General features: G+C 67.2%; 60 protein-coding genes and 2 pseudogenes (1 of these 62 running past the window's edge). 38 read left to right on the forward strand and 24 right to left on the reverse strand.

Going from position 1 to position 55319, the window contains the following annotated elements; translation table 11 throughout:
• Positions 1 to 2: 2 nt before the first annotated feature.
• The 3 genes from AC1DWT_RS22230 (at position 3) to AC1DWT_RS22240 (ending at position 2077) form a co-directional block, all read left to right on the forward strand.
• Positions 3 to 332, forward strand: a complete 330-nt coding sequence (locus tag AC1DWT_RS22230) for an ATP-binding protein (RefSeq protein WP_477922225.1) — start codon at positions 3 to 5, stop codon at positions 330 to 332.
• Positions 332 to 1129 (forward strand): SigB/SigF/SigG family RNA polymerase sigma factor, encoded by a 798-nt coding sequence (locus AC1DWT_RS22235; protein ID WP_072946235.1) that lies wholly within the window; start codon positions 332 to 334, stop codon positions 1127 to 1129. The genes AC1DWT_RS22230 and AC1DWT_RS22235 overlap by 1 nt, the downstream gene beginning before the upstream one ends.
• Positions 1130 to 1306: 177 nt before the next feature.
• Positions 1307 to 2077 (forward strand): GAF and ANTAR domain-containing protein, encoded by a 771-nt coding sequence (locus tag AC1DWT_RS22240; RefSeq protein ID WP_206012296.1) that lies wholly within the window; start codon positions 1307 to 1309, stop codon positions 2075 to 2077.
• 17 nt (positions 2078 to 2094) lie between these two features.
• On the opposite strand, the gene AC1DWT_RS22245 is transcribed toward AC1DWT_RS22240, so the two are convergent.
• The 3 genes from AC1DWT_RS22245 to AC1DWT_RS22255 form a co-directional block, all read right to left on the reverse strand.
• Positions 2095 to 3537, reverse strand: a complete 1443-nt coding sequence (locus AC1DWT_RS22245; RefSeq protein WP_477922228.1) for an alpha,alpha-trehalose-phosphate synthase (UDP-forming) — start codon at positions 3535 to 3537, stop codon at positions 2095 to 2097.
• Positions 3534 to 3989: an STAS domain-containing protein gene (locus tag AC1DWT_RS22250; protein ID WP_072946238.1), complete on the reverse strand. Its 456-nt coding sequence runs from the start codon at positions 3987 to 3989 to the stop codon at positions 3534 to 3536. The genes AC1DWT_RS22245 and AC1DWT_RS22250 overlap by 4 nt, the downstream gene beginning before the upstream one ends.
• Before the next feature lie 214 nt (positions 3990 to 4203).
• A complete protein-coding gene (locus AC1DWT_RS22255; protein ID WP_072946239.1) occupies positions 4204 to 4422 on the reverse strand; it encodes a CDGSH iron-sulfur domain-containing protein in 219 nt (72 codons plus the stop codon).
• Between AC1DWT_RS22255 and AC1DWT_RS22260 the strand changes: the two genes are divergently transcribed.
• Positions 4423 to 5493 (forward strand): iron-containing redox enzyme family protein, encoded by a 1071-nt coding sequence (locus tag AC1DWT_RS22260; protein ID WP_095864163.1) that lies wholly within the window; start codon positions 4423 to 4425, stop codon positions 5491 to 5493.
• A gap of 3 nt (positions 5494 to 5496) precedes the next feature.
• On the opposite strand, the gene AC1DWT_RS22265 is transcribed toward AC1DWT_RS22260, so the two are convergent.
• The 3 genes from AC1DWT_RS22265 to AC1DWT_RS22275 form a co-directional block, all read right to left on the reverse strand.
• A complete protein-coding gene (locus AC1DWT_RS22265; RefSeq protein WP_095864164.1) occupies positions 5497 to 6882 on the reverse strand; it encodes a WS/DGAT/MGAT family O-acyltransferase in 1386 nt (461 codons plus the stop codon).
• 120 nt (positions 6883 to 7002) lie between these two features.
• On the reverse strand, positions 7003 to 8169 hold the full coding sequence (locus AC1DWT_RS22270) for an AI-2E family transporter (RefSeq protein ID WP_095864165.1): 1167 nt from the start codon (positions 8167 to 8169) through the stop codon (positions 7003 to 7005).
• Complete coding sequence (locus tag AC1DWT_RS22275) at positions 8166 to 8615, reverse strand: DUF6292 family protein (RefSeq protein WP_095864346.1); 450 nt, start codon at positions 8613 to 8615, stop codon at positions 8166 to 8168. Before AC1DWT_RS22275 ends, AC1DWT_RS22270 begins: the two co-directional genes overlap by 4 nt.
• A 117-nt stretch (positions 8616 to 8732) precedes the next feature.
• Between AC1DWT_RS22275 and AC1DWT_RS22280 the strand changes: the two genes are divergently transcribed.
• Both AC1DWT_RS22280 and AC1DWT_RS22285 read left to right on the forward strand, forming a co-directional pair.
• Positions 8733 to 9443 carry an enoyl-CoA hydratase/isomerase family protein gene (locus AC1DWT_RS22280; protein ID WP_477922231.1) on the forward strand — a complete coding sequence of 237 codons (711 nt, stop codon included), beginning with the start codon at positions 8733 to 8735 and terminating at the stop codon, positions 9441 to 9443.
• Between the two features lie 108 nt (positions 9444 to 9551).
• Positions 9552 to 9962 (forward strand): cupredoxin domain-containing protein, encoded by a 411-nt coding sequence (locus AC1DWT_RS22285; RefSeq protein ID WP_072946244.1) that lies wholly within the window; start codon positions 9552 to 9554, stop codon positions 9960 to 9962.
• A 6-nt stretch (positions 9963 to 9968) separates the two neighbouring features.
• Here AC1DWT_RS22285 and AC1DWT_RS22290 read toward each other — a convergent pair whose 3' ends face one another.
• Complete coding sequence (locus AC1DWT_RS22290) at positions 9969 to 10421, reverse strand: nitroreductase/quinone reductase family protein (RefSeq protein ID WP_072946245.1); 453 nt, start codon at positions 10419 to 10421, stop codon at positions 9969 to 9971.
• Between the two features lie 197 nt (positions 10422 to 10618).
• Between AC1DWT_RS22290 and AC1DWT_RS22295 the strand changes: the two genes are divergently transcribed.
• The gene (locus tag AC1DWT_RS22295) at positions 10619 to 11083 is read left to right on the forward strand and encodes a GyrI-like domain-containing protein (RefSeq protein WP_095864166.1); all 465 of its coding nucleotides are present in this window, start codon (positions 10619 to 10621) and stop codon (positions 11081 to 11083) included.
• A 35-nt stretch (positions 11084 to 11118) separates the two neighbouring features.
• On the forward strand, positions 11119 to 11748 hold the full coding sequence (locus tag AC1DWT_RS22300) for a YdhR family protein (RefSeq protein WP_241031210.1): 630 nt from the start codon (positions 11119 to 11121) through the stop codon (positions 11746 to 11748).
• Between the two features lie 120 nt (positions 11749 to 11868).
• On the opposite strand, the gene otsB is transcribed toward AC1DWT_RS22300, so the two are convergent.
• Positions 11869 to 15798 (reverse strand): trehalose-phosphatase, encoded by a 3930-nt coding sequence (gene otsB / locus AC1DWT_RS22305; protein ID WP_477922236.1) that lies wholly within the window; start codon positions 15796 to 15798, stop codon positions 11869 to 11871.
• A 533-nt stretch (positions 15799 to 16331) separates the two neighbouring features.
• Between otsB and AC1DWT_RS22310 the strand changes: the two are divergent.
• Positions 16332 to 16912, forward strand: a pseudogene (locus tag AC1DWT_RS22310) (phosphoribosyltransferase); the annotation flags it as partial.
• Between the two features lie 97 nt (positions 16913 to 17009).
• Here the strand turns inward: AC1DWT_RS22310 and AC1DWT_RS22315 are convergent.
• From AC1DWT_RS22315 to AC1DWT_RS22325, 3 genes and pseudogenes are all read right to left on the reverse strand, one after another.
• Positions 17010 to 18322: pseudogene (locus AC1DWT_RS22315) on the reverse strand (MBL fold metallo-hydrolase RNA specificity domain-containing protein).
• A 129-nt stretch (positions 18323 to 18451) separates the two neighbouring features.
• Complete coding sequence (locus AC1DWT_RS22320) at positions 18452 to 18970, reverse strand: flavodoxin family protein (RefSeq protein WP_072946250.1); 519 nt, start codon at positions 18968 to 18970, stop codon at positions 18452 to 18454.
• A gap of 170 nt (positions 18971 to 19140) precedes the next feature.
• Entirely contained in the window at positions 19141 to 19329 is a 189-nt protein-coding gene (locus AC1DWT_RS22325; RefSeq protein WP_143548933.1) for a hypothetical protein, read from the reverse strand.
• Between the two features lie 223 nt (positions 19330 to 19552).
• On the opposite strand from AC1DWT_RS22325, the gene AC1DWT_RS22330 reads away from it, so the two are divergent.
• The 4 genes from AC1DWT_RS22330 (at position 19553) to AC1DWT_RS22345 (ending at position 23277) form a co-directional block, all read left to right on the forward strand.
• A complete protein-coding gene (locus tag AC1DWT_RS22330; protein ID WP_206012294.1) occupies positions 19553 to 19822 on the forward strand; it encodes a DUF1918 domain-containing protein in 270 nt (89 codons plus the stop codon).
• A gap of 34 nt (positions 19823 to 19856) precedes the next feature.
• Positions 19857 to 20753 (forward strand): universal stress protein, encoded by an 897-nt coding sequence (locus AC1DWT_RS22335; protein WP_206012293.1) that lies wholly within the window; start codon positions 19857 to 19859, stop codon positions 20751 to 20753.
• A 337-nt stretch (positions 20754 to 21090) separates the two neighbouring features.
• Entirely contained in the window at positions 21091 to 21351 is a 261-nt protein-coding gene (locus AC1DWT_RS22340; RefSeq protein WP_206015887.1) for an SHOCT domain-containing protein, read from the forward strand.
• 534 nt (positions 21352 to 21885) lie between these two features.
• Positions 21886 to 23277, forward strand: a complete 1392-nt coding sequence (locus AC1DWT_RS22345; protein WP_206012292.1) for a wax ester/triacylglycerol synthase domain-containing protein — start codon at positions 21886 to 21888, stop codon at positions 23275 to 23277.
• On the opposite strand, the gene AC1DWT_RS22350 is transcribed toward AC1DWT_RS22345, so the two are convergent.
• Positions 23259 to 23822: a CBS domain-containing protein gene (locus AC1DWT_RS22350; protein ID WP_072946254.1), complete on the reverse strand. Its 564-nt coding sequence runs from the start codon at positions 23820 to 23822 to the stop codon at positions 23259 to 23261. The two genes, AC1DWT_RS22345 and AC1DWT_RS22350, sit on opposite strands and share 19 nt — an antisense overlap.
• A 199-nt stretch (positions 23823 to 24021) precedes the next feature.
• On the opposite strand from AC1DWT_RS22350, the gene AC1DWT_RS22355 reads away from it, so the two are divergent.
• Together AC1DWT_RS22355 and AC1DWT_RS22360 are read left to right on the forward strand one after the other, a co-directional pair.
• A complete protein-coding gene (locus tag AC1DWT_RS22355; protein ID WP_095864171.1) occupies positions 24022 to 25125 on the forward strand; it encodes a 3-oxoacyl-ACP synthase III family protein in 1104 nt (367 codons plus the stop codon).
• Entirely contained in the window at positions 25109 to 26011 is a 903-nt protein-coding gene (locus AC1DWT_RS22360) for a 3-oxoacyl-ACP synthase (RefSeq protein WP_477922242.1), read from the forward strand. Before AC1DWT_RS22355 ends, AC1DWT_RS22360 begins: the two co-directional genes overlap by 17 nt.
• 38 nt (positions 26012 to 26049) lie before the next feature.
• On the opposite strand, the gene AC1DWT_RS22365 is transcribed toward AC1DWT_RS22360, so the two are convergent.
• Positions 26050 to 26736, reverse strand: coding sequence for a hypothetical protein (locus tag AC1DWT_RS22365; RefSeq protein ID WP_241031209.1), 687 nt, complete (start codon positions 26734 to 26736; stop codon positions 26050 to 26052).
• Positions 26737 to 26874: 138 nt separating this feature from the next.
• On the opposite strand from AC1DWT_RS22365, the gene ppsA reads away from it, so the two are divergent.
• Positions 26875 to 29214 (forward strand): phosphoenolpyruvate synthase, encoded by a 2340-nt coding sequence (ppsA, locus tag AC1DWT_RS22370; RefSeq protein ID WP_477922244.1) that lies wholly within the window; start codon positions 26875 to 26877, stop codon positions 29212 to 29214.
• A 131-nt stretch (positions 29215 to 29345) separates the two neighbouring features.
• Here the strand turns inward: ppsA and AC1DWT_RS22375 are convergent, their stop codons facing one another.
• Positions 29346 to 30299 carry a 1-phosphofructokinase family hexose kinase gene (locus AC1DWT_RS22375; RefSeq protein ID WP_477922246.1) on the reverse strand — a complete coding sequence of 318 codons (954 nt, stop codon included), beginning with the start codon at positions 30297 to 30299 and terminating at the stop codon, positions 29346 to 29348.
• Positions 30300 to 30355: 56 nt separating this feature from the next.
• On the opposite strand from AC1DWT_RS22375, the gene AC1DWT_RS22380 reads away from it, so the two are divergent.
• Positions 30356 to 30562, forward strand: a complete 207-nt coding sequence (locus AC1DWT_RS22380; RefSeq protein ID WP_072946260.1) for a hypothetical protein — start codon at positions 30356 to 30358, stop codon at positions 30560 to 30562.
• A 35-nt stretch (positions 30563 to 30597) separates the two neighbouring features.
• Here AC1DWT_RS22380 and AC1DWT_RS22385 read toward each other — a convergent pair whose 3' ends face one another.
• Entirely contained in the window at positions 30598 to 31089 is a 492-nt protein-coding gene (locus AC1DWT_RS22385) for a GNAT family N-acetyltransferase (RefSeq protein WP_241031208.1), read from the reverse strand.
• Positions 31090 to 31292: 203 nt separating this feature from the next.
• On the opposite strand from AC1DWT_RS22385, the gene AC1DWT_RS22390 reads away from it, so the two are divergent.
• From AC1DWT_RS22390 to AC1DWT_RS22400, 3 genes are all read left to right on the forward strand, one after another.
• Entirely contained in the window at positions 31293 to 31556 is a 264-nt protein-coding gene (locus AC1DWT_RS22390; protein ID WP_072946262.1) for a three-helix bundle dimerization domain-containing protein, read from the forward strand.
• Positions 31557 to 31650: 94 nt separating this feature from the next.
• A complete protein-coding gene (locus AC1DWT_RS22395; RefSeq protein ID WP_072946263.1) occupies positions 31651 to 31938 on the forward strand; it encodes a DUF1876 domain-containing protein in 288 nt (95 codons plus the stop codon).
• Between the two features lie 210 nt (positions 31939 to 32148).
• Positions 32149 to 32436 carry an acyl carrier protein gene (locus AC1DWT_RS22400; RefSeq protein WP_072946264.1) on the forward strand — a complete coding sequence of 96 codons (288 nt, stop codon included), beginning with the start codon at positions 32149 to 32151 and terminating at the stop codon, positions 32434 to 32436.
• Here the strand turns inward: AC1DWT_RS22400 and AC1DWT_RS22405 are convergent.
• Positions 32410 to 32721 carry a dsRBD fold-containing protein gene (locus AC1DWT_RS22405; protein WP_095864176.1) on the reverse strand — a complete coding sequence of 104 codons (312 nt, stop codon included), beginning with the start codon at positions 32719 to 32721 and terminating at the stop codon, positions 32410 to 32412. The two genes, AC1DWT_RS22400 and AC1DWT_RS22405, sit on opposite strands and share 27 nt — an antisense overlap.
• Positions 32722 to 33015: 294 nt before the next feature.
• Here AC1DWT_RS22405 and AC1DWT_RS22410 point away from each other — a divergent pair, with 294 nt between their 5' ends.
• Genes AC1DWT_RS22410 through AC1DWT_RS22435 form a run of 6 tightly spaced genes read left to right on the forward strand, consistent with a single transcriptional unit; the run spans position 33016 to position 38047 of the window.
• Positions 33016 to 34161 carry a 4Fe-4S dicluster domain-containing protein gene (locus AC1DWT_RS22410; protein ID WP_206012290.1) on the forward strand — a complete coding sequence of 382 codons (1146 nt, stop codon included), beginning with the start codon at positions 33016 to 33018 and terminating at the stop codon, positions 34159 to 34161.
• Positions 34158 to 34619: a cyclic nucleotide-binding domain-containing protein gene (locus AC1DWT_RS22415; RefSeq protein ID WP_241031207.1), complete on the forward strand. Its 462-nt coding sequence runs from the start codon at positions 34158 to 34160 to the stop codon at positions 34617 to 34619. The genes AC1DWT_RS22410 and AC1DWT_RS22415 overlap by 4 nt, the downstream gene beginning before the upstream one ends.
• Complete coding sequence (locus AC1DWT_RS22420) at positions 34616 to 35458, forward strand: FAD/NAD(P)-binding protein (RefSeq protein WP_206012289.1); 843 nt, start codon at positions 34616 to 34618, stop codon at positions 35456 to 35458. Before AC1DWT_RS22415 ends, AC1DWT_RS22420 begins: the two co-directional genes overlap by 4 nt.
• Positions 35458 to 36237 carry an NADH-quinone oxidoreductase subunit B family protein gene (locus tag AC1DWT_RS22425; protein ID WP_072946268.1) on the forward strand — a complete coding sequence of 260 codons (780 nt, stop codon included), beginning with the start codon at positions 35458 to 35460 and terminating at the stop codon, positions 36235 to 36237. Before AC1DWT_RS22420 ends, AC1DWT_RS22425 begins: the two co-directional genes overlap by 1 nt.
• On the forward strand, positions 36234 to 37526 hold the full coding sequence (locus tag AC1DWT_RS22430) for a Ni/Fe hydrogenase subunit alpha (protein ID WP_072946269.1): 1293 nt from the start codon (positions 36234 to 36236) through the stop codon (positions 37524 to 37526). Before AC1DWT_RS22425 ends, AC1DWT_RS22430 begins: the two co-directional genes overlap by 4 nt.
• Positions 37523 to 38047 (forward strand): hydrogenase maturation protease, encoded by a 525-nt coding sequence (locus tag AC1DWT_RS22435; protein ID WP_095864181.1) that lies wholly within the window; start codon positions 37523 to 37525, stop codon positions 38045 to 38047. The genes AC1DWT_RS22430 and AC1DWT_RS22435 overlap by 4 nt, the downstream gene beginning before the upstream one ends.
• Here AC1DWT_RS22435 and AC1DWT_RS22440 read toward each other — a convergent pair.
• From AC1DWT_RS22440 to AC1DWT_RS22450, 3 genes are all read right to left on the reverse strand, one after another.
• Complete coding sequence (locus tag AC1DWT_RS22440; RefSeq protein WP_095864182.1) at positions 37971 to 38846, reverse strand: universal stress protein; 876 nt, start codon at positions 38844 to 38846, stop codon at positions 37971 to 37973. The genes AC1DWT_RS22435 and AC1DWT_RS22440 overlap by 77 nt on opposite strands.
• A gap of 345 nt (positions 38847 to 39191) precedes the next feature.
• Positions 39192 to 39833: a response regulator gene (locus tag AC1DWT_RS22445; RefSeq protein WP_095864183.1), complete on the reverse strand. Its 642-nt coding sequence runs from the start codon at positions 39831 to 39833 to the stop codon at positions 39192 to 39194.
• Between the two features lie 94 nt (positions 39834 to 39927).
• Positions 39928 to 40911 (reverse strand): Acg family FMN-binding oxidoreductase, encoded by a 984-nt coding sequence (locus AC1DWT_RS22450; protein ID WP_420855105.1) that lies wholly within the window; start codon positions 40909 to 40911, stop codon positions 39928 to 39930.
• A 212-nt stretch (positions 40912 to 41123) separates the two neighbouring features.
• Between AC1DWT_RS22450 and AC1DWT_RS22455 the strand changes: the two genes are divergently transcribed.
• Genes AC1DWT_RS22455 through AC1DWT_RS22470 form a run of 4 tightly spaced genes read left to right on the forward strand, consistent with a single transcriptional unit; the run spans position 41124 to position 43415 of the window.
• Complete coding sequence (locus AC1DWT_RS22455; RefSeq protein WP_095864184.1) at positions 41124 to 41309, forward strand: hypothetical protein; 186 nt, start codon at positions 41124 to 41126, stop codon at positions 41307 to 41309.
• Between the two features lie 2 nt (positions 41310 to 41311).
• Complete coding sequence (locus AC1DWT_RS22460; protein WP_072946276.1) at positions 41312 to 42250, forward strand: universal stress protein; 939 nt, start codon at positions 41312 to 41314, stop codon at positions 42248 to 42250.
• Positions 42247 to 43113 (forward strand): universal stress protein, encoded by an 867-nt coding sequence (locus AC1DWT_RS22465; protein WP_095864185.1) that lies wholly within the window; start codon positions 42247 to 42249, stop codon positions 43111 to 43113. Before AC1DWT_RS22460 ends, AC1DWT_RS22465 begins: the two co-directional genes overlap by 4 nt.
• A gap of 53 nt (positions 43114 to 43166) precedes the next feature.
• The gene (locus AC1DWT_RS22470) at positions 43167 to 43415 is read left to right on the forward strand and encodes a PLD nuclease N-terminal domain-containing protein (RefSeq protein WP_072946278.1); all 249 of its coding nucleotides are present in this window, start codon (positions 43167 to 43169) and stop codon (positions 43413 to 43415) included.
• Between the two features lie 86 nt (positions 43416 to 43501).
• Here AC1DWT_RS22470 and AC1DWT_RS22475 read toward each other — a convergent pair whose 3' ends face one another.
• Positions 43502 to 44380 carry a universal stress protein gene (locus AC1DWT_RS22475; protein WP_206012287.1) on the reverse strand — a complete coding sequence of 293 codons (879 nt, stop codon included), beginning with the start codon at positions 44378 to 44380 and terminating at the stop codon, positions 43502 to 43504.
• A gap of 263 nt (positions 44381 to 44643) precedes the next feature.
• On the opposite strand from AC1DWT_RS22475, the gene AC1DWT_RS22480 reads away from it, so the two are divergent.
• The 7 genes from AC1DWT_RS22480 to AC1DWT_RS22510 all read left to right on the forward strand — a co-directional run bounded on the left by AC1DWT_RS22480 (position 44644) and on the right by AC1DWT_RS22510 (position 50537).
• Entirely contained in the window at positions 44644 to 45210 is a 567-nt protein-coding gene (locus tag AC1DWT_RS22480; RefSeq protein WP_477922256.1) for an Rv1733c family protein, read from the forward strand.
• Between the two features lie 62 nt (positions 45211 to 45272).
• Complete coding sequence (locus AC1DWT_RS22485; RefSeq protein WP_095864187.1) at positions 45273 to 46685, forward strand: WS/DGAT/MGAT family O-acyltransferase; 1413 nt, start codon at positions 45273 to 45275, stop codon at positions 46683 to 46685.
• A gap of 169 nt (positions 46686 to 46854) precedes the next feature.
• Positions 46855 to 47847 carry an Acg family FMN-binding oxidoreductase gene (locus AC1DWT_RS22490; protein ID WP_095864188.1) on the forward strand — a complete coding sequence of 331 codons (993 nt, stop codon included), beginning with the start codon at positions 46855 to 46857 and terminating at the stop codon, positions 47845 to 47847.
• Positions 47848 to 47972: 125 nt separating this feature from the next.
• Entirely contained in the window at positions 47973 to 48977 is a 1005-nt protein-coding gene (locus tag AC1DWT_RS22495) for an inorganic phosphate transporter (protein ID WP_072946282.1), read from the forward strand.
• Complete coding sequence (locus AC1DWT_RS22500) at positions 48977 to 49618, forward strand: hypothetical protein (RefSeq protein ID WP_143548935.1); 642 nt, start codon at positions 48977 to 48979, stop codon at positions 49616 to 49618. The genes AC1DWT_RS22495 and AC1DWT_RS22500 overlap by 1 nt, the downstream gene beginning before the upstream one ends.
• A 132-nt stretch (positions 49619 to 49750) precedes the next feature.
• The gene (locus AC1DWT_RS22505) at positions 49751 to 50020 is read left to right on the forward strand and encodes a metal-sensitive transcriptional regulator (protein WP_206012285.1); all 270 of its coding nucleotides are present in this window, start codon (positions 49751 to 49753) and stop codon (positions 50018 to 50020) included.
• A gap of 109 nt (positions 50021 to 50129) precedes the next feature.
• The gene (locus tag AC1DWT_RS22510; RefSeq protein ID WP_072946302.1) at positions 50130 to 50537 is read left to right on the forward strand and encodes a DUF302 domain-containing protein; all 408 of its coding nucleotides are present in this window, start codon (positions 50130 to 50132) and stop codon (positions 50535 to 50537) included.
• A 37-nt stretch (positions 50538 to 50574) separates the two neighbouring features.
• On the opposite strand, the gene AC1DWT_RS22515 is transcribed toward AC1DWT_RS22510, so the two are convergent.
• Positions 50575 to 51447 carry a DUF4436 family protein gene (locus AC1DWT_RS22515; protein ID WP_072946285.1) on the reverse strand — a complete coding sequence of 291 codons (873 nt, stop codon included), beginning with the start codon at positions 51445 to 51447 and terminating at the stop codon, positions 50575 to 50577.
• Between the two features lie 13 nt (positions 51448 to 51460).
• Positions 51461 to 52621: a zinc-binding dehydrogenase gene (locus AC1DWT_RS22520; RefSeq protein WP_477922261.1), complete on the reverse strand. Its 1161-nt coding sequence runs from the start codon at positions 52619 to 52621 to the stop codon at positions 51461 to 51463.
• 128 nt (positions 52622 to 52749) lie between these two features.
• Between AC1DWT_RS22520 and AC1DWT_RS22525 the strand changes: the two genes are divergently transcribed.
• Entirely contained in the window at positions 52750 to 53286 is a 537-nt protein-coding gene (locus AC1DWT_RS22525) for a carboxymuconolactone decarboxylase family protein (protein WP_072946287.1), read from the forward strand.
• Between the two features lie 28 nt (positions 53287 to 53314).
• On the opposite strand, the gene AC1DWT_RS22530 is transcribed toward AC1DWT_RS22525, so the two are convergent.
• Both AC1DWT_RS22530 and AC1DWT_RS22535 read right to left on the reverse strand, forming a co-directional pair.
• A complete protein-coding gene (locus AC1DWT_RS22530; protein WP_072946288.1) occupies positions 53315 to 53740 on the reverse strand; it encodes a hypothetical protein in 426 nt (141 codons plus the stop codon).
• Positions 53741 to 53896: 156 nt separating this feature from the next.
• On the reverse strand, positions 53897 to 55319 hold the 3' portion of the coding sequence (locus AC1DWT_RS22535; RefSeq protein WP_095864350.1) for an MFS transporter. It continues 83 nt past the right edge of the window; 1423 of the gene's 1506 nt are visible here — the last part of the coding sequence; its start codon lies beyond the right edge, outside the window; its stop codon occupies positions 53897 to 53899.

The raw sequence follows: 55319 nt of genomic DNA on the forward strand, positions 1-55319 counted from the left end.
CCGTGGCGGAAACGCTCGCCGTTCTGGGTGACTTCACGCTCGACGACGTCGCCGATATCAAACTCGCCGTGGACGAGGTGTGTTCGGAACTGATCGCGGCGACGCCGGGAGGTGCCGAACTGACGTGCTCCTTCGCGGTGACGGAAACCGGGTTGCACGTGACGATCAGTGCACCCCTCGCTCGACGCGGGGTGCCCAACCGGGAGAGTTTCGGTTGGCACGTGCTCGAGACGTTGATGAATGCGGTGTCGGTGTCGGAGGGACCCGTCGGTAACGGGTCTGTCGAGCGGACCGTGGCGGTGGAACTGGTCAAATACCGGGGCACCATCTAGTGTCACCGGTTTCGGAACGCAGCGAACGGCACCGTCCCGGCAGAGACGACTACAAGGACGTGGCGCCCGCGGTGGCGCGTCTGCGAACCCTGGAGGAGTCGTCGGGGGAGGCGTCCGCGCTGCGCGACGAGATCATCACACGGTGCCTTCCGCTGGCCGATCACATCGCCCGCCGGTTCGGCGGTCGCGGCGAGGCGCACGAGGACCTGCTGCAGGTCGCCCGGCTCGGGCTGGTGAAGGCGGTCGACCGCTTCGATCCGGACCGCGGCTTCGACTTCGTGTCCTACGCGGTGCCCACGATCATGGGTGAGGTTCGCCGGTACTTCCGCGACACCGGGTGGTCGATGCGGGTGCCCCGGCGCATGCAGGAACTCCACGCGTTGATTGCCAAGGCCGTCGACGAGCTGTCGCAGGAACTGGGGCGGTCACCGTCGGCCAGTGAGATCGCCGCCGAACTCGAACTCGACGTCCGGGAAGTGTCCGAGGGCCTGCTCGCGAAGAACGCCTACCAAACCTTGTCGATGGATGCGGCCATGGGAGATGACCCCGACGACCTTCCCCTCGCCGAGACACTCGGCGAAGAGGACCCGGAGCTCGCGAACGTGGAGAGTCACGCCTCGGTGCGGCCGGCGCTGGAGAAACTTCCGCCGCTCGAACGGCGAGTACTGATGTTGCGCTTCTTCGGATCGATGACCCAGACGGAAATCGCCCAGCGCGTGGGCGTCTCACAGATGCAGGTCTCGCGGATCCTGGCACGCACCCTGTCCGCGCTGCGGGAGCAGTTGGGCGGCGGCTGAGCGGACCGTATCGGCTCGTTCGACCGCTTCCGGTGAACCGGCCGCGCCCGGCGACGGGATCGGTGGACGAAGTCGGTTCCCGGGTCGAGTAAAGTCTTCTCGACGGTAGAGACAACTGCTGCGTTCGTTCAGTGGGTGTCCTGTCGGTTACACCCGGAATCCGAGGTGTATCCGAGAATGGCCGAGACTGCGGGTGAGCGCCCTGAGTCGATGTCCCCTGATCTCGACGGGGCGACGATCGCCGCCCAATTGGGCTCGTTGGCAACCGTGTTGGACGAGTTCAATCGGAACTCCGGCTCACAGGTGGAGATGGGCCTGCTGCTGCAACGGGTCTGCGAGCAGGTGGTGGACGCGATCGCCGGCGCCGACATGGCCGGAATTTCGTTGCTGCGCGACGGACACGTGGAGACCGTCGCCTTCACGGACCAGGCGGTCCGGCAGATCGACATCGAGAACTTCCAGGCCATCGATGGCGACTACTTCGGTGTCGCGGGCACACGGACGGTCGTCAAGGCGAGACTCGGGGAGGCCGCGACGCGGTGGCCGTCCCTCGCCGACAACCTCGACCAGGCCGGCATGCGCAGTTTCCTGTCCGCGCCGCTCGCCGTCGACGAGGCCCTCGCCGGGACCCTCAACATCTACGGGCAGGGCGATCACGGGTTCAGTGAACTCGACGCCGTGGTGCTCCTCGTCTACACCACGGCGATCGAGGGGTTGCTCAGGAGCGCGCGCAGCGTGGAGTTGGCCAGGAACGAGGTGACGGGCCTCACGCGGGCCATGAAGAGCCGCGCCGTCATCGAGCAGGCCAAGGGGATCGTGATGGCGCTGCGGGGTGTGTCCGCGGACCAGGCGTTCGAGATTCTCGTCGCGCAGTCGCAGCAGGAGCACGTGAAGTTGGCGGAGGTGGCGCGCCGCATCGTCGAATCGGTGACGACGAATCCGGAGTGAGGCCTGTGTGACGGTGATCAGTCGGTGGTGACCGGGGCCACGGCACCGAGGAAGGACTGCGCCCACCGGTGCACRTCGTGATCGAGCACCTGCCGGTGCAGCCGCGACATGCGGCGCCGTCCTTGCTCCCGCTCCTGGCCGAGTGCGGCCACGATCGTGTTCTTCATGACGTCGAGGTCGTGCGGGTTCACCAGGTAGGCGCCCCGGAGTTCGGCGGCGKCACCCGCGAATTCGCTGAGCACCAGCGCACCGCCCAGGTCGGCCCGGCAGGCGACGTATTCCTTCGCCACGAGATTCATTCCGTCGCGCATCGGGGTGACGAGCATGATGTCCGCGGCGAGGAACAGCGCGATCAGCTCGCTGCGATCGACCGGCTGGTAGAGGTAGTGCACCACCGGACGGCCGATCTGCCCGTGATCGCCGTTGATGTGGCTGACCTGCTCCTCGATGGAACTGCGCATCTTCATGTAGTGGTCGACGCGTTCACGGCTCGGGGTGGCGAGCTGCACCATCACGGTGTCAGAGGGGTCGAGGCGACCCTCGTCGAGCAGTTCGCCGAGCGCCGACAACCGCAGGTCGATGCCCTTCGTGTAGTCGAGCCGGTCGACGCCGAGGAGGATCTTCCGCGGGTTTCCGAGCTCCCGGCGGATCTCCGCGGCCCGTTCGACGACGGCAGGGTCGGCGGCCTGTTCGACGAGTTGCCGGGAGTCGACGGAGATGGGGAACGCACCGACCTGGACGACACGGTCATCGAGCGTCACCCGGCCGAGCGCGCCGCGCACGCCGACGCCTGCCGCGGTGGCGTCGAGTCCGAGTAGCCTGCGGGCGAGGAACAGGAAGTTGTGGGCGCCCCCGGGCAGATGGAAGCCGATGAGGTCGGCCCCGAGAAGCCCCTCCATGATCTCTTTCCGCCACGGCAGCTGCATGAACAGCTCGACCGGCGGGAACGGGATGTGCAGAAAGAATCCGATGGTCAGATCGGGGCGCATCTCCCGGAGCAGGCGCGGCACCAGCTGGAGTTGATAGTCCTGCACCCACACGGTGGCGCCCTCGGCCGCGGTGCGCGCGGTCTCCTCGGCGAAGTGGCGATTCACCTCCAGGTAGGTGTGCCACCAATCCCGGTCGAAGACCGGGGCCACCAGCACGTCGTGGTACAGCGGCCACAGCGTCGCGTTCGAGAAGCCCTCGTAGTACTGCGACACCTCGTCCGAACTCAACTCCACCGGGTACAGATCGATCCCACCGGAGACGATCGGTTCGACCTTCGTGTCGGGCACCCCCGGCCAGCCCACCCAGGAACCGCGCTCCCGGTCGAGCAGGATCGGCTCGAGGGCGGTGACGAGACCTCCGGGGCTGCGCTTCCAGCGTGTCGTTCCGTCGTCGAGTGTCTCCATGTCCACGGGCAGCCGGTTGGCGACCACCACGAAGTCGGATGTGCYGTGCGGAGCGGAATCGGTCACGCCGAGCGCCCACCCCGCTGCATTCCACCGGCAACCAGCCGGAACGCGTCCTCGAGCTCGGCGCAGAACGGGATGACCGCCGCCATGTTCATCGCTGTCAACGGCCTGCGGAGAGCGTTGTTCCCGGTGACCGCCCACGGCACGGTGAGCCGGTGCGCGCGGGCGGACATGATCTCCAGAATCGGCAGCGCCGACGCACACAGAAACTGGACGTCGGAGAGATCGAGCACGAACGGCAACCGATCGTCGATCGCTTCCTCGAGATGACTCCCGAACGATGGGAGGGTGGTGACGTCGATGTCGCCGGAGATCCGGACGACCAGGATCCCGCCGGCGCCCGGTGCGCTGTCAACGGCGAGCCGCCCGTGTTCCGGCTCGGCCGCCCAGCTGAACAGCGGCGTATTCGCGGCGGGGTCGTCGGGTGTCGGAGGCGCACTGAGAACGGATTTCATGTTGTTTCCTCACGGTCGAGCGACGAAGGAGACAGGCAGGGAGGCGCGGGAACCGTGCCCGTCCATTGCGGCTGGGGGCTCAACCGTGCAGGTCTCCGACGTTACCTCATTCCGCCGACGGTGGCAGGAGGCTTTTCGGCATCGGATTGCCGCCGCACTCCGCCGTTTCTGTTTTCGACCGCGCCACAGCGTTTCTCGCCAGGCAGCGGCGGCTCTATGTGCGGCGCCGACGCTTCTTGTGCGAACTGTCGCAGAACGGGGCGATGCTCGTCCGCCCGCACCGGCACAGCGCCACGGTGGCCCGATCGCCGCCGATCGGGTTACCTTCGGTGTCGAGGATCCGCGCCGCACCACGCACCAGGAGCGGGCCGTCGGGGCAGACGGTGATGGTCACGTCGGATTCGCCGGCCCCGGATGTGGGAATGGAGTTCATATGACCACCTTGCACTCTCGGTCGGCGTCGGGCACGGTGCCGCAACCGGGAACGTCCATGCCCTGTCCGGCGCCGCGCGGTCCCGTCAGCGGCCTCCTGTTCCCCATTCTGCGCGGAGACGCCGCCGACGCCGAGCCGTTCGTGGTGGCGGCGCGCGCTCTCGCCGCGGCGGAACGGAGCGACCCGCGTGCGTTCCTGTTCGACGAGGACGCGCAGATCTGCCTGACTGCCCTGTACGAACTGCACCTGCAGGGGATCGCCGGGGTCGACGACCGGTGGGAGTGGGACAGCGACCTGATCGCCGCCCGGTCGGCGCTGGAGGTGCCGTTCGACGCCGCTATCGGCGTGCTCGCGGGTCCGCCGACGGGCGTCGACGACGTGGTGGCGGCGTTGTGGGAGATGACCGCACCCAGCACCGCGCCGGGACTGTCCGGGTATATGGCCCATGACGCGGATCTCACCCAGTTCCGGGAACTGCTGATCCACCGCTCCCTCAACCAGCTGCGCGAGGCGGACGTGCACACGCTCGGCATTCCGCGGCTCGCGGGCGCACCGAAGGCGGCGCTGGTGGAGGTGCAGTCCGACGAATACGGCGGCGGCAGACCCGACCGCATGCACTCGGCGTTGTTCGCGACGACGATGCGCGAACTCGGACTGTCCGACGCGTACGCGCACTACGTCGACGCGGTGCCCGCCGTGACGCTGGCGTCGCTGAACGCGCTGTCCCTGTTCGGCCTCCACCGCAGTCGTCTCGGCGCCCTGGTGGGGCACCTGTGCGCGGTGGAGACCACGTCCGCGTTGCCGAGCAAGAAGTACGCCGCGGGACTGCGCCGGCTCGGGTTCGGGACGGCGGCCACCCGGTTCTTCGACGAGCACGTGGAGGCCGACTCCGTGCACGAACAGATCGTGTGCCGGGACCTCGCCGGCGGGTTGGTCGCCGCCCGGCCCGCGGCGGCCGACGACGTCCTGCTGGGGGCCGCGGCGTGTCTCGCGTTCGACGACCTGGTCGGCGACCACGTCACCCGGTGCTGGGAACGCAATCGCACGTCCCTGCGGCAACCGGCCGGGTAGCGGTCAGGTGCCGGACGCGGCGACCGCGTTCTCCAGATCGGTCAGCGACGTCTCCAGGTGCGTGATGATCCGCTGGAGGTGCGGGACGGCGTGCCGATCACCGACCACCCCGACGTCGAGCTGACCGGACCGGCTGGTGAGGGTGATGCTCAGCGCCTGACCCCCAAGGACCGTCGGCGCCGGGTACACCGCGTCCAGGCGGGCGCCGTTCCAGTACCGCGGCCGCGACGGGCCCGGCATGTAGGAGATCATGACGTTGAACGGCGGGGGAGTGTCGTCGACGAACCGGCGGACCGGTTCGAGCAGGATCGGGCTGATCGCCAGTGCGCTCATCACCTGGAACTGGGTGTGGCTCAGCGCCCCGAACACACGATTGGTGTGCTCGACCGACTCGCTGATGCGGGCGAGGCGGGCGGCCGGGTCCGCTTCGTCGGTGGCCAGCCCGACGACCATCGCGCCGACCCCGTGGTCGCGGCCGCGTGGTCCGATCATGGTGCCGCCGAGGTCGAGCGGGACCGGCAGCATCGCAGTCAACGGCGCTTCGGGCAGTGCGTACTGCTCGACGAGATAGTGACGCAGCGCCCCCGAGCACATCGCGAGCACCACCGCGTTGATCGTGGTGCGGGCGGCGGCGGCCACCGACACCAGACGCCGGATCGGCCACGACCGGGCCGCGAGTTTCCGGGCCCGGCCGACGGGGACGTTGAGCATCGTGGGCGGTGACTGCAGGGGAAGCGTCAGATGCTGGTCGCGGACACCGTCGTACGCGACTTTCGCGAGCGCGGGCAGCACCCCGACGATGCTGGTGGCGGCCCGCACCCCGGCCCGGACCGCGGCGACGGGCAGCGCGGATTCGCGCCGCGACGTGCCGGACACCCCGGGTGTCCACGGTGCGGGGCAGTCGCGGGCGTCGGGGTCTGTCGACAGGGCGTGGTGGAGGAGCCGCAGCCCCGCCGGTCCGTCCATCAGCGACAGGTGGATCTTCGAGAACACGGCCGTCCGTCCGTCCGCGAGCCCCTCGATGACGTGGATCTCCCACATCGGGTGTTGCGGATCGAGCGGCATGCCGTGCATCTGGGACACCAGCGACAGCAGGTCCTCCATGCGGCCCCGCCCCGGCACCGCCGTGTGCCGCACGTGGTAGCCGAGGTCGATGCGGTCGTCGAACGACCACCACGGGTAACTGGCGCCCCGCAGGGGGCGGACGGCGCGCCGGCGGAACGTGTCGGACGCACCCTCCTGCGAGATCAGCGCCTCGTACATGACCCGGGCGTGATCTGGTCCCGATTCGCGCGGCGGTTCGAACAGTTCGAGCGCACCCATGTGCATGGGGTGCGAGGGTGTTTCGAACAGCACGAACATCGCCTCGGTGGGACTCATCACCGACATGCAGCGCCTCTTTCTCATGCTCGGGACACGACCCCGAGCATGCCCCGGCGCATCCCACGTCTCCAGGGTAAGCAGAACATGGAAACTTCTTCCACAGGGCCGTTTTCGTGCCGCGCCTGCTCAACCCCGATCGAGCTGCGGAAACACCGTCTCGCGGGCGAGGAGCAGGACGGCGGCGGCGACGGGAATCGCGAGCAGCGCCCCGACGATGCCCAGCAGTGCCCCGCCGATGAGGACGGCGACGACGGTGACCATCGGGGGCACCTTGACGGTTCTGCCGATGATGCGGGGAACGAGGAGATAGTCCTCGAACAGGCGGAGGGCGATGAAGAAGACGATGGTCGCCAGCGACACCGGCAGCGACACGGTCAGGGCGACCAGGGCCACCACGACACCGGCGAGGGTGGAACCGACCACAGGAATCAGATCCAGCACGGCGACGAGGACGGCCAGCAACAGCGGGTAGGGGACGTCGAAGGCGACCAGCCACACGAACGTGAGGACGGCGGTGATCAGCGAGATCAGGAGGTTGCCGAGCACGTAGCCGCCGACCTTCGCGAAGATTTCGTCACCGATCAGAATCGTGCGCGGTCGCCGCGAGTTCGGGGCCAGGCGGTACAGGGAGGCCCGGATGTGCCCGAAGTCGGCGAGGAAGTACGCGGTGAGTACGACCACGATCATCATGCCGCTGATGGCGCTGAACACGAACCTGCCCGCGCCGACGATCCCGCCGAGCACCACCGGCACATTGCCCGCATCGAGCGCCCGGCGCAGTTCGTCCTGCAGATGGAAGCGGGTGCTCAGTTCCTCCAACACCGGGTAACGCTGCTCGAGGTGGCCCAGGTAGTCGGGGGCGTTGTGGACGAGAGCGCCGCCCTGCGTCACCATCGGCGGGATCGCCGCGGCGAGGAAACCGGCCAGTATCGCGAACGCGACGACGAAAACCGTTGTGACGGCTGCCCATCGGGGAAATCCGTGCCGCACCAGCCAGGACACGGCCGGTTCGAGACCGATCGCCAGGAAGGCGGCGACGGCGATGAGCACCAGCACCCCGCGGGCGGCGAGAACGACCTCGATCAGCGCGTACGTGACGGCGACACCGGCGGCCCCGGCCATGCCGATGAAGAACGGAGACCGGCGGTCGAACCGCGGGCCGGGTTTGCCCAGCGGATGCGCCGCCGTGCTGATCCGCGCCGCGCCCTGCTCCGCGGCGACGATCGGCTGCTCCTGCGCGGAGGAATGCGGTTGGGCCACGTTGTCGTCGTGGCCCCCGCCGCCACCGGTCACGGTCGTTTGACGACTCTGTCCCGCCGTCCGCCACCGGCGGCGGCGTTGCCGATGCGGGGACAGCGATCCGCGGCAGCCGGTACGGCGGGGCCGGGACCGTGCGCGCCCGGCAGTGCCGGTGTGGAGCGGCAGTAGTCGTCGATCAACTCCACCGCACGTTCCGCGCACACGGCGGGCGACGGCATCCGGCCGAGGCCGAGGCCGTCGATCACGATGACACTGCGGCGGCCCAGTCCTTCGACGCCGAGTGACCAGCCGAAGGTCCGGTTCCACGCGAGCACCGCGTTGCGACCGGGGAGATAGTGCAACCGGAACGGCAGCACGAGGACGGCGTCGAATCCGTCGCAGTCCCACCAGTCGATGGAATCGGCGTGAACGCTCCTGGCCACCGTGTGGATGTAGTCCCGAACGGTGCGGGTGTCGGCAATGCCTGTTCCGCTCTTCATCGTCCACCGCCTCAGCTGTTTGACGATCGACATACCCGGCCCCGCAACAGTTGAAACTTCACCCACCGGTGGGTGCTCGAGGGGCGCAGCGCGCCGGTCTGCGGGTAGCCTCGCCGCATGCCGTACTTGGAACGCTCGGGTGATGTGTTCGTCCTGTACTTCGGGGAGGAAGGGGAACGGGACAGCGAGAACGCCTTCCACCCGGACTGGATCGCGAGTGTCGACGGTCTCCTCGATCGGGTCGAGCAGCACGACGGCCCCGCCGCGCTGGTGACGACCGCGGTCGGAAAGTTCTACTCCACCGGTCTCGACACCGCCTGGGTCCTCGCCAACACCGACAAGCTGAACTCCTACATCGACCGTGTGCAGGCCCTGTTCGCGCGGATTCTCACCTTTCCACTGCCCACCGTGGYCGCGCTGACCGGACACACCTTCGGCGGCGGCGCCATCCTCGCGGCCGCCCACGATCACCGGGTGATGCGGGAGGATCGCGGCTACTTCTGCCTGCCGGGGATCACCATCGGGGCGAGCTACGCACCCGGCAGCATCGCGCTGCTCGCAGCCCGCCTGCCCGCGCGGGCGGTGCACACCGCCCTGGTGACCGGACAGCGGTACGGCGGCATCGCGGCGAAGGAACTCGGATTCGTCGACGAGGTCGCCTCCGAACAGCAGGTGCTCGCCGACGCCGTCGCACACGCGCAGGGACTCGTCGCGACGCGCGGGCGCACGCTCGGTGAAATCAAGTCCTCCCTCTACTCCGGCGCCGTCGCCTCGCTCCGCACCCCGGTCGTGAACCTCGAGACGCAGGAGGCGTTGAACGGCGGCTGACGAGTCACCACGCACTTCGAGGGGTGTCTTCCGGGAAAACGGGTACTACTCCCGCGAGGAACGGGGCGTCGGGCATCCGTTCCCACCGGCACCCCGGAGGCGACCACCATGAAACGCGTACTGACACTTGTCCTGTCGATCCTACTGGCCGCCTTCGCGCTGGTCGCGTGCGGAAACGGCAGCGACGACTCGTCCGCTTCCTCCGAATCGGAGCACGGCGGGGACCACATGATGACCGACATGCCGTCGATGCCGATGTCCATGCCTGCGGGTGCACGGGAGATCGTGATCAGCGACTTCAAGTACACGCTGCCCGGCACGTTCGCGCCGGGAGAGCAGGTCACCGTCCGCAACGACGACACCGCCGAACACACCGTGACCGCAGACACCGGCGACCTGTTCGACGTGGAGGTCGAACCGGGTGCGACCGCGACGTTCACGGTGCCCGGGCAGCCGGGCACTTTCGCCTTCCACTGCACCTACCACCCGAACATGGTGGGGACGCTCGAAGTTCGGTGACCCCCGTCAGTCCAGCGGCTCGATGCGGAACACCTCGCACCGGTCGGCGGCGGCCGCGAACGCCTCCGGAGAGGAGTTCGCGACCGTCCCTGCCTTCAGGAACATGGTGACCCCGTGCGGCACCCGGATCGGGAACTCGCGAAGGATCCGGGCCCGCTCCGATACCGGCAACGCGACCAGGCGAACACGCTCGCGGTGGCGCCCGCGGGTCAGTTCCCCGCGCCCGGCCGCCCGGGCGTTCTTCGCCCAATCCGATTCGGCGTACCCGGCGACGACGTAGGTGTGGCCGTCCACCTCGTACGGCGAGACCGGCGTCGACCGCGGCACCCCCGTCGTCCGGCCCGGGACGGTGAGCGCCGGCATCGGCATCGGCACCCCCAGCCGGTGCAGGCCGACGATCACCCTGTTGACGTGGGCGAGATACCACGGCGGCAGCACTCTCCCGGTCCGGCGCACCATGCCTCGACTATTCCGAACCCGCCGCTGCCGTGGCAACCACCTCGGGCACATGTTCCCAGCCAGGCACCTCGGCCCAGGCGTGTCGAGCAGCCCGGGCACGGGCGAGGAGGCGGTCACACAGGATTCGATGCCCAAGGACCGGCGACGGGGGACCTTCGGCCCTGCCCGCGCCGACGAAGCAGCGAGATGGTGGAACCATGGGCTACGAAGTCGAACTGGTCGAAGTCGACGCAACCCCGGCGGCCGTGGTCCGGGGCCATGTCGACTGGGACCGCCTCGGCGACTTTCTCGGGCCCGCATTCGGTGAGGTGGTCGCGGTCGCCGACAAACAGGGACGGCGCATCTCCGGGGCCCCGTTCGCGCGGTACCGCGAGTCTGCGGACGGACAGTGCGATATCGAAGCCGGATTCCCCCTCAGTGGCCGCATCACCGCCCGCGGACAGGTCGAACCGACGGCACTGCAGGGCGGCACCGTCGCCACGACAGTCCACGTGGGCGACTACCGAGGAGTGTGCGCCGCCTACGGCGCGGCCGCGCACTGGATCTCCGCCCACGGCTACGCCGTCTCCGGTGACCCCTGGGAGTGCTACCTCGACGGTCCCCGGACTGCGGCACGCCACACGGAAGTGTTCTTCCCCTGCTGCGACCGCAACGAGCGCTGACCGCCGCCGCACAGACCATCCGACGAGGACGAACGATGACAACCCGCGAACCTGCACCGCATTCACTCACCCCGAGCGCCGCGGCCGATACCGAACCTCGACCATTGCCGCTGAGGGTGGCCGCCCCGCGACTCGCCCGCTGCGCCGCACGAACGGCATACCTGATCGCGCGCCGCCGCCTTCACCAACCAACCCGAAACAAGGGCCGGCGGATGACCTTCGCCGACGGCACCACCGGCACCGTCTACCGGGAAACCGTTGCGGACGGTGCCCCTCTCGCCGACCCGGTAGTCCTCGTCGTGTCCTTCCGGCTGCGCGGAGTCCACGGCCGTGGCCACGCCCTCTTCCGGGCGGAAAGCGTGCTCAACACCCCCCTGTTCGCCGGATTCCCCGGCTTCGTCTCCAAGCTGTGGCTGACGGCAGACGAAGACGAGAGATACCGGGGTTTCTATCAGTGGGACGGCGCCCGGGCCGCCGACGACTACGTGAGCGCGCTGTGGTGGCCCCTGGCCCTGGTGAGCCACCGCGCTTCGATCCGATACCGCGTGCTGCCCGGAACACGACGCGACGAGGTCCTCGCAGACTCCGCCGCACCCGACGCGAGCACCGGCCCCACCTGCGGGCCCTGGTGGCGACTGGTCCGAACGGGAAGTCGATCGCGATGACCCCACACGGCGGCGAGCACTTCACGCCCGCGTGATCGAGGTCGAATGAGGCACGAACCTCCACTCCGCCCACACCGCCGGGTCCGTCGAGTGGCTGGAGATGATCGGCGCACCACCCGGCTAGCCCAGGCTGACGGTGCAGCCCGGCCGCAGTTCGACGACCCGGTCACGGCACATGATCTCGATCGGTCGCTGGTTTCCGGCGCCGGCGCTGACCTCGACCTGCCTCCCTCTGACCTCCAACCACAGCTGGTGTCCACGGTACGAGATCGGAAACACCAGCGCGCCCATCGTCTCCGGCCACTGTGGGCCGAGAACCAGTCGATCGCCGCGTGTTTCGAGGCCGGTGAAACACCGCTGAAGTAGATCGATGCTGCCTGCCATGGCAGCCAGGTGAATGCCCTCCGCGGTCGTACCGCCCTGGATGTCCGCGATATCGGAGGCGAGCACCCTCTCGAAGTAGTCCATCGCCTTGTCGCGGTTGGCGCGGGCCAGTACCCACGAGTGCACGACCGCGCTCAAGGTCGAGCCGTGCGAGGTTCGGGCGAGGTAGTAGTCGATGGTCCGCGGGATGGCGTCCGGTTCGAATCGATACGTCAGGAGCCCGAACAGATCCCGCAGTTCGTCGGCGGAGAGGAGGTAGAACAACATCAGCACATCGGCCTGCTTGGAGGCCCGGTACCGGTTGACGTCGTCGCCCTCGGCCTCGAGTATGCGGTCGAGCCGCTGGATGTCGCCGTACCGCTCGCGGTAGCGGTCCCAGTCGAGTTCGGTCAGATCGCCGTAGCCCTCGAATTGGCTGATCACCTGATCGTGGAAGGGAACGAACATGCGGCGGCTGATGTCCGACCACCGGGCAATCTCCTGCGAGTCCAGGTGGAGGCTGTCGACGAGGTCTGCCCGGTTCGGGGCCGGAACGGCATCGAGTGCTTCGATGGCGCGCAGAATCACCCACACCGCCATGACATTGGTGTATGCGTTGTTGTCGACACCGTCGTAGGGTGCGTCGGGATAGCCGGAATGGAATTCGTCCGGTCCGACGACGCCGCGGATGATGTACCGGGACCGCGCTCGATCGTACGATGCCAGGCTGGCGAAGAATCGGGCGATCTCCACCAGCATCTCGGCGCCGAAATCCCCGAGGAACTCCAGGTCACCGGTGACCTGGTAGTACTGCCACACGTTGTACGCGATCGCGATGCCGATGTGGTGTTGGCGCCAGCTGGGGTCGGGCAGCCAGCGCCCGGATCGTGGATTGAGGTGCAGTTGCTGGCTTTCCTCACGCCCGTCGCTGCCCGACTGCCACGGGAACATCGCACCCCGGTACCCGGCGGCGCTCGCCGCGCGGCGGGCCTCGGGGAGGCGACGGTACCGGTAGTGCAGCAGCGACCGGGTCAGTGCGGGAACTCGCAGATTCAAGACGGGGAAGACGAAGAGTTCGTCCCAGAAAATGTGGCCCCGGTACGCCTCGCCGTGCAAACCACGAGCCGGGACACCCACGTCCAGGTCTGCGGTGTTCCGGGAAACCGTCTGCAGCAGGTGCAGTAGGTGGAACCGCACGATCCGCGATGCGTCTTCGTGGCCGGCGAGGTCGATTCCCACCCGGTCCCACAGGTGCTCCCACGCCAGCACGTGACCGTCGAGCAGTTCGTCGAATCTGCCCAACCCAGGCAGCCAGCGGGTAGCTTCGTCGCCGGGGTCGGAGATCGCGTGATCGCGCCCGGTGAACAGGGTCACCGTCTTCTCGATCGTGACTGGGCGCCCCGTCGCGATGTCGACGGTGATGTCGTGTCCGGTTCTTCCGTCGCGGTCGAAGAACCGGTCGTGGCTGTTGCAGGGCTTACCGTCGAACCACACCGTGGTCCGTGCCGCCATCGCCACCGGGATGCGGGAGCGGTTCGTCTGCATGGTCAGTAGGACCGCATCGGGCGGCAGCTCGGCGGCGTGTACTCGTTCGAGGTGGTCGCTGGCGAGGTCTCGATACCTGTCGACGAGGGTGTTCCGCACCGAACCGTCTAGAGCCGAACGGAATTCGACCGTGYCGGACCAGTCTTCGGCCACGATCGTCGTCTGGAGCGCACAGACGTGGGGGAGATGCATTGCGACGAAACGGCGTTGGACGACCGAGGTCGTCCGCCCGTCCCGATCGCGGTACCRCAACCTGCGGGTGAGCACCGACCGGCGGAGGTCGAGATACTGGCGGTAGTCGAGCAATTCGACCGCTTCGAGATCGAACCACGGTCCGCCGTCGATGCGGAACGTCGTCGTCAGCCAGTTCGGCACATTCACCAGGCTTTCGTTCACCAGGGCCGTGCCCGAATGCTCCTCACTCAAACGGTTGTAGACGCCCGCGACGTAGGTGCCCGGATAGTGGCCCGGTCCGGCGGGAGCTTCGGGTGCACAGCCGCGCGTGGCGAAGAATCCGTTACCCACCGTGCAGACAGCCTCGCGAAGTTTTTCGGTCGCGGGGGAGTAGCCGTCGAAGAAGAGGATCCATCCCCCGGCCCGCGATGCGTCCGCGGGGTCTCGGTCGAGCAGATCCGCCAGTCGCTCGAGCAGTTCCCGAACCTGTGTCGGGGCGTTCACCGCGAACTGCGCCGCGGATCGCCGATCTGCGGCCTCCCGGCTCCGGACCACAATGCCCACCCCCTCGGCCGACACCGCGTCGAAAGCGTCCTCATCCGTCAGGTCGTCGCCGATGTAGATCGGCAGCGCCGACCCAGCATCGACGACGTGCTCGAGTATCCATTGCAATGCCCGGCCCTTGTCCCACTCGACGTCGGGGCGCAGTTCGATCACCTTCCGTCCACCGGTGACCCGGAGCGCCACTTCCCCGCCTCCGACGTCGTACACCGCCGCCGCGACCTCGTCGACGTGCTCGGCCGGCACGTTCCGGTAGTGAACCGCGACGGTGAACCGCTTGCGTTCGACGAGCACACCCGGAATGTGCTGCAGACGCTCCACCAGGACCGGGGCCACCCGGTCGAGGACAGGAACGGCGACGAGCGCGCCGGGATTCTCGTACCTCTGGCCCGCGGGCCCGGCGAGTTCGAAGCCGTGGCTGCCCGCGTACCAGATCCCGGACATGCCGACCCGTTCCCGGACATCCGCGAGGTCACGGCCGCTGATCACGGCGACGGGACATTCGGCGGCCAATCGGGACAGTGCGGCTGCCGCTCCGTCGACGACGGCAGCGGCGGCCGGATCGGGCACGATGTCCGCCAGTGTGCCGTCGAAATCGAGAAAGATCGCCGGCCTGCGCACACGCAGGAGCGCGGTGAGCTCGTGACGGGAGGTCATCGCGTCGGGAATCTCGGAGAGCCGGCGATCGCACGCGCGGAGTTCGACCTCGGACGGGTTCCCGACCACCACGTCGGCGCCCCGACTTCGCAACACATCGGTCCGTTCCGACCGGCCGACGGCGACCACCAGAGCGAACCCGGCTCGGCTCGCGTCCGCTACAGAGTCCTCGCAGGCGGTGACCACCACCGCACTCGCGAGCGGTGCACCGAGCTGGGCCGCGGCGTTCCGCGGAGCGGCCTCGTCGACCCCGATCGGAAACAGGTCATCGATTCCCACGGCAGCGAGCACGTCCTTCACATCGCCACCCGCCGAGAACACCGCAGTCCCGACCCCGAGACCCCGCAACCGGCGCACCAGAGCCACAGTCGATTCGACGCACGGCACACCGTCACGCGCGATGCGCGCCCGGAAGTGTTGTCTTACGCGTGCGCACAGTCCTGCAACGGTATGTTCATCCGCCGCCGCGCCGCGCACCCCCCGCGAAAGGGATACGCCCCGGGATGTCAAGAAGTCGGTGATTCCCGCCGCTGTCGTCCGCCCCTCGAAGAACCGGTGGTAGTCGCGGTCGCGGAACGGACCGCGGTCCACACCGCCCTCGCCTGCGCGCCGGGACAGGAAGGCGTCGAGAACGTCAGCGCATGCTGCGGTTCTCGCCGCCTCGGTGTCGACGACCACGTCGAGATCGAAGATGACTGCGCCGTGGTGACGCAGATCGATCAGCGGCCGGGTCACGGTCTCAGCCTCCATCGCACGCGAGCATGTTCGCCTGTTTTCCATTGACACCAGCGTTGGGCACAGCGACCGTCGAACGGGGGTCACGTGGGAAGAACGGGACACCGGTCACGGCGCTTTCCACATCGTGCGGACAGTACCCCTCGATTCGACCCCACCATCGTCTCCTTGCACTAGGGTCCACAGTCCTCGAACACGCCGACCGGCAACCGAGACCCGGAGTGGTGATCCGTGAAACCCGGCAGGACCGTCGCGCTCGTTCTCGGCTGCCTGTGCGCTCCGCCAGGAAAGCGCCGACCGACAGGTACCCGCGTGCACGCATGCCAGAGCGCGGTCCGCGGCGAGGCCATGAGGTCAACCATCAAATCGGACATAGTCGTACCTTCCGAACGCTCGAAGCATCGATGCCAAATCGGTACATAGTCGCAGGTCGGCGCGCGAACCCGAGGACTTCTTCGCGTTACTCCTCCAAATCAGCCTGGCGGCGAGGGTGACACGGCGAACGGTTCCACGTCGGCCTCGACCGGATCCCGTTGGCAGGCCGGACCGCGCTGCTGCAGGCCGCACGCGACGGCGTCCGCGAACCGGCCATCACAGCCCAAGGCATTGATGATCCGCCATTGTGCGACAAGAACATCGAAATCGACACGGGCACGGTCCGGCTTGCAGGACACCTGACCATCCCGGAAGACCCCATCGGGATGGTCGTGTTCGCGCACGGCAGCGGCAGCAGCCGACACAGCCCCCGCAACCGCTACGTCGCCGACATCCTGAACCGAGCCGGACTCGCCACACTCCTGTTCGACCTCCTCTGCGTCGGCGAAGGAGGCGATCGAACCCTGGTGTTCGACATCGACCTCCTCTCGGAGCGACTGGTCGACCCGACCTCGCGGGCGAGTGCCTGAGGAAAGTGCAGACCTGCACCCTGTTGATCGTCGGTTTCCTCGACCTCAATCGCCGGGCACAGGCCGCGATCCCCGGCAACAGCCGCATCGAGATCGTTCCGGGTGCCACGCACCAGTTCGAGGAGCCGGGCACTCTCGAACAGGTCGCGGCCGTGGCTCGCGGCTGGTTCACGACCTATCTGCCGTCCCAGGCAGCCGGGTACGCGGGGCCTCATCCACGCTAGGCGCCGATCTCGGGCATCGCCATCCGGGCCGGGCACGGTCGAGGAGCGTGAGCCGCCGCTCGCTCCGGCAACAACAGGGAGGACAGATCCCGTCGGATCAGACGCGGACCCGTTTCTGCCGAGTGTCGCGGGGTTCGGCGTAATCGTCGAGAACCTTGCGCATGGCCGCGATTGCCCTCCGACGGTTCTCGGAATCCGAGATCCGCGCGAGTTGGTGCTTGAGACCGACCGCAAAATCGGCGTAGTCGTTCTGCCAGTCGCGGCCGACCAATTGAGCCGCATCCGAACGCGCGGTGCCGACCAGCTTCGCCGGGGTGCCGGACTGCAGCTGGTAACTTTCTCCGATCGCCGGGATGATGACGGTAAGCGAAGGATCGTGCTCTGTGACCAGTTCGGCCGGCGCCGCCGCTGCCCCCGGCTCCCCGTGCGTCAGGAACAAGCTGCCCGAGATCGGCTTCCGCTCCGTGATCCACGTCAGAAGTTCGGTCTGGTCGGCATGGGCGGAATAGCTGTCGATCCGCCGGACATGGGCTCGAACATTGAGGTCGGTTCCCGAAATGCGCACGCGCTCTGCGCCTTCGAGCAGCACACGTCCAAGCGATCCTTGTGCCTGGAACCCGACGAACAGGATCGTGGAATCCCGGCGATGCAGATTGTGCTCGAGGTGATGGCGAATGCGTCCGGCCTCGCACATGCCCGAGGCCGCAACGACGATGCCCCCCCGACATGTTGTTGATCCGCATGGAAGCGGAAGCGTCATCTACATAGTGGATCGCGGGATGGTGGAAGACATCCTTGCCGCCGAGATCCTCGAGTTCGGATGCATGTCTGGCGAAGACACTGGTCGCACGGTTGGCTAGTGGTGAGTCGACGGAGACCGGCACGTGGGGGATGCGATTCTGGTCGGCGAGATACGCGATATCGAGTAAGAGTTCCTCGGTGCGCTCGAGTGCGAAGGCGGGGATCACCAGATTGCCGCCGCGGGCGATGGCCGTGTTGATTTCTTCTTCGAACAGGTCGCGTCGCTGGGCGAGGGTGAGTTGCGCCCGCGTTCGGCTGCCGTAGGTCGATTCGCAGACGACGTAGTCCATCCCTGAAGGCCCCTCAGGATCTGCGTGGAACGCCTTTTCGTCGCTCTGCCTCGAACTCTTGGATCCGCCCGGCGTCGGCGAGCATGTATTCCAGGAGGTCGGCGGATTGGTCGGTGCAAAATATCGGTCCCTCGTAGCTCTGTGCCACCAGTTTGGGCAGCAGTCCACAATGATCGATATGGGCGTGGATGAGGACGACGGCGTCAACGGTGTCCGGCGCGAAGGCGAAAGCCCCGCAGTTCAGCGTCGCGAGGCTGCGTGATCCCTGGAACAGTCCGCAGTCCACCAGGATGCGCCGGTCCTCGAACGTAAATTCCATGCACGAGCCGGTTACCGTCTTCGCGGCGCCGTGAGGGTCACGTGATTCGCCATGGGAGCCTCGTCTGAGGCGGCTTGGTTCTGGCCGAAATCGGCGTACGAGCGCGGGCACGCACCAGATGCGGTCGCATCACTGATGCTGCGCGAGCACTCGCCCCCACTGTTCGGCCCGCGCCGCTTCGTTGTCCTCGAGATGCGACTCCTTGTCGACAAGGAAACTCTCCGACTCCGCAACGAGATCGAACCCCAAGTGGCGAAGCTTCTTTCCGATACCTTTCGATGCCCTCCCGGTCAACAAGGCGGGTGCATCCGCACGGGTGTCGAACGCGACTGCCCTGCCATGTGAGGGCGGAAGCGACGAGAGCCATTCTCGAAGACCCTCACTGGTGGCATCGGGCTCGAGCGTCACCGTACTGTCAGGCTTGTGAGCGGTCTCTTCCGCACCGCGGCGCGTCGACTCCCGGCTCATCCCGTGTACGTGCGTCGGGCCGCCGACGATCAACAGGTCGTACGCGGACAGGTCCTCCTCACGTGCCTGCGACACCGGAACAGTTTTCACCGCACCGGTCGTGGCCACTCCACGCGCGATCGCTTCGGCGACGTGACGGGTGTTTCCGAACATCGACTCATAGACGACGAGTGTGCTCATGATCTATTCCTCCTGTAACGAGTGCCCCGTCGGGGCGAGTGGATCGACCACAGGTGCAGTCCTCCGAAGGATTCATCCACGACCGTTTCATCCGCTGTAGCCGCCCCGTGGGGGCGCAAAGATTTGTGACAGTTGGGATTTCGTGTACAGTATCAGATGATAGAGGACAGTCACGACGCGCGTTGATCGTAATCGGCGTCGAACATGACGCGCACCCACCAGTTGGCCAACGGGCTCGGATCGGGCCACCTCACGACGTCCGGTTCGGGCACCGGAACGCATTGCTGCCTGCCTCCGGCATTCGACTGCGGGATTCGCCGGGCCGCAGGCAGTCGGCGTTCTCTGGGTGCTGGCTTCATGTCGACTCCATCCGGGGTGATATTCCTTCTGCCATCGAACCCGCCCGGCCCGGCCCCCGACTAGGGCCGACCGTCACTTTTGGGCCGCCACCGCCCGTCTTCTCCCGGCCGCTTGGGTCTGGACAGGTGCCGAAAGCCTCTTGCCCGCCGCAGCACCCGCCACCGACAATCGAAACCGCTACGCACCAATCGGCCATATGGGTTGTGGCGGACAGAGATCGGAATGCATGCAGAACCGGGGGATTGGCTGGTGGTCAAGGGCACGATCGTCGACACGCCGGACGACGTCGGGCAGATTGTCGAGGTCCGTCAGGCCGACGGCGGGACGCCGTATCGCGTCAGGTGGCTGCGCAACGACCATGAGGCGCTCCTCTTTCCGGGACCCGACGCCCATGTGGTGACGGCCGCCGACAAGCTGAAGGCGGACAGTCACGAGCAGAGCCGCATCGCCGAACTTCAGCAGGCGATCGCCCGACAGCCCCAAGCCCGCTGAGCCTGACACGTGTGCCCAGGAGATGGAGTAGACCATGAGCACTCTCGCGAACCGGCAAGCCATCGTCGTCGGTATCGACGGCTCGGAACGCGCGTTGCGGGCCGCGGTGTGGGCTGCGGCGGTAGCCCAGCGGAAAAACGCGCCTCTGCATCTGGCGCACTCGCTGCCAACCCCCGGATATCACTTCAGCGAGGCGGCACTGCTGTTCCAGGACGAATTCGCTGCGGAGGTAGAACGATCCGCGGACGAGATCCTCGATGGGGTCGCGCACCGAGTGCGGCAGGCCTTCCCGAATATCCGGTTGTCGCGCAGCACCCATCCGGGGCCCGCGGGACAGGCCCTTGTCGCAATGAGCGAACATGCGGAGTTGGTGGTGGCCGGCGCCACCGGTGCCGGCACAATGAAGTCGCTCGTCACCGGCTCGACTGTCATGCGAGTGGTCAACCACGCGCATTGCCCTGTCACGGTCTTCCGGTCGCAGAGCCGATCCCCGGAGCCGGACCACAGCCCCGTCATCGTCGGTGTCGACGGCAGTGAACTCAGCGCCCTGGCCATCGAGTCCGCGGTCGAGTTCGCGACATTGTTCGAGGTCCCGATCCTGGCAGTGCACGCGTGGGGCGCCGGTGACATCGTGGGTCGGCGGGCCGCGGGCGAGAAGGTGAATTGGAAAATCGTGGCGGAGGAACAGGCCGTCCTGGTGGCGGAGAGTCTGGCCGGGTGGCGAGAGAAGTACCCCGACCTCCAGCTGACGACCATCATCGAGGAGCAGAATCCCGCGGAACTTCTCCTCGAATATGCCGCCGATGCCCAACTCGTCGTCGTCGGAAGTCACGGCCATAATCGGTTCGCCGGCTCTCTGATGGGATCGACCAGTCAGAACCTTCTGCATCACGTGATGTGCCCGGTGATGATCTGCCGCACCGACGTCTGAGCGGAGTGCGCTGCCGTATCCCCCATGGGTGCACACACGCGGAGCTTTACAGACGTCGATGTCGTTCCGGCCTACAGGCGGCACGCGCCGGTTCATGCCGCCGACCCAGCATCGGGAACGCGTTAGTCGATGACCCCTCCCGGATCCGGACGCGTACAGAATTCGCAGAGGGCCGAACGGCCGTTCAGCGACGGCGGAGGTCTGCAGGGCGACCAGGGCAGGAGCCGAAAGACTCTGTGCCTGTCGTCGACGGAGCGAGACACTGGAGGCACGGGAGCCGCCGCCCTGCCGATCGAGCCGAAGCGGCCGCCACCGAGGAGTAGGAGGCCTCGCCGTGATGTACGACTACGAACCCGGCTGGGGTTGGGGTTATGCACTGATGTTCGTTGGGATGGCACTGTTCTGGGGATTGCTCGTACTCGGCATCGGCGTACTCGTCCACTACGTCGGCCACACCGCGTCGATGCCGCCGGCACATTCACCATCCGCCCTGCACGGAGCCGAAAAGCTTCTGGCGGAACGCTTCGCACGAGGAGAAATCGACGAGACGGAGTACCGGGAACGCCTCACCACGTTGCGGACACACGGACCGCCATGACCTTGGGCCGCGACGTCGTCGGGGATTGCCGCGTGGAAGGAGGTGACCGCGATGGATGCGATGCAGATGATGCACCAGTTCATGATGTGGCTGCACAGCATGGGCATACTGCCGCCCATGAACATGATGCCGATGTGACATGCGGACCGCGAGTAGATCGGGGAGTCACAACGAATTGACGCCCCGGAGGACGACCATCGGCACGGCGGCGATCATCAGGCCGACGCCTACCAATGTCGTCCGGGCGGCGCAGAGACGACGACCCACGGCCACCGGAGTCTCGGTACCTCGGAATGGATCTGGTACATGGTTGCTCTTTCCCCGGTGGGTACATTCGGACGCCCCTCAGCGTCCGTCGCCGGCGGCAGGCGGGAAAAGAGCATTTCGGCACTGGAGCAGTCACAAACTCCCCGAGATACTGGAGCGTGCAGCGAGGACCGAGGCGAGAAGTGCCCGACCGCATGTGTTTTCCCTCCGAGGCCTGCGGCCGCGGGCAGCGAGGTGATCAGGATGAGAGCGGTACGACACCGATACATGACACAGACGGACTACATGTCGTGGCGGATGGAGCAGGACCCGATCCTGCGCTCGACGATCGTCGCCGTGGCCCTCCTCGATCGGAGCCCCGACTGGTCGCGGTTCATCGACATGATGAGTCGCGGGACTCAACACATTCCGATCTTCCGGCGCAAGGTCGTCACCGACCCGATGAGTCCGGCCCCGCCTCGATGGGTGAACGACCCCGACTTCGACCTCAGCTGGCATCTGCGTCGGTTCACGGTGCCGGCCCCGGGAGGCTGGGCCGCCGTCCTCGACTTCGCCCGGACCGTGGGCATGACAGCCTTCGACAAGGACCGCCCACTGTGGGAATTCACGGTGCTCAGCGGCCTCGACTCGGGGCGGGCCGCCCTCGTCATGAAGGTGCACCATTCCCTGACCGACGGTGTCGGCGGCATGCAAATCGCTCGGGAAATGGTCGATTTCACCCGTGAGGGCACCACCCGTGCAGAGCCCGCCGCGACGGCGCAGCCTCAGGAGGCCGAGTCCTGTCCGCTGACCGGTGGTCTTGCCTGGTACCGGGATACCGCAACCAAGTTTGCGCGACGGGCGTCGACAGCAGTGGCCCGGCACGGCGCGGAGCTGGCACGGCACCCGGGTGAGACGTTGCGCAACACCGCCACCGTCCTGGGATCGATTACGCGCCTCACGCGCCCGGTGGTCACCACTCTCTCCCCGGTGATGACCAAGCGCAGCACTCGACGGCGCTTCGCCGTGCTGGACGTCCCAGTGGAAGCTCTGGGCCGGGCCGCCAGCCTCGGCGGGGGCTCGATCAACGATGCTTTTCTGGCGTCGGTGCTGCGGGGAATGGCACGGTATCACCGTCTCCACGGCGTCGACATCCACGAGCTGCGCCTGACGCTCCCCATCAGTCTCCGGACCGCGGAGGATTCGCTGGGAGGCAATCGCATCACGCTCGCCCGGTTCGGGTTACCCACCGACATCGGTGACCCCGCCGAGCTGATCCGTACCGTCCACGCCACCGTCGACGTCTGGCGCAACGAACCCGCGGTGGCACTGTCGCCCACCATTGCCGGTGCCCTGAATCTGCTTCCGGCATCGACCTTGGGCAACATGCTCAAACATGTCGACTTCGTCGCCTCGAACGTGGTGGGATCGCCGGTGCCACTGTTCATCGCCGGATCGGAAGTCCTCCGGTACTACGCGTTCAGCCCCACCCTGGGATCGGCGTTCAACGTGACGCTGATGTCCTACACGTCGCAATGCTGCGTCGGGATCGACGCCGACACCGACGCCGTTCCCGATCTCGATGCTCTGACCGCATGCCTCGCAGACGGATTCCGGGAAGTGCTCGCACTGTGCCCGGACGCGCAGGACGTCGCGGCGACTCACGTCTGGACGAACTGAACGTCGGCAACGCCGGGCACGGTCTCGGCGAGGGCCTCGACGACCCCGCGTTCCGGGTCGTCGCCGCGTAGCCCCGCGATCGCGACTTCGCCTTCCGTCACCGTGACCGTCCAGCGCGGTGATCCCGCATACACGTCGAGGCGGTGCTGCACTTCGTGCGCGATGTGTGTGTCGTCCATCGTCAGAAGTCCGAGAAGGTCGCGCCGCGTGACGATTCCGATGACGTCGCGGTCGTGGACGATCGGAATGCCACGCAGGCCCGAACGCAGCATCGCGGAAGCGAGACTACTGACGTCGGTGTCCGGAGTCATCGCGATCACCGGACTGGTCATCGTTTCTGCGATATCCGAGCCAGGCCGGGGCAAGGTTCGGAATTTCTCGCGGAGAAGGTCGCCTTCGGAGACGATCCCGACCAGATGGTGCGCCTCGTCGACCACGGGCAGGACTGTATACCCGGATTCTTCGACGATCCGGAGGCATTCGTCGATCGGCGTCGACGCAGTGACGGTGGTGACCGGGCTGCTCATGATGTGCCGCGCATGCATGGCGGGCTCCTTCCCTCGAAATCCAGCCTCACCGTCGGACATGTTCGAAGAAAGGGCCATTGGGCCTCTCCTGGCCTTCACCCACCCCGACGCGCCCCGACCGAGGGGTCGGGAGGCCGGGGCCCGGACAGGGGCCGAAGTGCTCTGGTAGCGGCCCCCGCGCCTGCGAGATGGTGGGTGGACGGAGGAGGCACGTTCGATGGTCAAGCACTGGTTGGTCATGGAGGCCGAGGACGACGGCGACCGGGCGCCGTATCGCAGCCGGGTGGCGGGCGCGGGCCGGCATCTGCCGTCGACGCGGCTCACCACCGACGATTTGATGGCGACGACACGTCACACGACACACATCGACCTGGAACGGTTGACTGGCATCCGCGAGCGCCGGGTCTCGGTGGGCGACGAGGATTCCTACACCCTTGCCACCGCCGCAGCCCAGGACGCGCTCCGCCGGTCCGGGCATACCGCGGCGTCGATCGATGTCGTGATCAGTTGCAGTATCACGAAATTCCGGGGAGGACTGACCCAGTGGCTCGAACCGACGATGAGTGGTGCAGTCGCCCACGCCATCGGTGCCGTCACCGCGATGACCTTCGACCTCGCCAATGCCTGCGCCGGAATGCTCACCGGGGTGACGGTCGCGAACAACTGGATTCGGCAGGGTGTCATCGAACGTGCCCTGATCGTCAGTGGCGAGTACATCTCCCAGCTCGGACAGAATGCCGCGCAGCACATACACAACATCATGAGCAAGGAGCTGGCGTCGTTGACGCTCGGCGACGCGGGTGCCGCGCTCGTTCTGGAACGGGCCCCGGCCGGAGCGGGAGGGATTCGGCTCGCCGGGTTCACGACAGTGGCCGACTACAGCCGACTGTGCACCGCGTATCCGAAGGGCGACGATCCCGGCGCACGCATGTTCACCGATTCGCGAGCCATCCAGAAGGCAGCGATCGCCGACACCCCGTTGTTGCTGCACGAGGTCCTCGAGACCGTCGGCCTGGCGGTTCACGACATCGACCACGTGATCACGCACCAGACCTCCGCACGTGCGATCCGGAAAGGGATGGCCAAGTTGACCGAGTCCTTCGGCGACGCACCCCGCCATGATGCAGTCATCACGGTGGACCGGTACGGGAACACCGCCTCGACAACCCATACCGTGGCGTTGGTCGAGGAGCTCGAGGCCGGTCGTATCCGGCCAGGGGAGACCGTTGCCTTGATCTCGTTGGCATCCGGCCTGGAAATCGGCATCGTCCTGGTACAAGTAGACGAACAATTGGTGGCCGGCTATGGGCACGATCATTGAACGGGTAGACGTCGCGCACGGGGGATGGCGCTCCCGGCACAGCGCGCTCCGCCTTGCGGTGAACGCCGCGACAACTTGCCTCGAACGAGCCGGCCGAAGCCCGGACGATCTCGACCTCCTCGTCAACGCGGGCATCTATCGGGACCGCAATCTCGGCGAACCGGCCCTCGCCGCGATGATTCAGGAAGACATCGGCGCGCATCCGGAGGACCCACACACCGACGCCCACGGAACGTTCTCGTTCGACGTCGCAAACGGCACCTGTGGAGTCCTGACCGGACTGCAGATCGTGGACGGCTTCCTCCGCTCGCGCACCATTCATTACGCGCTCGTCGTCGCCAGCGACGCCGACCCAGGCCACGGGATGAGCGAGGACTTCCCCTTCTCCGCTGCGGGCGGGGCCGTGCTGTGCAGTTGGACGGACAGCCGATACGGCCTGGGCCGTGTCCATTGGGCGAACGCCGACGACGATCTCGGCGGTGCGTTCCGCGCGACCGTCGGGCACCTCGACGACCGGAACGTGCTGCGCGTCGATCGATCCGAATGGATGGATGYGCGCTACGCGGCAGCGGCGGCCTCCGCCGTCACCGCGTGCCTGAACAACGCATCCCTGCAACTGGGGGATGTCGACCGCATCGTGGCGGCACCGGCTCGACCGCAGTTCCGTGCCGAACTCGCGCAGCGACTGGGGCTACGCGAATCGCGCATCACGATCGCCGCGGATCACCGCATGCACACCGCTGCCCTGGTGGCCGGACTGGACGGCGGCAGCCACCACGTGCCGGCGGGAACACGGACGTTGATCGTCGCCGCGGGTGCCGGGGTGACCGCAGGTGCCGCACTCTACGAGGAACCCCCGGCACCCGGGACACCCACCCCGAGCTAGCTCAACGCACCCGCGAGATGACCCGGGAGGTCTCCCGATCAGCTGTGTTCGGGTGCGGGGCCGGCGAGGCGGCGGATCGTCAGCAGCATCTTCCGGCTCATGACGAAGCTGACGGGCTCCATGAGAGTGGGACCGAACGCGAGACGACTGGCGAGGCCGGGACCATAGCTGCCGCGCCCTCTCTCCACCAGCCGGGTCTGATGGTCGCCGACGGGGTCCAGGTAAAATGCCCAGATGGTCGCGTCGGCGGTCTGCGGGTCGTGTCCGTGCAGGACCAGTCCGGAGTTTGCCGAGACCATCGCAACGGTCAACGGGGGAGCCTTCGGGTGCAGCCACACCTCGTCGCCGACAGCCAGGATCTGGTAGTCGGGCAGTACCGTCTCGGTGTTGTGTACCCGACAGCCGATGAGGTTTTCGAGTCCGTCGTAGCTGTAGAATCCGCCCCGCCCCTGCCCGAGTTGGACAATCCAGGGCCACACCTGATCCGGCGGTGCGTCGATCGTGACGGCGTGGGTGTATCCCCAGCGCGCCGCTGGGACCAGTTCGTCTCCGGGGAGCGTGGCCGCGGCCTCCGCGGCGGTGGCGCCCCAGGTGGTCCGCCACCGCCGCAGCGGTTTCGTGAAGGCCACGTGGAAGCCGATGAGGGCGGCGCCGGCGATGGCCTGCCCGATCCTGGCCGCGGCCCGGCGCAGCGCGAGAGCGTGCCCGGTCGGTGTCGTCGTCATAGCCTTCATCCTCGGTTCGGCGCCGGCACGGCACCAGGGTCTTCGGTCGCGGCGCGGGGCCGCCGTCACGGTGACTTTCGACCCTGTGCGGTCGCGGCAGGCGCGGTGTTGTCTGGAGCGAGACGGTGAGGAGATCCCATGAACGCCACCCATGCGGCGGTCGAGCACCGATGGGTACGACCGATCGATCAGGTCCGCTTGCCCGACGCTCCCTCCGTCGGAGGGAAAGCCGCAAATTTGGGCGAGCTGACCCACGCCCGTTTTCCCGTCCCGCCGGGGTTCGTCGTAACCAAGGACGCCTATCTGGACGCGATGGACGGGGCCGGGGTGCGGTCCACCCYCCGCAACCGGGCACTGCCCCCTGCCGGGGCGGATGAGGCCGCGCTCACGGACGCCGCGCAGGAGCTGCGCGGCGTCGTCCTCGGGGTGCCGGTGCCCGATTCCCTGCGCGCCGAGATCGCCGAGGCCTACCGCGAACTCGGCCCGACGGTACGTGTCGCGGTGCGCTCCTCCGCACCAGCTGAGGACGCCGCTGACACGTCATTCGCCGGTATCCACGACAGCTTTACCGATATCGCCGGGCTGGATGCTCTGGTCGAGGCAGTCCGCAAATGCTGGGCGTCGCTGTGGTCCGAGCGAGCGCTCAGCTACCGCAGCGTCCACAGTGTTTCGGAGGAGCCGGCGGCCGCGGTCGTCGTGCAGAGGATGGTCGATTCCGACCGCTCCGGAGTGGCGTTCACCGCCGACCCGCGAACCGGGGCACGTGATCATGTCATCGTCGAGGCCGCGACAGGACTCGGCGAAGTGGTGGTAGGCGGGCAGGTCGAGCCGGACACCTACACAGTCTCCAAGGACGGATTCCGCGTCCTCGATGTGCACATCGGAGCACAGGATTTCGCGATCACAGCCGACGCGGACGGAGAACACAGAACCGAGATCCCCGTCACCGAGCGCGGCATCCGGGTCCTCACCGACACCCAGGCGGAGCGCCTCGCCCTGCTGGCGGTCTCGGTGGAGGAGCATTACCAGGCGCCGCAGGACCTCGAGTTCGCATTCGCCGGCGACAAACTCTGGATAGTTCAGACCCGCCCCATCACGACGCTCGGTGACCGTCCGATCGCCGCTGCTGCACCACCGGCATCGGGAATCGCGTCCGCCGGCAGGGTGCTCACGCAGGGGCTCGGCGCGAGCCCCGGAACGGTATCGGGCCAGGTGCGTGTTCTCCGGTCGGTCGCCGATGCCCACCGACTTCAGGACGGCGACATCCTGGTTGCCCCGATGACACGACCCGACTGGCTGCCCGTATTACGACGCGCCGCGGCGATCGTCACCGACGGGGGCGGCATCACCTGCCACGCCGCGATCGTCGGCCGGGAACTGGGCCGACCCGTGGTCGTCGGAACCAGGGATGCCACCACCACACTCATCGACGGAACCGTCGTCACCGTCGACGGCGACGCGGGCACCATATCCGAAGGCGGCGTAGCGGTGACCGCGCACGCCGTCGATACCCCGCCCGGCATCTCGGCCCCTCCGCGCGGTGGCGGGCACGCCTGGACGGAACCGACAGCGACCGCGGTCTACGTCAATCTCGCAACACCCGACGCCGCCGAATCAGTCGCGGCAAGCGATGTCGATGGGGTCGGGCTCCTGCGCGCAGAGTTCATGATTATGGACGCGCTGCAAGGGACCCACCCGGCCACAGTGCTGGCCGAGGGCCGGCGGGACGACTACGTCGCGAAAATGGCCGCTGGTGTCGAACGTATCGCCGCGGCCTTCGCGCCCCGGCCGGTGATCTACCGCGCGATCGACCTGCGCACCAACGAATTCGCCAATCTCACGGGTGGCGACGTCGAACCCGCGGAGGACAATCCCATGATCGGCTACCGCGGATGCTTCCGGTACGTGCGTGAACCGGAATTGTTCGGGCTGGACCTCGACGTCGTTCACCGCGTACGGGCACGCCATCCGAACGTGCACCTGATGATCCCGTTCGTGCGGACCCGCTGGGAGCTCGAGAGCTGCCTTCGCCATCTCGATGCGCATCCGCTCGGCTCCGATCGCCGGATGCACCGGTGGATCATGGCGGAGGTCCCGTCGGTCGTCTACTGGATCCCCGAGTACGCGGCCCTCGGAATCGACGGAATCTCCATCGGAACCAACGACCTGACCCAACTCGTCCTCGGCGTCGACCGTGACTCCGAGATCTGCCGGGACCTGTTCGACACGATGGATCCGGCGGTGCTCGATGCCATCGACTCGATCATCGAACGGGCGACCCGCGCGGGGCTCACCGCGTCCTTGTGCGGTCAGGCCGTGTCGACGAACCCGGCCCTCGCCGAACACGTGGTCCGGAAGGGGATCACCTCGGTGTCGGTGGCACCGGATGCGGCGGCGGCCACCCGGCGCATGGTGTCCGCCGCCGAACGCCGGATCCTCCTCGATCGTGCACGGTCCGAACACCGTACCGAAGGCTGAACCGGGCGCCCAGCACACGCCGAGTCACCTGATTGCGGCGCGCCTAGTGCGACGAACTCGGTGACCGATATGACCCGTAGACCGTCTCCGCCATACCCTGAATCGACACCGCCGCATAGCTGGCGCACCGGTCACCTGTCGCGACCACCCACCGGGGCGTGGTCGGTGAGTTGTGCGTAGTAGCGGTCGATGTCGGCGCGGCAGCACAGTGCCGTGCCGGGGGTCCCGAGCATGGCCGCTCCCGCGGCAATTCCGAAACGCACCGAGTCCCGCAGTTCCCAGCCGCGTGCCAGCCCGAAGAGAGTGCCGGCGACCATGCTGTCGCCCGCTCCGACACCGCTGACCACGGGAACCTCCACGGAGGGGCAATGCTCCGCCTCCTTCGCCGTCACATGTACCGCGCCCGCCGCGCCGAGTGACAGCACCACAACCTCGCACACCCCAGACGCGATGAGATCTCTTGCAGCAGTGACTTGGTCGTCGATGGTCTGCAACTCGCGCCCCACGCACTCACGCAGCTCCCGAATGCTGGGTTTGAGGAGATATACGCCGCGACGGAGCGCCCGCAACGGCGGACCCGACGTGTCGAGAAACAGGCGCGCGCCCAGGTCGGACACGATGTCCGCCACGATCTGATAGAAATCCACCGGAACCCCCGGGGGGAGACTTCCGCTCGCCACCACGAACCGGGCATCCGCAGCGGTGGTGGACAGCAGATGGAGGCACGAATCGACCTCCCGGGGTGTCAGTCGCGGGCCGGGCAAGACGAACCGGTACTGCAATGTCGTCTGTTCCTCGTTGACGGTGAAGCTTTCCCGTGTCGATCCGCGGATCGTGACAGTGCGACTGGGCACGCCTTCGGTCGCCACGAGATCCTCGAGTTCCCGGCCGCTGTGTCCCCCGGACGGGAATACTGCTGTCGCCCGTTCGCCGAGCATATTCAGGACCCGGGCGACGTTGATACCGCCGCCCCCCGGGTCGCGCCGAGGGGCACCGCAGCGCATCTTGTCCGTGGGGATGACCCGCCCGGTGACCGTGGTGATGTCGAGAGCGGGGTTCATCGTCAGGGTCACGATGTCGTTCATGGTGGGCTCCCCGGTGGAAGCCGATCCGCGCGCAGGTACCGCGGCGCCAGACGGACATGTCCGCGTTCCTCGGACCGCGCGCCTGCCGCACCCTGCGTGTGGCGCAGACGGTCGTCGACGGCGAGGCAATCTACGATGCGCGCGTCGTCCGGAAGGCAGAAGATGCCATCCGCCAGGAGGACGCCGTGGCCGACCATTGCCACATACGCTGTGTGGGTTTCCCGGACCACCGTCGGGAAGATGTCGACCGAACGGTCCTCTGATTCCGACGAGGTCCACCCGTGCACGCCGACCCCGTTCATCCGCCCGCAACCGCAGGCGAAGGAACGTCATCCAGGTCGAGATCAAGGTGCATCTCGGCGCGATCGCGGTGCAACGCAGAGGACCAGCCCAGATCTCGAATCACTTTCAGCACCATGGCGTTCTGCGCCAGAATCTCAGCCCTCATACGCGTGACGCCGTGCTGTCGCGCGGCCGCGGTGAGGCGGGACAGCAGCAATGTCCCGATCCCGTGCATCCTGTATTCGTCGTCGACGACAAGAGCGAATTCGACCTCCGCGGGTGCGTCGCCGACATCGAGGGCCACATAGTTGGCAACACCCGCCAGCGTGCCGTCGACAAATGCGCCGAGCGCGTAATGGCTGGGATCGGCCACACAAATCGCCTCCGCCAGCGCGGCCAGGTGCGCGGGGTAGACGGTGAAGAACCGCATGTACGTGTCGTACTCGTTCAACCGTTCGTGCAACCGACGGACCGCCTCATGGTCGGCGGTGTCCAGCGGGCGGACCACCAGGCCCGCAGGCGACCGGGAAAACGTGCTCACCATCCGTACTCACCTGATCCGTCGATGCCGTCTCAGTAAATTCAACCCCGCAGAGGGCCCGAGGGGTCAGAGCCACAAGTCACCGACTACGGTCCTTCGCCTCTATCGATCCCGGCGTCGAGGCGGCGATGCTGAAGGAACCTCCACCACAGAGAGGAAATCGACACTCGATGGCCAGCACCGATACGCCCACCGAAAGCACCGATGCGGACCCAGCACACGCGGTTGTCGCGCGTCTTGCAGTGGAGTTCGACGACTCGATCTCCCGATCCACCATCTCCCGGGTCGTCGCGGCGAGCGTTCGAGACCTGGCCGGAGTTCCGGCGGCAGACATTCCGGAACTGTCCGAACGCGTCGCCCGTCAACGCCTCCTCGCCGCCCTGGAGCGGGCCGCCTCGTGGGATCGCGGGGGCCTTCTGCGAACGTCCGGCTGAACCGGCACAGTTCGCTGGGAAGCAGTGACATCATGCCCGCACACATCGAACATGTCGAACCGCGACGTGCCACCACTACCAGGAGGAGACAGCCATGAGCTCGCACGAGAAGAAATGGTCGGTGGACATTGTCATCGACGAACACGACTCGGAAGAAGGCGGATCCCGGACTCGGGCCGAGGCGCGCCTACGCACACAGGACACCACGTCGCTGGTCGGCGTCGGAATGGCCCGCCGCAATCCGCACGACACCGAAATCCCTGAGATCGGAGACGAGTTGGCCACCGCCCGCGCGCTCGCCGATCTCGCCCACCAACTGATCGAAACCACGGTCGCGGACCTCGAAGCGGCCACGCGCAAGACCGTTCACCTCGACGCGTAAGGCAGACCGTCGATCGGCATGCCGACGGCCCACAGAAGAGAGGTCCGCGTTCCGATTCGTCGGCGCGGACATCGACACCAGTTCGCTTGCCACGGAGAACCTGACCTTCTCCGAGTTCGCCAGGCGTGTCGGGTGTTTCACTAATGTTCTGCGGGAAAGGGACCGGGACCGGCGGCCACCCGGATCCGGCTCGGCGGCGCCCATGTCCTGGTGACCACGGCCCTGCTGTACCGGCGGCGGGTCGCGAAAGTCCGGGAGGGACGACGACGTCGAGATCTGGCGCACTACTATCTGGCCGACGACTCACCATTTTGTGAACAGTTCGACCTCGACTCGATGGACTGGCTGAACTTCCTCGTGCGGTTGCACACGAAATTCGGGATCGGCATCCCCGAGGCGGACCAGCGCCAACTCGTCACACTGCGGGACGCGACCGAAGACGTGTCCACACGGATGGAGGGGAGATGCGTGCTACCCGATATCGGGTTGCGCGGGTGACCCGATTTCCTGCGCCGCGCGGTTCGCGCGCCTGGCGACCGCCTCCTCGTCGGCCGCCGAGCGGAGCAGTCTGTGTGACAGGTCCGCCAACGCGCGCGCGACCGCCACCTTCTTGCTGATGGTCACCGCGGTGGAGTGGCGGGCGAACAGCCGTGCCCGCCCAGCGCCCTCGAGCGTCACACCATCGAGCCCCAACAGCCGCGCCCGCGCCGACACCGACATCTCGGAGCCGTCCGCCATGTGCTCGTCGAGACGGACATCCACCGACCATTGCTGCTCATTCACTGTGCGCTCCCTCGTCGCGTGCGTTCGATCATGTGTTCAGCGAACCTCGGTCCGCGAGCGCCGAGGTAGAGCACCCGGTCACTGGGCGCGGTGACCTTCGTCGTCGCGACCCGTGCCCGCTGCTCCTCGCCCGATCAGAGGATTACACCGGCGGCGTGCCGCGATCGTGAGTGCGGCCGCCCGGCTCCGACTATGCCGGAGGAAAGGCCGAACGGCCCTTATCACCGCCGGGTGTGCGCTGGCTCAATGGGAGATGAGTGGTCACGGCAATTCCGCCGGCGGAGGAGTCAGCGTATGGGCAGCGCACGTGTCCAGCGACCGGGTGAACGAATCCTCGACCGCACGGGCCTCGATCTTCTGATCGAGGTGCTTCGTGGCCACGGATATCGGGTGGTCGGCCCGACGGTTCGTGACAGCGCCATCGTTCTGGGAGAACTGGATTCGGGCGCCGATCTGCCGACGGGGTGGGGCGTGGAAACCGGCCCCGGCACGTACCGGCTGCACCGCCGCGACGACGACGCGGTGTTCGCGCACTCGTCGGGCCCGCAGTCGTGGAAACAATTCCTGCACCCGCCGCGGCGGCAACTGTGGTCCACCGAACCGGACGGCTGGTGGGAGGCACCCGTCGACGACGAGACACCGTATGCGTTCCTCGGAGTGCACGGTTGCGACTTGGCGGCGATCGCGATCCTGCGTCGTGTCCTGTGTCCGGACCCGGACGCGGACACACCCACCGCGCGCCGGTTCCGGAACCTGTTCGTCGTCGCAGCGCAGTGCACCGAACCCGGCGGGGTGTGCTTCTGCGCCTCCATGGGGACCGGCCCCGCAGCCGGTCCCGGGTTCGATCTGGCGCTCACCGAACTCCTCGACGACCGCGCCCACCGTTTCCTGGTCGACGTCGGCTCCGAAGCCGGCGCCGAGATCCTCGGCGACGTCGAATGCCGCGTTGCCGAACCCGGCGACGTCGACGCCGCACGCACCGCGGTCGCCACCGCCACCGAGCGTATGGGCCGGCGCATGCCGGAGACGGACCTGCGAGGACTGTTGCAGCGTTCGCGGGACGCCGACGTCTGGGAGGACGTCGCCGACCGGTGCCTCACCTGCGGCAACTGCACCATGGTGTGCCCCACCTGCTTCTGCACCACCACCGAGGACATGACCGACCCGACCGGCGAGCACGCCGAGCGGTGGCAGCACTGGTCTTCCTGTTTCGAACTCGACTTCAGCCACCTGCACGGCGGCGATGTGCGTACCTCGGGGGAGAGCCGCTACCGACAGTGGATGTCCCACAAACTCGGCACCTGGTTCGACCAGTTCGGCAGCTCCGGCTGCGTGGGATGCGGACGGTGCATCGACTGGTGTCCCGTCGGCATCGACATCACCGAGGAGGCGGCGCGGCTGGCGCAACTCCTCCCGGTGTGGGGGCAGGACGACCAGTGAACGCCGGCGAACCGGTCCTTCCGGCCGCGCTCGCAGCGCTCGCCGAGAAACAGCGTGTCCGGCTCGCAGAATTCACGACGGCGACCCGATTCGCTCCCGGCGCCGTCGTCTTCCGGGAGAACGACCCGGCGACCCGCTGCTGGCTGCTGCAGACCGGCAGTGTGGTCCTGACGACGGTGGTGCCGGGGCACGGCACCGTCAGCCTCGAGACACTGCACGGCGGCGACATCCTGGGCTGGTCCTGGCTGGGCACGAATCCACGCTGGCAATTCACAGCGCACGCCGTGACCGCGACCGACGCCACCGAACTGGATGTGATCGCCCTGCAGGCGACAGCCGCCGACGATCCGGCCTTCACCTACGCGGTCACCCGGGCGCTGTCGGGGGTGCTCATCGCCCGCCTCCAGTCCACCCGGGCGCGGCTGCTCGACCTCTACGCCGGCCACCGTCAGGAGTGACACCCGTGCCACAGGACTGCATGCTTCCGCTCGGTTACCGCGTCGCCTCCCGCACGGTCGAAACGCACGACACCGTCACCCTGACGCTGCATCCGATCGGCGTCCTACCCGAAAATCAGTTCACGCCAGGTCAGTTCATGATGCTGTACGCACACGGTGTCGGGGAGGTGGCCATCTCGGTCAGCGGCGACCCGGCGCGGGACCGCGACACCTTGGTCCACACGATCCGGAATGTGGGCGCCGTGAGCCGGGCCCTCCACGACGCACCGGTCGGCACCGTGCTCGGTGTCCGCGGTCCCTTCGGACGCGGGTGGGACCTGCGCAGCGAGTCCGGCCGGGACCTCATCATCGTCGCCGGCGGCGTGGGACTGGCACCGCTTCGTCCGGTGATCCTCGCCGCCCTCGCCGCCCGCGACCGGTTCCGGCGGATCACCCTCGTCGTCGGCGCGCGGACTCCGTCGAACATCCTCTTCCGATCCGAGCTGTCCGCCTGGCAATCCCGCGACGACCTTGCCGTCGAGCTGATGATCGACCAACCGGTCTCCGGCTGGACGGGTGCGGTCGGATTCGTCACCGAAGCCTTACACCGGGTGCCGGTCGATCCGGCCCGGACCACCGCGTTGCTGTGCGGACCCGAACCGATGATGCGGTTCTGCGCCCGGGCCCTGACCGATCGGGATGTGCGCCCCGGCGACATCCAGGTGTCCCTCGAACGGAACATGCAGTGCGGTGCCGGAGTCTGCGGTCACTGCCAGCTCGGTGAGCTTCTGCTGTGCCGGGACGGCCCGGTCGTCGACTACACCGTCGCCGAACCCCTCCTACGAACACCGGAGCTGTGATGAGTGCACCCCCGAAGACCACTCCGACGCTCGCTGTCTGGAAGTTCGCCTCGTGCGACGGCTGCCAGCTCACGCTCCTCGACTGCGAAGACGAACTACTGGCACTGTCCGAGGCCGTGTCGATCGCGCACTTCCTCGAGCTGTCCGACACCGTCACGGGCGGACCGTACGACGTCTCGCTCGTCGAGGGATCGGTCACCACGGCCGCCGACCGTGACCGCATCCGCGCGATCCGCGAGCAGTCGCGGTTCCTCGTCACAATCGGGGCCTGCGCCACCGCCGGCGGAATTCAGGCGTTGCGCAACTTCGCCGACATCGATGAGTTCCTGGCGGTCGTCTACGCCAGCCCCGACTACATCGACACCCTCGCGACCTCGACCCCGATCTCGGCGCACGTTCCGGTCGACTTCGAACTGCGCGGCTGCCCAATCGACCGACGCCAGCTCCTGGAAGTGATCACGGCGTACCTGGCGGGGCGGCGGCCGAACATCCCGAACACCAGCGTGTGCACCGAATGCAAACGTCGCGGCCTGACCTGCGTGATGGTCGCGGACGGCACCCCCTGCCTCGGTCCGGTGACCCATTCCGGCTGCGGTGCACTGTGTCCGGCGGTCTCGCGAGGGTGCTACGGATGTTTCGGCCCGACGACCGACCCGAATCTCGCGTCGATGACGGGATGGCTGCGCACCTGCGGAATGACCGATTCCGCCATTGCCCGTGTCTTCGCGACTTTCAACGTCGCGGCGTACGGTACCGGCAACGGCGGACGTCCGGAATGACATCCGCCCGTAGGGAGCTGATCGTCCGCGCCCTCGCCCGTGTCGAAGGGGAAGGCCGACTCGACGTGACCATCCGCGACGGCCGCGCGGACCGGGTGGCCCTCGCGATCTACGAGCCACCCCGGTTCTTCGAGTCGTTCCTGCGTGGGCGGCACTATCTGGAACCACCGGACATCACCTCCCGGATCTGCGGCATCTGCCCGGTCGCCTATCAGGTGAGCGCCTGCAATGCGCTCGAACAAGCCTGTGCGCTCAAGATCGACGATGCCGTTCTCGATCTGCGGCGCCTGCTCTACTGCGGGGAGTGGATCGCGAGCCACGTGCTGCACATCTACTTCCTGCACGCCCCCGACTTCCTGGGTCTGCCGGACTCGATCGCACTCGCCCGCACCGATCGCGCCGCAATCGAGCGGGGACTCGCCCTGAAGAAGGCGGGCAACGCCATCCTCGACACCATCGGCGGCCGTCCCATCCATCCGGTGAACGTCCGCGTCGGCGGCTTCCATCGCGCACCGACCCGCACCGAACTGGCTCCGCTCGCCGAACAACTCGGCGCCGCGCTCGAGTACGCGGTGGCCACGGTTGACTGGGTGTCGTCGTTCACCTACCCCGACATCGAACTCGACCACGATCTCCTCGCACTCCGGCACGAATCCCGATACGCCATCGAAGACGGCGAGATCGTCTCGTCCACCGGACTGCGTTGCCCGGCCGAGGAATTTCCCCGGCACGTCGTCGAACACCAGGTGCCGCACTCCACCGCTCTGCACGCCGAACTCGACGGTCGGCGTTATCTCACGGGCCCGCTCGCCCGGTACTCCCTCAATTCGTCCCAGTTGACGGGGCAGGCCGCATCGAGTGCCACCGCAGCGGGACTCGACGTGCAATGCCGCAATCCGTATCGCAGCATCGTCGTCCGCGCCGTCGAAGTCGTGTACGCGGTCGAGGAAGCCCTGCGGATCATCGACCGCTACCAGCGGCCTGCGCCATCTTTCGCCGCCGCCGCACCGAAATACGCCGTCGGACACGGCGTCAGCGAAGCGCCGCGAGGACTGCTGTATCACCGCTACGAACTCGATACCGACGGCCTCCTCACGGCGGCTATCATCATCCCGCCCACCTCACAGAACCAGGCGGCCATCGAACACGACCTCCGCACCGCCGTGAACGCACATCTCACGCTTGCCGACGACGACCTGACCGCGGTGTGTGAGCGGATCATCCGCAACTACGATCCGTGCATCTCATGCGCCACTCATTTCCTCACCCTCACAATCGACCGCCGATGACCGCCGTTGTGCTCGGGCTGGGCAACGACTACCGCCGCGACGACGGCCTCGGACCCGCCGTCGCACGTGAAGTCGCTGCCCGCGTGGCAGCGGACATTCGGGTGTCGACCTCGGACGGTGACCCCACCCGCATACTGGACGCCTGGGCCGGAGCGGACCTGGCCGTCCTGGTCGATGCCGTCGTGTCCGAGCCACCACGACCCGGAACCGTTCATCGATTCGACCCGACCGCCGTTGCCGAGCTGCCAACCCCGAACACCAGCACACACGGTGTCGGACTGGCCACGGCACTCGAACTGGGGCGCGTGCTCGACCGACTGCCCCGCCGGTGGGTGCTCTACGCTGTCGAGGTGGTCGACCTCGGATACGGCCGCGGGCTCTCACCCGTGGCCGCGGGAGCAGTCGAACCGGTGGTACGGGCGGTGCTGTCCGAACTCGCGAGCACTACCGGACAACAATCAGTGGGCAGGTCACCGAATGCGCCAGCGCCCGACTGGTCGAACCCAGCAGCATGCTCGTGAACCCGCCCCGCCCACGGCTGCCGACCACGATCAGCTGTGCATGCTCGGCCTGCTCCCGCAGATTCCGAGCCGGCTGATCCATGACCACCAGCGGTCGCACCGTCACATCCGGGAACTCCTCGGCACGGCCGGCCACGCTTTCGGACAGCAGTGCACGCTCGCGGCTCTCGACCTGCGACCAGTCGACATCGCTGGGGAACGGCGCGTACAGATCGATATCCGACCACGCGTGCACCGCCACCAGATCGACGCCGCGCAGCGCCGCCTCCTCGAACGCCATCGTGATCGCGGATTCGCTGTGCTCGGAGCCGTCGACACCGACGACGACCGGACCGGAAATGGCGTTGACCTCGGTGTGCGGGAGGCCGCGTACGACGGCGACCGGTGCGTGCGCGTGGGCCACGACCGCGGCACTGACCGACCCCAGGACCGCACGTTCGAAGAACCCGTGCCGATGCGCGCCGACCACGACCATCCGCGCGGACTTCGACCGCTCGATCAACTCGCCCGAGGGCACCCCGGTGCAGAACGCGGTGTCGACGTCGAGGGTATGCCCCGCCGCGGCCTGGGCGACCACCTCTTCCGCCTGCGCGAGTCGCTGCTTGGTGGCGAGTTCCTCTTCCTCGAAGAGGCTGACGGGAACCCCGATCGGCACACCATAGGTACCGGGCACGAACATGGTGGTGACCAACGTCAATGGAGCGCTGCGCAACGCAGCTTCCCGCGCAGCCCACGACACAGCCTGCAGGGACGACTGCGACCCGTCTAACCCGACGACAATCGGATGCTGCGCGGTCATGATGGTCTCCTCGAATTCGCGTGAATGATCCCGTCAACACCATCGTCACCGCCGCCGCAACCGGCGCCGTAGGGGAGAAGGTCCTCACCTTCGCGGCACTGGTCGAAGGTCAGGGCAGCGGCGCGGACCAGTGAGTCGATGACCGACAGTGGGCCCGACATGTGCACGGTGGTCTGTAAGCCGGAGTCGGCGGTGGTCTCGGCGAGCAACTCCCGCAGCCGCAGCTCGGACAGGGGTCCGAGGAGAGATCGGGGATCCCGCTCATCCTCGTGTGGGATCACCCTCGGCATTGTTCCACGGCGAGCGCCTGGCAGGGCGCAAAGAGGATGCGCACACCCGGGCGGGTCAGGTCGGGGGTGGGCTCATGTTCGTGGCGATGACGGCGGCCTGGGTCCGTCGCTCCACCCCCAGCTTCGTCAGCAGCCGTGACACGTAATTCTTGACCGTCTTCTCCGCGAGGAACATCCGCTCCGCGATCTGCCGGTTCGTCAGTCCCTCACCCAGCAGGGCGAGAAGGGTCCGTTCCTGGTTGGTCAGGCGGGAGATGGTTCCGCGCTCCGAGCTCGCGTCCGACCGCAGTTTTGCCATCAGCGCTGCCGCCGCGCGACTGTCGAGCAGCGACTTGCCTGCGCCCACGTCGTGGACCGCTTCGGTGAGTTCCATGCCGCGGATGTCCTTGACCACGTACCCACTCGCACCGGCGAGGACGGCATCGAGCATCGCCTGATCATCGGTGTACGAGGTGAGCATCAGGCAGCGGATGCCGGGCATCCGAGACATCAGTTCGCGACACAACTCGACTCCGTTTCCATCGGGTAGACGGACGTCGAGCACGGCGACATCGGGTCGGAGCGCGGGGATCCGGGCCAGCGCCTGGAAATACGACGCCGCCTCTCCGACTACGGTGAGATCCGGGTCCGCGGTGAGAAGTTCCGCGATGCCACGGCGCACGACTTCGTGATCGTCCACGAGAAAGATGCTGATCATTCGGCAACCTCCGCTCTACAGGTCGGTGCCGCCACTTCCCACAGGTGACGGCAGCGGACGAGTGCACGAGATCTCGGCGGGAATGCCGTCGCGATTACCGCGGATGCGATACGACCGACAACACCGAGTCTGTGGGGCGCCGCGGTGTCTGCCGCGGAGTGAGCTTCTTGTCCGTCACACCCAGCCGAATCAGGGCCTGAGGAAATCCTCGGTCGGGGAGCAGTTCACGGATCGACTCACGGCTCTGCCGAAGTTCGGTCATATGGGTCAGGGGGCAGGTCGCAAGGCCCTCCACCGTCGCCTCCAGGAGCACCGCCGACAGCGCCTCGCCGGCGCGGAGCCAGTCCGGCCGCCCATCCGCATCGGTGCTTATCACGAGCACCGTGGACCGATCGATCTCCTCGGCGGAATCTTTGTCGCGACCGGCGGGAAAACCGCGCCCGATGTCCACCCGGGAGAGGTTCTCCGCTGTTGCCAGAGCATTCGGGGGAATCCCACCGGATCGAATGGAATGACCTGCCCACCAGTGTAACTCGGTGTGATATGCGGTGTCGTACCTTCGTGCTGCGGCCGTGATCTCGGTGGCTGCCGCGAGGGTCGCGCGAGCTTCGGGTGGCAGGACCGTCAGATGCACCCCCGGGGCGCGGATAACATCCGGCAGAGTGCGCGGAAGCGGCGACTTCACACTCAACGGACCAAACGGACGCCGATCCGAATACCGGTGGCGGATCGCGGAGAGGAGATCGAAGTCGTGTGACTGCGGGTGCGCGTCATGTTGGAACCTGATCGTCGCCAGATGCCCGGAACGAAGCCCGTCGGGAAGTCGCTCGATCTCTGCCGTCCATCGCAGAGCGGTCAGCGCAGTTTCCAGGTGATGCAGTGCAGCGCCACAGCTGACCACCAGTTGCCGACCCTTCGGATCGGTCGACGCCAGGAGCCGGCCGCGGTCGGTGTGCAGGTCCAGGCGACCGTCGGAATAGGTCCACTGCCACGGCTGGCTGTTGTGCACCGAGGGTGCACGACACGCAAGGTCCACCGCGATTCGAACCACGTTCACCTCAGGAATTGTGGTGTCCACGATCGTCTCCACTTCAGTCCACGCTACGTCACGATTCGTGCCGGAGATCTGGTGCATGACAACAGTGTCCATCGCGCGGGGTCTGCGGGTTAGGGCCGATTGTCATCGGTGACAGGGCGCACCGTCGGCAGCACTGCGGTCCGTCCGCGCGACCGTCATTCGGGGACCGAAGACCCTACTGGCATCGTCCCGACAGCTGAGAGCCTGGGCACATGGCCACTCCGCTCGACGTCCGCACCGCGGGGCTCACGAAATCGTACGGTTCCGTCCCCGCCCTCGACGAACCCACCGGAAGACTCGATCCCCTTCGGCGCAGGTTCTCCATCACCGCCCCGCCGGCCACGATATCGGCGCTGATCGTCGTCGTGGGATGCAACCGGTGGGACATGGTGAGGTAGCGGTGACCGGGCACGGCACGGGCGGCCGGCAGATCGTCGCCGGGGTCGACGGCTCGGCCGTGGCGGAGGCGGCGGCACGCTGGGCCGCCGCTGTCGCCGCGCAGTGGAATGTGCCGCTCCGACTGGTTCACGTCCTACCACAGGCACCTGTCTTCTATGGGGTGCCGGCACCGGTCCGGGACATCGAGGCGCACCGTGTGCTCGGCGACGCCGCGCTCGCGCGTGCCGCCGACATCATCCGCGGCGAACAACCAGCCGCCGCGATCGAATGCACAACCATGACGGGGCCGACTCCCGCCGATGTCCTGCTGGATGTGGCATCGTCGGCCTCGATGGTGGCGATCGGATCGTCGTGTGCCGGGCCCGTCGAGGGATATCTGAACGCCACGGCCCTACGGCTGGCGCACCACGCCGAATGCCCGGTCACTGTGTGGCGGCAGGCCACGGGTCCCGCCGTGCCCGACCGCTGGCCGGTGATCGTCGGCGTCGACGGAAGCGAGATCAGCATCGCGGCGGTGCGGTGGGCGTGTTCGTTCGCGGAGTCGTTCGCGGTGCCCGTCGTGGCCGTTCACACCTGGACGGGCGTAGCGCCCCAAGGGGATTCGCATCGCCACGAGTATCCGGTCGAGGCGGCAGAGAGCGTACTACTCGCCGAAAGCGTCGCCGGCTGCCGGACCGAGTACCCCGACGTGACGATCGAACAGGTCACCGAACGCGGCACCCCGGCGGATGCCCTGCTCGCGCGGTGTCGTCAGGCGCAACTCCTGGTCGTCGGAAGCCACGGGCGAGGAGCGCTGGGACGGGCGCTGCTCGGATCGACCAGTCAAGACATGCTGCATCGCGCTCCCTGCCCCGTCACGATCTGCCGTCCGGACACGATTCCGGCACCGCCCCACACCGATGCCCCATCCGTCCCGACGGATTCGAGGAGAACACCGTGACGAACGCACCGATAGTCGTGGGCGTCGACGGATCCCCGTCGTCGTCGGACGCCGTGCGATGGGCTACGCGTGAGGCCGGAATGTGCCACGCTCCACTCCTGATCCTGTCGTGCGTCAGCTATCGCGGCGCCGAGGCCGTCCCCTGCATCGGAACCGAACTGCGCGCCCGCGCCGAACGAGACCTGGCCGCCGCGGTCGGGATTGCGCAAACCCAGAACCGCGGGGGCGGAGTCGAGATCCGCACCGAGGTACATGCGCAGTACGCGCCCGCGGCGCTCGTCGATTGCTCGGACTCCGCGAGGATGATCGTTGTCGGCCGGCGCGGTCTCGGTGAATTCACGGGCGGCTTGCTCGGTTCCGTCAGCTCGATCGTCGCCCGCCACGCACGCTGCCCGGTCGCGGTGATCGAGGGGTGGTCTCGGATCGAGGACGGCGCGGGGCCGGTCGTCGTCGGAGTCGACGGATCCGCCAACAGCGCCGCCGCCATCGACGTCGCGTTCGAAGAATGTGCACTGCGTGGTGCTGAACTGGTTGCGCTGCACGCCTGGTCCGATCAGAACCTGTCGCAGATCCACATCGATCCGCAACAGTGGACGGCCGCAGAACAGTCAGAGCGGTCCCTGCTGGCCGAATGCCTCGCGGGGCGCAAGGAGCAGTATCCCGACATCGCCGTGCGGGTCGTCGTGGTCAGAGATCGTCCGGTGCGTCACCTGCTGGCCGAGGCGGAGGAAGCTCAGCTGATCGTGGTCGGAAGCCACGGCCGCGGCGGATTCGCCGGTATGACACTCGGTTCGACCAGCGAGGCCCTGTTGCATATCACCACGTGCCCGCTGCTGATCGTGCGCCCGCACTCGGAGGGGTGACGCCTTTTCCCCTGAAAGAGATATCTTCGGTGAGAGAGAGGAGGGGACGAATAATGCACAGCAGACGAAGCCGCAAGTCGTGGTCTGATCTGACGCACCGCCAGCGCACCGCCGTCGCCATGTCAGCGGCAGTACAAATGGCACTCGCGATCGCCGCGTGGACCGATCTCGCTCGCCGCGATCCGTGGCAGATCAACGGCAGCAAGAAGATGTGGGCCGCATTTATCGCGGTCAATTTCATCGGCCCGATCGCTTACTTCACACGCGGTCGCCGCGACGAGACCTCACCGCACACCGCGTAGGCTCTCCGCACCGCGGCTGCAACACCCGACGACAGGGATGTCCCCGGGCACGGGTGCATGACCCTGTCCGCGCGAGGGCGACGAACTCAGCGGGCGACGATCAGCGGGCAGGTGACGGAGTGCAGCAGGGCCCGGCTGGTCGATCCCAGCAACATGCTCGCGAATCCACCACGACCGCGGCTGCCCACAATCAGAAGTTGTGCGCGTTCGGCTTGTGCGCGCAAATTGTGGACAGGACGATCTATCACCGCCACCGGCTGGACCTTGACGTCCGGGTAGTCCTCAGCGCGACCGGCCAGACTTTCGGCCAGCAGTGCCATCTCGCGGGTGTGCTGCTTCTCCCATTCGAATCCGCTACCGCGCCAGCCCGCGAGATCGAGGTCGATATCGGACCAGGCGTGCACGGCCACCAGCCCGACGTGCCGCTGCGCAGCTTCCTCGAACGCCACGGAGATCGCAGGTTCGCTGTTGGCTGTCCCGTCCACCCCGACGACGACCGGTCCGACTATCTCGGTCACCTCGGTATGGGGGAGGTCGCGGACCACCGCGACGGGACATTGGGCGTGGGTGACGACTGCGGTACTGACCGAACCGAGCAGTGCCCTCTCCACCGGGCCGTACCGGTTGCTGCCGATCACCACCATGCGTGCCGTCTTCGACCGCTCGAGCAATTCGTGAGCCGGTGAGCCCGTGTCGCGCGCGATCTCGATGTCGATGTCGTGACCGTCGGCGGCCGCCCGAGCAAATTCCTCGGCCTTTGCCAGGCGTTTCCTCGCATCGAGTTCCTTGTCGTCGAAGAACCTGGCGGGTATCCCGGCAGGGACCCCGGGGTCGCCGAACGCGGAGGTGACGGTGACCAGGACCAACGGGGCGTCGTGGTAGACGGCCTCTCGTGCGGCCCAGGTCACGGCCTGCAGTGCCGACTGCCCGTCTACTCCGACGACGATCGGCTTGTGGGCGGTCATGATGGTCTCCTCGACTGAGTGTGCGTTCGCCCGATTCAACAATCGTCTTCGCTGGTACAAACGCCTCATAGAGCCGAAGGTCCCGCCTTCCGGAAGGGCCGCCGTGCATTGACGACAACCGAAGTCACCAGTCACCGACCGAGGGACGCGAGATGACCTTGGTCTCTACAGACCTGTGACACGAGCCGGAAGACTGAGAGTGCGGAACGCAGGAGGTCGTGGTGGCTGGGGAACTGACTACACCAGTTCGAATCTGGCGGTTGGTGCCATGGAGCCACAACGGGCTGATGCGTCCGAGCGACCGCCTCGAATCCGTCATCGTCATCGTTGTAGTCGCGGTGGTCGTACTCCTGCTTCCGGTCGCCGGGGCGTTCGGAACCGCCACCTACACCAGGTTGAGCGACCAAGCACGAGTCGAACAGGCGACCCGTAGCGAGGTGACCGCCGTGCTCGTCGAGGATGCGGCGCGCGTATACAGCGAGGATGCGGTGCGCGGAACTGGAGGGTCCGATCTTGGTCGGGCGCGGGTGCACTGGTCCGTTGGCGGGACGGGGCACACGAAAATGATCGACGTCGATTCCGGGGCGAAAGCGGGCGACGCTGTGAGCATCTGGGTCGACACGAACGGGAATCTCAGTGCGGCGCCGATGACCGGCGGGGAGAGCGCGGTCGCCGCGGTCATCGCCGCCATCGCAGTGTGGGCAACGAGCATCATCGCGGGAGTGCTGCTCCTTCTGGGTGTTCACTGGAGCGCGTCGAGGCACCGCCTCGCGCAATGGAACCGGGAATGGGCCGGGATCGGAAAGGCACCCGGATGGCCCGTGAGCTGAAGTCGACACGGCCGTGAATCCGGACCTCAGGAACACCGCACTGGAAGGCGATGAGGTCGACCATGGGCAATGACACGCTGAGTTTCCTCGACGCCGGCTTCCTGGAAACTGAAGACTCCGACCGGCATGCGAGCCTGACCATCGGAGCGCTGGCAGTCATCGAAGGACCCCCGCCCGATCAGAAGGAGTTCCGCGACGCCGTCGCGGAACGTCTCCTCGACCTTCCACACGCACGCGACAAACTCCGCACGGCTCCACTCGATGTCAGTGCCCCGTCGTGGACGGAAGATTCGAACTTCGACCTCGACCGACACCTGCGACGGGTCGCCATCCCGAACCCGGGCGAGGAGGAGGCACTGTTCGGATTCGTTGCCCGAGTCATGGGGCACCGGCTCGACCGGGACCACCCGCTGTGGGAATGCTGGGTAGTGGAAGGACTCAGCGGCGACCGCTGGGCGATGCTCGCCAAACTCCATCACTGCATGGCCGACGGGATCACCGGAACACGACTGTTCGAGGCTATGTGCGATGAGGTGGAGCCGACAATCGACCCCGCCGCCGACTCGTCGGGTCCGGATCGCCCCGCGCATCAACCACCGCCGGCACCGTCGATCTCCACGCTGCTCTCCCCGAGCCACCAGTGCGAACTACTCGAGACAATCCTGCGCGCTCCTCTCACGATCGCTCGAGCGGGACTCGGAGCGGGCCGGGGACTTGCCCGGCTCCTKACCGAGATGCTGACGTCGTCGTCCGACACTTCACTGATCGGTCCGATAGGAAAGCAACGGCGCTACCGCGGTGCCCGCACCCGGATGGCGGATGTCCGGGAGATCTGTGCGGCATACGGCGTCACGGTCAATGACGTCGCCCTCGCGGCCATCACCGGCGGATTACGGACACTGCTCCTCCGGCGCGGTGAACACCCCGACGCACACACGGTGCGCACACTGGTTCCGGTCTCGGCGCGGTCCGCGAACGACGACGCGGAATCTCTCCACAACCAGGTATCGCTCATGCTGCCGTTCCTGCCGGTCGACATCGAAGATCACGTCGAACAGCTCACCGCAGTGCATCGGCGGATGTCCGCGCACAAGGCAGGCAAGGAAGCGCAGGGCGGAAAGGTGTTCACCACTTTGGCGCAATCCGGGCCGTTCATGCCGCTCGCCTGGGCATTGCGTCTGGCCACCCGATTCCCCCAGCACAGCGTGGTGGCAGTGGCCACCAACATCCCCGGACCCCAACAGACTCGTCACCTCCTCAGCCGAAGAATCGTCGACATCTTCCCGTACGTACCCATCGCACTGCGATTGCGCGTCGGCATCGCAATCCTCAGCTACGCCGACAATCTGACGTTCGGGTTGACCGGTGACTACGACACCACCCCGGACCTCGCCGACCTGGGAACGGCGATCGAACAGGGCGTGTCCTCGCTACTGACGGCAGCCCGGTTGGAGACCGCGGGCAGCCAGAGCTGATCGGGGACCCGCCATCCCACAGTCGCATGTCGGTCCAGCCCTCGGGTGGGTGACGGCAGAATGTCGCGATGACCTCCGGCCCTACCGGTGCGAGGGCCCGGTACGCGAGACTCGACATCACCACGATGGCACCAAGCGGCGCACCTGGCTACGAGTAATGAGGTGGGTGATGGGCACAGCTGCGGAGACGATGCCGAGTTGGCGCACGATCGAGTCGGTGGTCGCGTCGGCCTGCCGGGCGCCATCTCTTCACAACAGTCAACCGTGGCGGTGGGTCCTCGAGCCGGAGGGTCTGACACTGTCCAGTGACCCCGACCGCATCCTGCCTGCCACCGATTCATTCGGACGTCAAATGGTGGTGTCCTGCGGTGCGGCGCTCAACCATCTGAAATACGCTCTACTCGAGCACCATTGGGATTCGGTGATCGAACGCATGCCGCATTCGGCGAACCGCGAGTGTCTGGCAACTGTTGCATTCACCCCCACGGCGGACGTGTCCGAATCCGAGATCTCCATGGCAACGGCGATCGCACGCCGGTACACCGAGCGGCTACCGATGTCTGCACCTACCTCATGGGACGACACCCTGGCGCAGGTCACCGAACTCGCCGAACGCGCAGGAACACAGGTGGAAGACATCGGAGATCGCGCACGACCCGCACTCGAGGCAATGTCACTTCGCCTCCGAGGTCTACGCCGCGAGAACCCGGTGTACCAAGCCGAGCTGCGCTGGTGGGCCGGGCACGCACTGTATCCCGACGGGATTCCGTCGGCGGCGCTACCAGCCGCGCCACCGGGAACTGTCCCGGTCGGACGAGAGTTCCCTCCAGGCACTGCCACGTGTGACCCCGGCGACCTGGAGGACCGTGCAGCGATACTCGTGCTCACCACCGGCTCGGACTCGAGGCTGAACTGGTTGCGATGCGGCGAGGCGCTCTCGGCGCTCCTGTTGGCCTGCACAGCGCGAGGCTTCGGTACGTGCCCGGTCACGCACATGACCGAGCTGGGGGAGACGCGAACCCGTGTGGGTGAGCTGCTCGAGGGCGATGGCCTGCCTCAAGTCCTCATCCGGGTCGGCATCGGGCCACGGGCCGAACCGCTCTCGACAACGCCGAGACGACCGCTCTCCGAGGTTCTCTTCCGCGACCGATCGGAGGCCTGACCGTGCACGGGACTGATCGCGCCGTCACGGCGCTGCAGATGTTCACCAGGCCGTCTCGTGCGGCCGTGATGGCCTGTTCGATGCCGGCCGCAGAGAGCCCACACACCGATCGCGTGTACTGAGCCGTGGAGGTCGCTGTCCTCCTGGCCATCGCGACAGCGCTCGCGTTCGACCTCACCAACGGCTTCCACGACTCCGCGAACTCGATCGCCGCGCTCGTCGCCACCCGGGCCGCTCGCCCCGAACACGCGCTCATCCTGGCTGCTGCCGGGAACTTCGTCGGCCCATTGATCGTGGGAACGGCCGTGGCCGACACCGTCGGAGGAGTCGTCGCACTGCCCGCGAGCGCGACGGTCACAGCGGTCGGCGCCGCACTGACTGCAGCGATCGCATGGAACCTTGTCACCTGGTGGTTCGGGCTGCCATCGAGTTCATCGCACGCCCTGGTCGGCGGACTGGTCGGTGCATCCCTGATCGCTGCGGGCCCGAGTGGTGTGCACTGGGGCGGATTCACCGACGGCCGACCTTCCGGCGTGGTGGGGATCCTGGTCGGTCTGGCAATCTCCCCACTTCTCGGCGCGGTCGCGTGTGCGTTGCTCGCGACCATCGCCTGGAGACTGATGCGACGTGCCCGTCGACGCGCACTCGGCCCGGTGCGCCGCGCCGAATGGGTCACGGCCGCCACACTCGCACTGAGCCACGGTGGCAACGATGCGCAGAAATCCATGGGCGTGATCACGCTGCTGCTCATAGCGGGTGGCCATCTCACCGAGTTCACCGTGCCCCTGTGGGTCAAGCTGGCAGCTGCGACGAGTCTGACGGTCGGAACCGCGTTCGGCGGGTGGCGTATCGTGCGGACGGTGGGGCGTGGGGTGTTTCGGATGACTCCGCTCGACGGGCTGGTCAGTCAGGCCGGCGCCGCCGGCGTGATCCTCGGCGCATCCCTCGTGGGTGCACCGGTCAGCACCACACATGTAGTTGCCGCCGGTGTAGTGGGCACGGGAGCACAACACCGCGCGCGGCATGTGCACTGGAAGGTAGTCACAGAGATGGGCGTGGCCTGGGTCGTCACGCTACCGATGACCGCACTGCTGGGGGCGATGCTGTTTCCGGTGTGGGGGGCGATCTGATGCATCGGCCGCGACTGTCCAATGCGTGGTTCCTGCCACGCTCGTTCGACGTGCTGGGCATGCTGCGCCAACAGCTCGACATCGTCGAGCAGTGCATACACGTGTTGAACGACTGGGGACACGGCAAGATCCCGACCCATGATGCCGTCGCGGAGCTGCGGGTCGCCGCAGGGAACGAGCATCGTGCCCGCCGCACTCTCAACGACGCCGTGCGCGATAGTTTCAGCACCCCCGTCGAGGCGGAAGACCTCTTCGAACTGGGGGAGCGTCTCGGCGAGATCACCGAGGCCGGGTACGCCTTGATCCGGGAGTCCGAGCTGTCGTGTTCCGGCCCGACCTGCGCCCCGCCTGATCCTTACCTCGTCGAGTTGATAGACAGGCTCGCGAAAGCGATGGTCCCCCTCGCACAGGGGCTGCGGGCGCTGCCGAGTGGGGACGCGGCAACGTGCGCCGATCACGCTATCGAAGAATTGTCCGCGGTCGAGCACGCCTACCGCGCTGCGATCGCCGATCTCGAAACCGAGCCCGACGTCCGACGGGAGCTGCGTAGACGGGAACTGTATCGCCGCGCTGAACATCTGCACGCCGCGATGATGCGTGTTGCACGGCGGACCTGGTATTCGGTGTACAAGTCGCGGTGAGCACGGCCCGCTCAGCCACTCGGGAGGTCCAAGGAGCAGGCGCGGCGCGAGTGAGGTGACACTGGACTCACCTACCCCGACACGATACCCCCAGGGGTATTATTGGGGTCAGATTTCAGGAAGGGGACACTCGTGGTCGGCGACGACGACAGCATTGCGTTGGTACTCAATCGGCTCCGCCGCGCGCACGGGCAGCTGGCCGGGGTGATCTCGATGATCGAGCAGGGACGTGACTGCAAAGACGTCGTCACCCAGCTCGCTGCGGTCTCTCGCGCTCTGGATCGGGCCGGGTTCAAGATCGTCGCAACCGGGTTGCGTGAATGCCTGACCGGCGACGCTGCGGAGGGTGCCGAACCCATGACTGAGGCTGAACTGGAGAAGCTCTTCCTTGCGCTCGCCTGATCGTCATTCACCCGCATGGCCCAGGGCCGCTCCGATTCAACGCATCGACGATCACACAGCGAATGCCGAACACCAGATCCCACGAACACCGAAAGAAGGCCGAATGGTCATGAATCTCGCATTGTCGACAACACTTCACACAACGTTCGCCGATGCCGTGGAACGCACTCGGAAGGCCCTGTCCGAGCAGGGTTTCGGAATTCTCACAGAGATCGACATGAAAGCCACCTTGAAGGCGAAACTAGGCGAGGACATGGAGGACTATCTGATCCTCGGCGCGTGCAACCCGCCTCTGGCCCACCGCGCAGTCAACGTGGACCGGCAGATCGGGCTGCTGCTGCCCTGCAATGTCGTCGTGCGCGCCGACACCGCCACCGAGAACAGCGTCATCGTCGACGCGATGAACCCAGCCCTGATGGTCGAAGTCACCGGCGAACCGGGACTGAACGACGTCGCCGACGACGCCACCACCAAACTGCGGGCCGCGATCGACTCCCTCACCGCACACCGCGCCTGACACCCACACGGCTGGCGCCGTTACGCGCCCCAGCTGATCAGGGCTGAGCGGGCTGCTCGCTGTCCCTCCACCAGCAGAAGACGAACAACGCCAGCGACGCGACGAGGGTGGACACCACCCACACCGTGAGGGCGATGTCGACCCACGACCCGATCGGCGGGCTTCCCGGCAGGATTCCGCGCAACGGCACGACCGCGAACAGCATCGCCGCCATCCATCCGAGCATGTCCGTGTTGACGGCCCGCTTGCGCCGGAACGTCTGCAGCGCGACGAACGCGGCGAGCCCCGCGAGGATCGTCATCATCAGCAAGAGGATGCCGGCGTAGATCAGGTTCCCGCCCGTGCGCGCGAACAACAGCGCGGCGCCGGTGCCGTTCCGCGAGAGGTCCGTGTCGACTGTCACCGCTTCGGCCCGCGCCTTCCACCCGTCGACTCTGCCGTCCACGAGGAGACCCGTGGGCAGCAGTTCACGGTCGGCGCCGGCGCCCTCGTACGCCTCCACGACCATCGGGTTCACCTCGAACCGGTCGAACGGCCAGTACGCCGCGTTGCCGGTGGCGATGAACTCGGTGTCGAACGTCGTCGGTGCGGCGCCCGCCCGGAACACGATCTCTTCGTGACTGGTGCTCGGGAAGAGCAGCAGGGTGATGTCCCGATTCAGGGTGTCGCCGTTGGCGTGCAGGTACTCCTCGCCGACGGCGATCGTCACCTCGGCCTGCACCCGGTCGGTCGTCGGCTGCAGGGACTTCGCCGTCACCAGGACCACGACCTCGTCGTTGCTGCCCTCGAACGGTCCCTCGTCCTCGCCGGTGCGGCTGCTCAACCCGTACACGGTGAGCGACGCCGCGTAGATCAACGCGAGGAGCAGCGCCGGGGCGACCCATCGGAGGCGGGGATGGTGAGAGTTCATGATCGGCGGCGGATCACAGGGAAGCGGTGCTGATCTCGGGGTCGATCAGGATCTTCGCGTGCACCTCGGGGTCACCCAGCGCGGCGAACGCGGATTCGACCCCGGGCAGGCCGACCGTGCCGGTGATCAGCGGTGTCGGATCGACCTTTCCGTCGGCCAGCATGTGGAGGGTGTCGCGGAATTCGCGGGGGTCGTAGGCGACGGCGAAGCGGAGTTCGATCTCCTTGTTGACCGCGAGCGCCGGCCGGAACGTGTCGGTCTCCATGCACACCCCGACCACGACGACGCGGGACCGCAGCGGGGCCCCGGCCAGGATGCCGTCGATGACGCCGGGCATGCCGACGCACTCGAAGACGACCGGCCCGGACGGTGTCGCGCCCACCGTGTCGGCGAGGGCGAACGCATGCCACCACGGCAGCCTCGGGATTCGGCGCAGTTTCTCCATGGTGTCCAGCCCGAGACCGAGCACATCCGTGATCGAGGTCGTTTCCCGACGTCGCGGATACGACGTCCAGGGCGACGCCGCGGCAGGGTCGACGACGACGTCGGCACCGCACTGCCGGGCGAGTTCGCGGCGGCGGGTGGAGAAGTCGGCGGCCACCACGGTACGGACACCAGTCGCCTTCAGCATGCTGATCACCGCGAGACCGATCGGGCCGCACCCGATGACGACCGCGTTCCGGCGCTTGCCGACGTCACCCTTGCGCACCGCGTGCCACGCCACCGACATCGGCTCGGTCAGGGCCGCCTTCTCCGCCGTCAGACCGTTCGGGACCGGCAGCGTCATCGACTCCTGCACCACCACCTGTTCGGCGTAGCCACCGGGCGCCGAGGCAGACAGGCCGGTCAGGTGAATCCCGGCGCCGGTGCGGACGATCGGCAACGCCACCACCGCGGTACCCACCGGCCACCGCTTCCGGCAGCCGGGCCCGTAACCGGCAACGGTGCCGCTGAACTCGTGACCCAGCACGACCCGCTGGTGTGAACGCATGAAGTCGCGGTAGCCGGTCTCGGCGGCCAGTTCCGCCATCTCGTCGGCGTGCACGCGGGCGTGCAGGTCCGAGCCGCAGATCCCGCACCGGGACACGTCGATCAGCACCTGACCCCTGGCCGGGACCGGAGCCGGGACGTCACCGAACTCCAGGCGAGTCTCGGTGCAGACGACTGCCTTCATGGTGACTCCTCGGGGTGCGGCGGGGTCGGCCTCAGCTCCGAACGTAGAACACTCCCGCCGCCGGGACACGGCGATTGCCGAATGGCCCAGGGGTTGTCTCGGTCCGGCGGCGGGTGTAAACCGACAGCATGAGCGTCCTCGGTCAGATGGACTCGTTTCGCCGCGTCTTTCCCACCGCCCGCCGCAACCGGGCAGACCTGTTTCGCTGGTTGCGACGCCGGCCGCAGCTGCTCGCGGCCGTCGGATTCCACGAGGTCGCGCTGGCGGCGAGCGCCCGGGTCGACCCCCGGTTGAAGGCGCTCGCCGAGATCAAGGCGGCCGCGCTGACCAACTGCGAGTACTGCCTCGACATCGGATCGGCGTTCAGCCGTGCGCTCGGGGTCAGCGACGCCCAGTTGCGCGCCCTGCCGGCGTTCCGCGAGAGCTCCGCGTTCGACGACACCGAGAAGCTGGTCCTGGAGTTCGCCGACGCGATGACACGCACCCCCGCCCACATCGGCGACGACCTGCGGCGTTCGCTGCTCGCCGCCTTCTCCGAGTCCCAGGTGACCGAACTCGCCGCGGCCATCGCCTGGGAGAATCACCGCGGACGTCTCAACCAGGCGCTCGGTGTGCGCCCTTCCGGATTCTCCGACAGCGACTTCTGCGCCGTGCCCGAACAGTGACGACAGCGTCGACGCCACCGCCGGACCGTCAGCGGTTGCGGAGCCGCGTCCACCCGGTGAGCACGTAACCGAGCCCCATCCCGAGCATCCACGTGTCCTTCGCGACGGCGGTGCCGTTCTCGTTCGGCCAGATGCTGCCGGGGTTCCGCAGAGCGGGGGTCCTCGCGTACATCGCCACGAGCCCCCCGGAGAACCCGGTGAGCGCGGCCCCCGCGACAACGGTGGGCACGAACGGTGCGAGCAACGCTGCGCCCGTGCCGATCTCGGCGATCGACAGCAACTTGATGAATCGTTCCGGCGGAATCGCGTTCAGGAACGGGAACGCGCCCGCCGCCATACCGTGAACGCCCTGGGCGGTCTGCTCGTCCGCCGACCATTTCTGCAATCCCGTATGGAGGATGAAGCCCCCGGTCGCGATGCGTCCGGGAAGGTCGCCGAGTGTGGTCAGTCGCATGGTGGTCTCCTGTCGTCCGGGTCGAACCAGAGAACTGTTTCCCCACCTCAGCCTCCCACTCGGCAGACGGCCGGGAGCGGTTTCGACGGAGCGGGCCGCCCGGTGGTCGTCGCCGCGCCCGCTCGGGGACGCGGCGACGACGTCATGACCAGCCGCTCAGTGGGCGAGAACCACGTCGGTCGCCGAGGTGGACTCGGCACCGGGTGCGCTCAGCTGCGAAATCCTGCGGGGCAGCGCGACGGCCACCACCGCGCCCAGCAGCGCCGAGATCGCGCCAATCACGAATGCGATGGTGATGCCGGTGTCCGTGTAGAAGACGGCGCCCTGCACGACGGTCGCGATGTGCGAGTTCAACACGGTGAACGCGATGACCGGAAGGATGGCGGGCAGAATGCTCTGGAACACCGCCACCATGCTCGCCGTCGTCGCCTGCAATTGCGGCGGCACCGTGGCGATGAGCAGGTTCGGGATGGAGGCGTACCCCATGCCCATTCCCACTCCCAGGAGGGCGGCGAAGCCGATCAGCAGCGCCTTGTCGTCGTGGATCGTCGCCGTGAGCAGGCAGGCCGCGGCCATCAGCAGCATGCCCACGACCATCAGGATCCGCGGCCTCACGTTCCGGGGAACCAGGGTTCCGACGATCAGTCCGCCGATCACCACCGCACCACCCAACGGAGCCTGGAAGATCGCGAATCCCTCTGCGCTGATGCCGAATCCGTAGCCGAGCCCCAGGATCGCCGGGGTCATGCACATCATCGGGAGCATGATCGTGAAGACCGAGGACGTGCCGTAGCAGAATCCGGCGCCGAGTGCCGTCAGGAATACGGGCCGCTTACCGAAGAACCGGATGTCGATCAGCGGGTCCGGCAGCAGAAGTGCGGACACGATCCACGCCACCAGCAGGGCGACACCGCCGGCGATGAACCCGAGGGTCGACCCCGACGTCCAGCCCCACGACGGCCCGAAGCTCACTCCGACGAGGATGCCGGCGAGTCCCGCGCCGAGGAGCGCGGCGCCGATCAGGTCGATGCGCGACCGCAGACGGACGGTCGATTCGCCGGTCGTCGCCCGGATCAGAATGCTGAGGACCACGAGACCGGCCAGGAAGAACCAGAAGATGCTCCGGAAGCCGAAATTGTCGATCAGCCAGCCGGTGAAGAACGGCGCGGGGATCGCGATGAGCCCCATACCGCTCGTGGCGATGCTGACCGCCAACGCCACCGTCCGGGCGGGGAAGACGTCGCGGATCAGCGAATAGCTGAGGAACAGGCACGGCACGAGCAGCCCGGTCAGGGAGCGGCCGGCGATCAGCACCGCGTACGTCGGTGCGATCGCCGAGATCAGCGACCCGAGCGCCGACAGGCCGACGGCCGTCAGCAGCATCTTGCGCTTGCCGTGGGTGTCGGCGAGCTTGCCGATCAGCGGGCAGGTGATCGCCCCCACCAGCAGGAACGACGTGAGCAACCACGCACCCTGCGTCGTCCGGTAGTGGGTGACGATCTGCGGCAACGCGATCGAGATCATCATGTAGCTGACCGCGAGCATCTCCAGCAGCAACACGATCGAGGCGAGCGAGAAG

It is taken from the genome of Rhodococcus sp. P4_B6, assembly GCF_056402215.1.

Excerpts from the sequence above, each read along its gene's own strand:
- AC1DWT_RS22510 (WP_072946302.1), top strand. The coding sequence starts at position 50,130 with ATGAATCTCGCATTGTCGACAACACTTCACACAACGTTCGCCGATGCC.
- AC1DWT_RS22325 (WP_143548933.1), bottom strand. The coding sequence starts at position 19,329 with ATGAAGCCAGCACCCAGAGAACGCCGACTGCCTGCGGCCCGGCGAATC.
- AC1DWT_RS22240 (WP_206012296.1), top strand. The coding sequence starts at position 1,307 with ATGGCCGAGACTGCGGGTGAGCGCCCTGAGTCGATGTCCCCTGATCTC.
- AC1DWT_RS22290 (WP_072946245.1), bottom strand. The coding sequence starts at position 10,421 with ATGGTGCGCCGGACCGGGAGAGTGCTGCCGCCGTGGTATCTCGCCCAC.
- AC1DWT_RS22380 (WP_072946260.1), top strand. The coding sequence starts at position 30,356 with ATGTCCGCGTTCCTCGGACCGCGCGCCTGCCGCACCCTGCGTGTGGCG.
- AC1DWT_RS22475 (WP_206012287.1), bottom strand. The coding sequence starts at position 44,380 with ATGACCGCCCACAAGCCGATCGTCGTCGGAGTAGACGGGCAGTCGGCA.
- AC1DWT_RS22255 (WP_072946239.1), bottom strand. The coding sequence starts at position 4,422 with ATGAACTCCATTCCCACATCCGGGGCCGGCGAATCCGACGTGACCATC.
- AC1DWT_RS22430 (WP_072946269.1), top strand. The coding sequence starts at position 36,234 with ATGACATCCGCCCGTAGGGAGCTGATCGTCCGCGCCCTCGCCCGTGTC.
- AC1DWT_RS22470 (WP_072946278.1), top strand. The coding sequence starts at position 43,167 with ATGCACAGCAGACGAAGCCGCAAGTCGTGGTCTGATCTGACGCACCGC.
- AC1DWT_RS22520 (WP_477922261.1), bottom strand. The coding sequence starts at position 52,621 with ATGAAGGCAGTCGTCTGCACCGAGACTCGCCTGGAGTTCGGTGACGTC.
- AC1DWT_RS22445 (WP_095864183.1), bottom strand. The coding sequence starts at position 39,833 with ATGATCAGCATCTTTCTCGTGGACGATCACGAAGTCGTGCGCCGTGGC.
- AC1DWT_RS22260 (WP_095864163.1), top strand. The coding sequence starts at position 4,423 with ATGACCACCTTGCACTCTCGGTCGGCGTCGGGCACGGTGCCGCAACCG.
- AC1DWT_RS22345 (WP_206012292.1), top strand. The coding sequence starts at position 21,886 with ATGACACAGACGGACTACATGTCGTGGCGGATGGAGCAGGACCCGATC.
- AC1DWT_RS22410 (WP_206012290.1), top strand. The coding sequence starts at position 33,016 with ATGGGCAGCGCACGTGTCCAGCGACCGGGTGAACGAATCCTCGACCGC.
- AC1DWT_RS22330 (WP_206012294.1), top strand. The coding sequence starts at position 19,553 with ATGCATGCAGAACCGGGGGATTGGCTGGTGGTCAAGGGCACGATCGTC.
- AC1DWT_RS22275 (WP_095864346.1), bottom strand. The coding sequence starts at position 8,615 with ATGAAGAGCGGAACAGGCATTGCCGACACCCGCACCGTTCGGGACTAC.
- AC1DWT_RS22525 (WP_072946287.1), top strand. The coding sequence starts at position 52,750 with ATGAGCGTCCTCGGTCAGATGGACTCGTTTCGCCGCGTCTTTCCCACC.
- AC1DWT_RS22350 (WP_072946254.1), bottom strand. The coding sequence starts at position 23,822 with ATGCATGCGCGGCACATCATGAGCAGCCCGGTCACCACCGTCACTGCG.
- AC1DWT_RS22515 (WP_072946285.1), bottom strand. The coding sequence starts at position 51,447 with ATGAACTCTCACCATCCCCGCCTCCGATGGGTCGCCCCGGCGCTGCTC.
- AC1DWT_RS22390 (WP_072946262.1), top strand. The coding sequence starts at position 31,293 with ATGGCCAGCACCGATACGCCCACCGAAAGCACCGATGCGGACCCAGCA.
- AC1DWT_RS22250 (WP_072946238.1), bottom strand. The coding sequence starts at position 3,989 with ATGAAATCCGTTCTCAGTGCGCCTCCGACACCCGACGACCCCGCCGCG.
- AC1DWT_RS22455 (WP_095864184.1), top strand. The coding sequence starts at position 41,124 with ATGGCCACTCCGCTCGACGTCCGCACCGCGGGGCTCACGAAATCGTAC.
- AC1DWT_RS22425 (WP_072946268.1), top strand. The coding sequence starts at position 35,458 with ATGAGTGCACCCCCGAAGACCACTCCGACGCTCGCTGTCTGGAAGTTC.
- AC1DWT_RS22440 (WP_095864182.1), bottom strand. The coding sequence starts at position 38,846 with ATGACCGCGCAGCATCCGATTGTCGTCGGGTTAGACGGGTCGCAGTCG.
- AC1DWT_RS22490 (WP_095864188.1), top strand. The coding sequence starts at position 46,855 with ATGGGCACAGCTGCGGAGACGATGCCGAGTTGGCGCACGATCGAGTCG.
- AC1DWT_RS22355 (WP_095864171.1), top strand. The coding sequence starts at position 24,022 with ATGGTCAAGCACTGGTTGGTCATGGAGGCCGAGGACGACGGCGACCGG.
- AC1DWT_RS22285 (WP_072946244.1), top strand. The coding sequence starts at position 9,552 with ATGAAACGCGTACTGACACTTGTCCTGTCGATCCTACTGGCCGCCTTC.
- AC1DWT_RS22530 (WP_072946288.1), bottom strand. The coding sequence starts at position 53,740 with ATGCGACTGACCACACTCGGCGACCTTCCCGGACGCATCGCGACCGGG.
- AC1DWT_RS22340 (WP_206015887.1), top strand. The coding sequence starts at position 21,091 with ATGTACGACTACGAACCCGGCTGGGGTTGGGGTTATGCACTGATGTTC.
- AC1DWT_RS22365 (WP_241031209.1), bottom strand. The coding sequence starts at position 26,736 with ATGACGACGACACCGACCGGGCACGCTCTCGCGCTGCGCCGGGCCGCG.
- AC1DWT_RS22395 (WP_072946263.1), top strand. The coding sequence starts at position 31,651 with ATGAGCTCGCACGAGAAGAAATGGTCGGTGGACATTGTCATCGACGAA.
- AC1DWT_RS22375 (WP_477922246.1), bottom strand. The coding sequence starts at position 30,299 with ATGAACGACATCGTGACCCTGACGATGAACCCCGCTCTCGACATCACC.
- AC1DWT_RS22295 (WP_095864166.1), top strand. The coding sequence starts at position 10,619 with ATGGGCTACGAAGTCGAACTGGTCGAAGTCGACGCAACCCCGGCGGCC.
- AC1DWT_RS22500 (WP_143548935.1), top strand. The coding sequence starts at position 48,977 with ATGCATCGGCCGCGACTGTCCAATGCGTGGTTCCTGCCACGCTCGTTC.
- AC1DWT_RS22265 (WP_095864164.1), bottom strand. The coding sequence starts at position 6,882 with ATGTCGGTGATGAGTCCCACCGAGGCGATGTTCGTGCTGTTCGAAACA.
- AC1DWT_RS22320 (WP_072946250.1), bottom strand. The coding sequence starts at position 18,970 with ATGAGCACACTCGTCGTCTATGAGTCGATGTTCGGAAACACCCGTCAC.
- AC1DWT_RS22335 (WP_206012293.1), top strand. The coding sequence starts at position 19,857 with ATGAGCACTCTCGCGAACCGGCAAGCCATCGTCGTCGGTATCGACGGC.
- AC1DWT_RS22435 (WP_095864181.1), top strand. The coding sequence starts at position 37,523 with ATGACCGCCGTTGTGCTCGGGCTGGGCAACGACTACCGCCGCGACGAC.
- AC1DWT_RS22300 (WP_241031210.1), top strand. The coding sequence starts at position 11,119 with ATGACAACCCGCGAACCTGCACCGCATTCACTCACCCCGAGCGCCGCG.